We start from the raw sequence: 56988 nt of genomic DNA on the forward strand, positions 1-56988 counted from the left end.
CTGCTTCTGCTTCTGCTTCTGCTTCTGCTTCTGCTTCTGCTTCTGCTTCTGCTTCTGCTTCTGCTTCTGCTTCTGCTTCTGCTTCTGCTTCTGCAGGAAGCTGCACGGTCTGAGGAATCTGTTCAACCCCGCCAGTTTCATCCAAAACAGTGTTGCCGGTGCTTTCGGGCTGGGCTACCAGGGCTGAATGCTCAACGCCCGCATTATCCACATCCTCTTCAACAGCCTCTTCTGCAACAACATGTTCTTCACTGGCGGTATCGGGCGATGAAGCCAGTTCAGCAGGCGCGCTGGTTTTACTTTCTGCCGCTGGCTCTGCCACATTGCGCGCATGTTCATCCTCTGCGGATGTAGCCGCTTCAGGCTCTGCCGCCTGTTCTGTGCCAGGCGCACTTTCACTGGCTTGTAGCGCAGCCGCTGCGTCTTCATCACGGGGGGTTGCGTCCTGCTCAGCAACATCCTGTTTTTGTTCTTCTTCCGCAGCCTTCTGGCCAAAGCCCAGCCAGGAAAACAAGCCACGTTTTTTTTCTTTTGCCATCGGCGACCACACTCCTCGCTGCTGATTCATGGCGATGCCCCGCATGCCATCAGCAGGGACCAAAAATGGAAATAATTGAATGAGACAGTCTATCACTTTCCCGTCGAGTGAGCACTCCGGCAGATGCTATCCGGCAAGCTGCCTGCAAAATGCTGCAGGTTAATGACATCGCCGGAATGGATGGAGGTTTCCCCATTGCGCGCTCGCCGCTAGAATAGCCGCAACATCCTTAAGCTCAGTGCAATTTATGAAGAAAAAACAAACTAACGGCGCCGGCCAGATACGTATTATTGGCGGGCAGTGGCGGGGGCGTAAACTCCCGGTGCCAGACAGCCCCGGCCTGCGCCCCACAACGGACCGGGTAAGAGAGACAGTGTTTAACTGGCTGGCTCCTTACCTGGTAGATGCGCACTGCCTTGATTGTTTTGCCGGAAGTGGTGCACTGGGTCTTGAAGCCTTATCACGCTATGCAGCCAGTGCGACATTGCTTGAGCTGGAACGCGGTGTCGCTGCACAGTTGCAAAAAAACCTGGCAACGCTCAATGCCAGTAACGGTAAAGTGCTGGCGACCAATACGCTGGCACACCTTGCACAACCCGGTTCACCGCACAATATCGTGTTTGTCGACCCTCCGTTTCGTAAAGGGCTGCTGGAAGACACAGTGCAATTACTGGAGCACAATAACTGGCTGGCACCAGACGCTGTGATTTATATTGAGAGCGAATCAGAGCATGGGTTACCCGCAGTGCCTGGTAACTGGGAATTACACCGCGAAAAAACGGCCGGGCAAGTGGCCTATCGCCTGTACTTGCGCAAAGCACAAGGAGAACAGAATGCTGATTAATCTGGGCCGCCTGCTTATGCTCGGTGTGTGGGGGTTTATGGTATTGAACCTGATCCACCCCTTTCCTAAACCGCTGAACTACTTTATGAATGTGGCGATGGTTTTCACGTTTTTTATGCATGGCCTGCAAGTCACTTTGTTGAAAGCAAGCCAGGGTAAAGACTCCCCAAAAATCGGCACATTGCAGCAAACACGCATCTTTTTGTTCGGCGTATTCGAATTGCTGGCCTGGCAAAAGAAACAACAAAAAAAACCATGATGCCTGTATTCAGGGCGCTGGTGTAAATTCCAGAAACCGGGTGCCCTGGTAATGCAACGTGCCCTGGTCGCCAACGGACACGGCGTGGTATTGCTGCGCCGTTACCCGAAAACGTATTTCCACGCCACCCTGTGGGGTACGGAAACCCATCTCATAACGCACAGTATCCGCAGGCGACGAAACTTGTTGTTCGCGTGAACGCCGTTTCGTTACCGGCACTTCCCGCTTACTGGACACCACCATCGTTTTAAGACTGACTGGCGCTCTGTCATTTGCCGCGTCCTGGCGGCGCTGCTGCATGTAACGTAACGAAGCCAGAACCACGATTACCGCAATAACAGCAACGAAAAAAAATGGCGGTTTACTCATACCTTTCCCCAGTGATACAACGAGTTTCAGACTACTCTGTGCTTAGTGGTGTTGTCAGCCAGGCACTTTGCCGCTCAGACTTTAACAAGGAAAGGTCGCACAGGTATATGCGCCAGCCCTTTTTTTAGCCCATCAATCCAGACAGGGAGAGTGACTATGCTTTGGTCATTTATTGCAGTGTGTTTTTCTGGTTGGCTGTATGTTGATGCATCCTACCGCGGCCCTGGGTGGCAGCGCTGGCTGTTTAAACCCGTCACGTTGTTGCTGTTGCTACTGCTGGCCTGGCAAGCCCCCATGTTTAATTTAATGAGCTACCTGGTACTCGCCGGAGTAGTAGCATCCATGGCCGGGGACGCCTTACTGCTGCTACCCACTCAGCGCTTTATTTATGCCCTTGGTGCGTTTTTTCTGTCGCACCTGCTTTATACCGTCTGGTTCGCCAGCCAGATGAGTTTTGGCCTCTGGTGGCCGGTGCCGGTAGTGCTGGCGGTTTTGGGTGCCCTGTTACTGGCAGTTGTCTGGAGCAAATTAGGTGAACTGCGCTGGCCTGTTTGTGCGTTTGTGGGGATGACTCTGGTCATGGTGTGGCTGGCGGCAGAGCTCTACTTTGCCCGCCCGGTGGATACCCGCTTTTCGGCCTTTGTTGGTACCGCGTTGCTGCTAATCAGCCATAGCATCTGGCTATTCAGCCACTTCAGGCGGCGTTTTAGCGCCGACCGCGCAATAACGGCCGCGTTCTATTTTGCCGGGCACTTCCTGATTGTTCGCTCGCTCTATCTGTAAAAATGGCGACGGGAAGGGTAAAGCAGATATTTTCCTTTCCCGTTAGCAACGGCAAACGCATTTTTTACTTGACTCTGGAGTTGACTCCAGAGATTAGCATCCATACAGGCCCTGCTTTTTACCGGAGACTGTATGCGTATCGCACCGCAACCCAATTCACCCCAACGCCAGGTTCCGTCATTGAGTACGGCCCGGCTTAAGCCCATTGCGCCATCGGCAGTACAACCCACCAAAATGTCCTGTTGCCAGGGCGAAACGGCCTGTTGTACCGCAACGCCGCATGCCGAAGCCACAACCAGCAAAATGCAGGCAGCCAGCCAGCGTTTTCAATGGCGAGTGGAAGGAATGGACTGCGCGGCCTGTGCCAGAAAAGTTGAAACAGCCGTACGCCAGCTAACGGAAGCGAAACAGGTGCAGGTTGTGTTCGCCAGTGAAAAACTGGTTGTGGATGCCGACAGCGATATTCGTAGTCAGGTTGAGCGTGCGGTCAATAACGCAGGCTACCGTTTGCACAGCAATACCCAGCCGGTTGTGCCAACGCACACATGGCGCGATTACCTGCCACTGTTGGCGTTAACTGCCATGATGCTCTGCAGTTGGGCTGTTCGCGCATTTTCCCCCACAGCCGGGCAAGTGGCCTTTATCCTGACCACGCTGGTTGGCCTGTGGCCAGTTGCCCGCCAGGCACTGAAATCCATAAAAACCGGCAGCCCATTCAGTATTGAAACCCTGATGACTGTTGCGGCCCTCGGGGCGTTATTTATTGGCGCTACAGCTGAAGCTGCCATGGTCCTGTTGCTGTTTATGCTGGGCGAACACCTGGAAGGTTACGCTGCACAACGGGCACGCAGTGGTGTCAGTGCGCTGATGGCGTTAAAACCCGATACCGCTACGCGCCTGCGAGATGGGCAGCGGGAAACCGTTCCGGCAGAATCGTTGCGCCCTGGCGATATTATTGAAATCGCCGCAGGTGGGCGGCTTCCGGCTGACGGTACATTAAATGATGACATCGCCAGCTTCGATGAAAGTGCGCTCACTGGCGAATCTGTTCCTGTCGTTCACCGGCAATATGATGTGGTGCCAGCGGGCAGTACCAGTGTAGAAAACCGGGTAACACTCACTGTTGTATCCCGCCCGGGGGAAAACGCCATCGACCGGATCCTCAACCTGATTGAACAGGCGGAAAGCCGTAAAGCGCCAGTTGAGCGTTTTATTGACCGCTTCAGCCGGGTTTACACACCACTGGTTATCCTGCTGGCACTGCTGACAACCTTACTTCCGCCTTTGCTGTTTGCCGCACCCTGGCAGGAATGGATTTATAAGGGGCTGACCCTGCTATTAATTGGTTGCCCCTGCGCGCTGGTTATTTCCACCCCGGCCGCCATTACCTCTGCGCTGGCGGCTGGTGCACGTTTTGGCGCTTTGATTAAAGGCGGTGCAGCACTGGAGCAACTGGGTACAGTACGCCATATCGCCTTTGATAAAACCGGAACATTAACCCTGGGCAAGCCATCCATTGTTCACACTGAAACCTGCGCCGAAATCAGTGAAAATGAATTGTTGCGGCTGGCCGCAACTGTTGAACAAGGCGCCACTCATCCACTGGCACAGGCAATTGTTACCGCCGCCCAACAAAAGCAATTGGCACTTCCCGAAGCCCTGAATCAGCGAGTGGTTCCGGGTAAAGGGATTCAGGCACAGATTAACAGTGAAGATTATTTCCTGTGCGCGCCAGATGCCGCACCCGATGGCGTACTCACGCCTCAACAGCGTGCAGCCATTACCGACCAGGAAACGGCCGGGAGAACATTGATTCTGGTGGTGGCACTCACTTCCCGGCAATTACTGGGCTACTTTGCCCTGCAGGATACCCTGCGCCCGGATGCCCGGGATGCCATTGCCAGGCTTCAGGCTATGGGGATCCGTGGCACGATGTTAACCGGTGATAACCCACGGGCGGCGGCAGCAATTGCCAGGGACACCGGGCTTGAATTTCAGGCTGGTTTACTACCTGCAGATAAAGTGGCGGCGGTAGCGCGTTTGCGTGAGCAGGGCGCAATCGCCATGGTAGGAGATGGTATCAATGACGCTCCGGCAATGAAGGCCGCAACGACAGGTATTGCCATGGGTAACGGAACCGATGTCGCACTGGAAGCCGCGGACGCAGCCATAACGCACAGCAACCTGGGTGCTTTACCCGACATGATTCGCCTGGCACGTTCTGCGCACAACAATATCCGCCAGAACATCACCCTCGCCCTTGGCCTGAAAGGTATTTTTCTGGTCACCAGTTTATTGGGAATAACCGGGTTGTGGCTGGCGGTACTGGCCGACTCAGGCGCCACAGCGCTGGTGACATTAAATGCCTTGCGGCTGTTACGCCAGCGCGCCCGGTAACAGAATCAGTGTTGTTTACGCAGCAGGTAGCGGTAGGGCAAAGTTTCTGTGCTCTGGGCTACCAGCTCGTGTTCCATGAAACGGCAAAAACCGGGGATATCGCGAGTGGTTGCCGGGTCATCAGCCAGAATCAGCAATGTTTCACCGGGTTGCATGCCACGCACCGTTTTGCGCACCATCATCACCGGTTCCGGGCAACGCAGCCCCTGCGCATCAAGCATGTGGTCAGGGCTGGAAAACAGATTCGACATAGTTTTCTCTAAAAAGTCATAAAACCAGGCAGATGATAAGCCCGTGTATCTCACCCGGCTATCATGGGGTTTTAAAAGAACAGAACGGGAAACCAGGGTTCCTGATTCGCCATTTATTACCATGTACCTTACGGCAAAACCGCGCGAGCCTCTGCCTGTAAGAACCAACCGCTCTAGTTTACGCAGAGCACACGGTAGCGCAAGCAGCGTGAACGATTGCGTTAAAATTAACCATTGCAAAACCTGTTCAACTGCGTATCATTCGGCGGTTTTCATCGCTATGGCGCATATCGTGCCAGGCAAACCAGTGACTGGGTTCCCTCACCCCAGCAAACAAAAAGGTGACATTGATGATTCGTTTTACCGCAATCCAGCGCATGCATGCGCTTTTTTGGCTTTCGTTGTTCCACCTGCTGGTGATTACCTCCAGCAACTACCTGGTACAGCTCCCGGTTTCCGTGTTTGGTTTTCACACCACATGGGGCGCCTTCACGTTCCCGTTTATTTTTTTGGCAACCGACCTGACCGTGCGTATTTTTGGCGCGCCGCTGGCCCGCCGGATAATCTTTGCCGTGATGGTTCCCTCATTGCTGATTTCCTATGTTATCTCCTCGCTGTTTGCCGATGGTACCTGGCAAGGGGTTAGTGCGCTGGGGCATTTCAATCTGTTCGTTGCCCGTATTGCTGCCGCGAGTTTTATGGCTTACGCCCTGGGGCAAATTCTGGATGTTCATGTCTTTAACCGCCTGCGCCAAAGCCATTACTGGTGGCTGGCACCCACTGCATCCACCTTTTTAGGCAATATCAGCGATACCCTGGCGTTTTTCTTTATTGCGTTCTGGCACAGCCCGGATCCGTTTATGGCACAACACTGGGTCGAAATCGCACTGGTAGACTACAGCTTTAAGGTTCTTATCAGCATGGTCTTCTTCTTGCCAGCCTACGGTGTACTGCTCAATGTGGTGTTGAAAAAGCTGGCAGACAAATCTGATTTAGCCGTGTTGCAAGTCCATTAAGGGACGCGCTTTTTTCTTGTGGTAAACTGGCCGGATAGCCGTCATGGCTGTTTAACTTAAAGGAAGATGTCAATGCGCAACCTGGTAAAATATGTCGGTATCGGCCTGCTGGTCTGTGGGCTGGCAGCTTGTGACAATAAAGACAGCAATACGCCAACAGCGAATAATGCTGACCAGAGTCAAAAAGCACAGAGCAACACGGTCTCGTTACTCGAAGGCAAGCTGAATTTCACCTTACCGGCGGATATGAGCGACCAGAGCGGGAAACTGGGCACGCAGGCTAATAATCTGCATGTGTACTCAGATCCAACCGGCCAGTCCGCAGTCATTGTTATTGTGGGCGATAAGAGTGTGGATGCACTGGACGTACTGGGCAAGCGCCTGGAAGATGAACAACGTGACCGCGACCCGCAACTGCAGGTTGTCGCCAACAAGTCTGTCGAATTGCACGGGCACACTTTCCAGCAACTCGACAGCATTATCTCCGCGAAAGGCCACACAGCCTGGTCTTCTGTTCTGCTGGGCAATGTGGACAATAAACTGGTCACCATGCAGGTAACCCTGCCTGCGAACGATCAGCAGCAATCGCAGGTTGTTGCGAATAATATTATCGGCAGTGTTGAAGTGAAATAACGCCTTACAATTAACCGGCCTGTAATGCGGGCCGGTTTTTCATCCGCCAGGTTAACAACAACCCAATTCCCGCCAACCCGGCAGCACCAAAGTAGATAGCCGGAACCCCCGCCCATGCCATCACTAACCCGGCAAGTGGCCCGGTAATCCCCAAAGACATATCCATAAATACGGTATAGGTTGCCAGCGCACTGCCCTGGTTTTGTTGCGGCACGGCTTTAACGGCCACCACACCCAATGAAGGAAACACCAGCGAGAACCCGGCACCCGCCAGTAACGCTCCAGTATTCGCCACCCAGGGGGACATTGAGAACCCTACCAATACTAAACCAACAATCTCCATGCTCAGGCAGCACATTGCGACAAACACGCCACCCCGGCGGTTAATGGCATTGGGAAATAACAGCCGCGTCCCCACAAACGCGCCACTGAACAATGTCAGGGCGAAGGCGGCATCAGACCACCCTTTAGCTTGGAAAAACAGTGTAATGAAAGTGGCGATAACCCCAAAGCCTGCCGACCCCAGAGCCAGCACCAGGCCATACACCCATACTTTGCCCAATACAGCACGAAACGGCAGTGGCTTGCCTTTACTGGCCTTCACATGAGGGCGAGGAAGCGCCAGCAAAATTGCCAGCAATGCCACACCCATAATCACCAGGGACAGCAGCAATAAACCGCCCTGGTGGTAAATCCACACACCAAGCGGAGCACCCAGCGCCATCGCACCGTAAGTGGCAATACCATTCCACGAAATCACTTTGCCTATTTGCGCCGAACCCACCACCCCCACGCCCCACAACGTTGACCCTGTACCAGCAAAACTTTGCCCAAGGCCGAGAATAACCCGCCCCAGGCACAATGCGGCAAGGCTCACGGCAGGCAGGTGTTCAAGGTTAGCGGCCAGCAGGTAACATGCGCCACTAAGCAGGCAACCGCATAACCCAAGAATAACCACGCGTTTGGGCCCAAAGCGGTCAGCCGAGCGGCCAGAATACGGGCGGCTCAGTAAGGTCGCAAAATATTGCAGGCTGATAACCAGGCCAGCCCAGAAAGCACTGAACCCCATAACGTCATGGACATAGCCCGGTAACACGGCCAGGGGCAGGCCAATCGTAAGGTAGCTGGCAAAGTTGAACATAACGATGGAGCCGATGCGCAAATTCAGGCGCGCACCACTGAGCGGGGCTTCTGAAACAGGGGCTGACATGGAAGGGTACCGGAAATAATAAGTTACCAAATAATTCACTATACCCTGAAAATGCGCGGGTTTCTTCGATTATTCGGTGTGAATTACTGCTGCCGCTGCACCGTGTTTTTCCCCGGCCAGATAACCAGCGTAACGCCTGCCATAATGGATAACACACCAAGCAAATTCAGCCAGGAGAAGGTGTCGTGCCAGCCGGGCAACCAAATCGCCGCCGCCCACACTAATATGTAGCTCAGGCTTAACAGAGAGTAGGCTTTACTCAGTGGCAGTTTTTTCAGTGCGCCGTACCAGCACACCATTGAGGCCAGATAGCCGCCTACCCCCGCCACCAACCACAGGGTGCCAGGAGCAATATGGAGCATGGCCAGAAGAAAATCAGGTAAAGGCCAGACAGCCGGTAAACGGCCCATTGCCAGCTTCATTGCCAGTTGGGCTGCGGTGACTAATAACACGCTACATAACGCCAGCAAATACCCCATTACACGCCACCGCTCAGCAAAATAATCCCCAGAATAATCAGTAAAATGCCCAGCCAGTGCCGCCGTGTTAAACGCTCACCCCAAATCCAGTGTGCTGCCAAAGAAACCCAAATAAAGTTCAGGCTCATCATCGGGTAGGCCAGGCCAACCGGCACAGATTGCAGAACTACCAGCCACACCAGCAGCCCCAGGCCCATCGCCACCAGCGCCACAAATAACCACAGCCAGGCACGATGACGCCCGGCTGAACCTGAAGGGGTACAGGCTGCCTGTTTTTGGCACAGTTGCCCAAGGCAACTGAGCAGGCTGGCAATAATTATTCCGCTAATACCCATTATTTTTGGTGATACAGGTAAAGGACAAAGCGCCCCTGATGAACAATAGCGTCCGGTTTGGGGACAACATGCTCATCAACAACTTCGTGGCGCGAAAGTAACAGCACCAGAGCAACATTACCTTGCTGGCGGTGCCGGCTCAACCAGGCGGGGAATTCCGCCGTTTGTACCAGCCTGCCCTGGGCATCCGGGTAGCTCATGCCATACTGCAGTTCCCCCGGCGAACCGTACATATTGATATCACTGCGTTTTAGTGCCCAGGCAATCGCAGAAGCCGTGCCCACATTATTGCTCAGAATATAGCGGCTGCCAGCCAGTTCACCCTGTACATTTTCCACAAAGGCCTGGGGTTGCTTGGAATCAATAATCTGATCCGGAATCGCCGCCCCGACCAGTAACGCCAGCCCAAGTGGGCATAGTGCGGCCAGTTGCCAGCGTGGTTGCCAGCCCCGGGAAGAAACCCAGCCCACCAGAGCCCAGCACACAAAAGCAAGTACGGCACAAAAAACTTTAAACAACTCGTTGGTTTGGTAGAGCGGGTGTTTTGCCAGACCAAAGGGGGCCAGCACAGCGAGTACAGCCAGCACACACACGCAGCCAAAACCAATATTAATCCAGCCATTCAACCGACGAATACCTGAGCCAGCCGCCTGGGCATAATGTGCCAGCAGAATGGCTAACGGGGCAAAGCAAGGAAGAATATAGGTAGGCAACTTCCCTTTCGCGATACTGAAAAAGAGAATCGGCATCACCACCCAACCCAGTAAATAAACCGCGCCAGAATGGCTGTGCCGCTTTACCCAACCAGATTTAAGCGCACCTGGCAGGTAAGCGAGCCAGGGTAGCGTACCGGCCAGTAAGAAAGGCAGGTAATACCAAAACGGCGCTTTATGCTGGGCATTGCTCTCAGCAAAACGCTGAATATGTTCCACCCAAAAGAAATAGTGCCAGAAATCAGGCTCAAGGCGAGCGACGGCCAGCGCCCAGGGCAGCGTAATCAGTGTGGCACTAATCACCGCCAGCGGCCCAAACAGCAAGACTTCTTTCCAGCGCTTATGCACAGCAACCCAGGGTAAAACACCAATTACCGGCACGGCCAGCGCCAGGAAACCTTTGGTCATCACGCCCATACCACAGGCCAGGCCCAGTAACAGGTAACCACCGATTTTGCCTCTGGTGGTCTGTGCTTCGCAGGCCACCCAGAAACTGCACATTGCCGCGGTAAGCCACAACGTTATCATTGGGTCGAGAACCGCGTAGGTCCCAATGCCATACACTAAAAAGCAGGTGAGAAAGATAACACCAGACATCACGGCTGTGGCGTTATCTTTCCAGATACGTTTAGCCAGCCAGACCACCATCAGCGCACTGAGTGTGACGGAAAAAACCGAACCAAACCGTACCGCAAAATTATTATGGCCAAACAACAACTGGCTCAGGTTATTGATCCAGTACCCGGCGATGGGTTTTTCGAAATAACGTACCCCCAGGAAATGGGGATCCACCCAGTTTCCTGCCGCCAGCAGCTCACGACTGATTTCGGCGTAGCGCGTTTCATCAGGTTGCCATAACAGGCGAAACTCAAGGGGCAACAAATAATACAATGCATAGCAGGCCAGCAGCACAAACAGCGTCTTTGTTGATTTCATCAAGATTACCGTTAAACAGGTTGTTGGCATCCCAGCCAGCCTTCACGGCCAGCAATTTCATGTCGGTAGATTTGCCCGGCAGGTAACAGCGAGCTATCTTCAGGCAAAAGTGCGGAAAGCGGGCAAAACTGAATACCTTCGCGCTGGGCCTGGTCGAGAAGTTGTTCAAAGAGCGGGTTAAAAATTATCCCTTCAACCTCGGCATGAATGGTGTAAACCGGCACACCGGGGTCTGCGTGAATTTTATCCAGTAAAAACCGGTTAAAACCCGCAGCATCCACAGACTGGCCAACCACTTCATCCCATGTTGGCAAGGTAACGGGGATTTGAGCTGTACCCCGGGAACCATCATCCAGCACCGGTGTGAAGGGCATCCGCCCGCGGCAATCACTGTTGTACCGGAAACCGAAGGGTTGCTTGGCAGCCACAACACGCTGGTCAGCTCGCCAGCCCGCCACCGCGGAACAGGTAACCGGTGCGCCAATAATCTGCTCCAGTGCATCTTTGCCCTGGCGAATATGGTCCGTGAGTTTTTCCTGTGACCACACTCCTGCCCAGGTTTGCCAGGCAAAGTGGTCCCAGGCATGCAGGCCCACTTCATGGTGCCGGGCAGCGTCACGGATCACCGCCTGGTTAGCCTTACCAATCAGCTTTCCCGGCCACGCCGTACCCGCCAGCAAAATATCCAGCCCATACAGTGAAGCGGCACGTGAGCGCAGCATCTTCCACAAAAATTTGGGCTTCACCAGCCGCCACAAATGGCGGCCCATGTTATCTGGCCCCACACTGAAGAAAAAGCTGGCCTGTATTTGGTAACGGGCCAGGCTTTCCAGTAGACGAGGAACCCCGTCACGGGTTCCTCGCAGGGTATCGACATCAATCCGCAACCCTACCAGTTTCATGCATTATCTTCCGGTAGCTCAACCGTGCGCAGGAAGAAATCCAGCGTTTCATCAATGGTGCGTTCCATTTCCACTGTTGGCGTCCAGCCCAGCAAACGCTGTGCATTACGAATACTGGGTTTACGGTGCTCAACATCCTGGTAACCTTTTCCGTAATAGGTGCTGCTTTCCACCTCACGGAAACCGGCAAATGGAGGGAAGTGTTTGCGCAGTGGGTTCCGCTCGAAGCTTGCCAGCAACATTTCCGCCAGTTCTTTAATACTGGCTTCGTTTTCCGGGTTACCGATGTTGATAATCTGCCCGTCACATTTGCCATCTTTGTTCTGGATAACCCGGAACAACGCTTCAATACCATCGCTGATATCGGTGAAGCAGCGTTTCTGGCGACCACCATCAATAAGCTTGATAGGTGAGCCTTCCACCAGGTTCAGGATCAACTGAGTGATTGCACGCGAACTGCCAATACGTGCAGCATTCAGGTTATCCAGGCGCGGCCCCATCCAGTTAAACGGGCGGAACAGCGTAAAGCGCAGGCCTTCTTTTTCACCGTAAGCCCAAATAACCCGGTCGAGTAATTGTTTGGATACAGAGTAAATCCAGCGCTGTTTGTTAATGGGCCCAACGATCAGGTTCGAGTGGTCTTCATCGAATACCGGGTCGGTACACATGCCATACACTTCTGAAGTAGACGGGAAAATAATGCGTTTTTTGTATTTCACGCAATCACGGATAATTTTCAGGTTCTCTTCAAAATCCAGCTCAAATACACGCAGTGGGTTACGGGTGTATTCAATTGGTGTGGCAATCGCCACCAGTGGCAGCACGACATCGCACTTCTTAATGTGGTATTCGATCCACTCAGAATGAATACTGATATCCCCTTCCACAAAGTGGAAATGCGGGTTGCCGAGGAAGCGGCTGATGGCATCAGAACCAATATCCAGACCGAAGATTTCGTAGTTTTCATCCTGCAACAGGCGTTCAGTCAGGTGGTTACCAATAAACCCGTTAACCCCAAGAATCAGCACCCGCGTACGGCGTTTTGCAGCTACAACAGGCGCGTGGCTTAAAATGGCGCCCTCAACTAAGCCCAGGGTCTGAGCCAGTTGCCCACCCTGCATATACACCCCGTTGTCGGCCTGGCCGGTGACAATTTCCAGAGCACCCGAACCACAGGCAACTACCAGAGGTGAAGTGGATACCACAGTGCCCGCACGCGCAGCGGGGTAGCCATCCACCAGGCGAGATGACCAGACCACAAAGCGGGTTATCCCGGCGTAGCTGAATGCACCTGGCCAGGGGTGCGCAACAGCACGCACCAGGTTGTGTAAATCGCTGGCATTCCGGTTCCAGTCAAGGCGGCCATCTTCCGGCGTGCGGCGGCCAACATAGCTGGCCTGGCTGTTATCCTGCGCGCGGCCCGGCGCATTCCCGTTGCGAATTTTTGGCAGAATATCACTTAACAGAGTGCGTGCCTGTGCCGTCAGCTTATGGTGCAGGCTCAGCGCGTTATCTTCCGGCGCAATGGCAACGGCTGCCTGAGCAATAATATCCCCGGCATCAGCCCGGCTGACCATTTTGTGCAGTGTCACGCCGGTTTCTGTTTCACCATTAACCAGAACCCAGTTCAGTGGCGCACGCCCGCGGTATTTCGGCAATAAAGAACCATGCAAATTGAATGCGCCAGCAGGGGCACATTCGAGAATGTCCTGGCAAATCAGGTTACGGTAATAGAATGAGAAAATCACATCCGGTGCCAGAGCACGAATACGGTCAACCCACAGAGGATGGTTCACATCATCTGGCGCATAAACCGGAATGCCACGCTCGGCGCCAATACGCGCAACAGAGCCAAAAAATGGGTTCTCTCCGGCGTTGTCCTGATGGGTGAAAATAGCACTGACTTCATAGCCAGCCTCTAACAGTGCGCTGAGCCCAACACACCCCATATCATGGTACGCGAACACGACGGTTTTCATTCTTCTTCACCCTCTTGAGATTCTTGATGATTACTGCTCACAACTTGCTGAATAAAGTAGCGGGGACGGGCGCGAACATCGTTGTAGATCCGGCCGATATACTCGCCCAACAGCCCCATACCAATAAACTGGGCACCAATAAACATGAACAACACGGCAAACAACGTGAAGACCCCTTCGGCACCCCATGCAGGGCCAAAGACCAGCCGCAATGCCACTAACAACACAGCGAACAAGAAACCAAGCAACGCAATAACGCTGCCAAACACACTCAGTAAACGTAATGGTGTGGTGGTCAGGCAGGTCACCAGGTCGTACATCAGGTTAATCAGGCGCATAAAGCTGTATTTAGAATCGCCGTGTTCACGTTCCGCGTGCTGAACCGGGATTTCCGCAGTCTTGCGGGCAAAGGTATTAGCAAGAATAGGAATGAAGGTACTGCGCTCATGGCAGTGCAGCATGGCATCAATAATATGGCGGCGGTAAGCACGCAACATGCAGCCGTAATCCCCCATCGCCTTGCCGGTGGTGCGCTGGATAAGGCGGTTAATCATGCGTGAGGCCGTTTTACGGAACAGGCTGTCCTGGCGATTTTGCCGCACCGTCCCGACCACGTCATAACCCTCGCTGGCTTTTGCTACCAGGCGGGGAATTTCTTCCGGTGGGTTTTGCAAGTCGGCGTCCAGGGTTATCACCAGGTCACCACTCACATGGCTGAACCCGGCCATAATCGCAGAATGCTGGCCGTAATTACGGTTGAGCAATACCGCCACCAGGTGGCTTCCTGGTTGCTGCGCGGCCTCGGTCATTAACCGGACTGAATCATCACTACTACCATCATCAACTAATAAAATTTCCCAGTCACAAGGCAACTGCTGGCAGGCCGCCGTTGTGCGCTGGATAAGCTCGGGAAGGCTTTCCTGTTCGTTATAAACCGGAATTACCACCGAGACCTTTTGTATTGTGGACATAACTAAACCTCAACAACCTGCAATGTCGCGCAGTGCAGTAATCACCCGGGTGACATCGTCATCGGTCATATCCGGGAATAACGGGATAGAACAAATACGGGCGCTGTTCCACTCAGTATTTGGCAGCACAAGGCCTGGAAAGCGTTCGCGGTAATATTTTTGGGTGTGAGCGGCACGGAAGTGCAGGCCGGTGCCGATATTGCGGGTTTTAAGTTCCGCCATTAGTGCATCCCGGGAAATCCCGCACTGTGCTTCATCCACCCGCAAAATAAACAGGTGCCAGGCATGTTCATGGGGCCATTCAGGCAGAGCCAGCGGCTGATAAGGGGTATCCGCCAGTTCACGCATGTAACGTTCGGCAATGGCTTTGCGGCGCTGATTTAGTTGCGGCAGTTTGCCAAGCTGAACCAGCGCTATTGCGGCGTTGATATCGGTGAGGTTGTATTTGTAGCCAGGGCTGATAACTTCTGCCTGGGGAGCCCGGCCATGAGTCTGGCGGTCATAGGCATCAACGCCCAGGCCGTGGAACTTGAGGCTGCGAATCTGCCCGGCAAGCCGCTCGTCGTCAGTTACCACCAGGCCACCTTCTGCGCACGTCATGTTCTTGATAGCGTGGAAGGAGAAAATTGCCGTACCGCTGTGCCCGACATGTTCACCCCGGTAGTAAGTGCCAGCCGCATGGGCCGCATCTTCAATCACGGCGACACCGTGTTTTGCCCCCAACGCACGTATTGCGCCAAGGTCTGCCGGAGCACCGGCATAATGCACGGGAATAATCGCTTTGGTGCGGGGAGTCAGTGCGGCTTCTATCGCTTCTGGCGTAACCATCAGCGTGTCTTTATCGACATCAACCATTACCGGCTCTGCACCCAGCAGGCAGATCATATTGAGTGTGGATACCCAGGTCATGGAAGGTGTAATCACTTCATCACCTGGGCCAATGCCCAGCGCCATCAGGGTGACATGCATTCCCCCTGTCGCCGAGCTGACAGCAATAGCGTGTTGGTTGCCCGTTAATTCGCAAAATGCGGATTCAAGCGCCTGGTTTTTCGGGCCAGTGGTAATCCACCCCGAAGACAGTACATCAGCAATGGCGCTCAGTTCAGATTCGCCTAATGCCGGGCGTGAGAACGGCAGAAACTCACTCATGCATTGTTTCCTTTAACTATCATCGAAATAATAAATTGCGCTTTCAGAAAGATATGCGTTGTTATTATTTTGTTCTCAGTAAGATAAATGGCGCTATAACAAAGCGCATCCCTGTATCAACCACACCTCAACGGCAGTAAACTAACAGCTGTTTCTTAGAAAAGACTTAAGGTGGGCCATCACCCGAACTGACTAGTTCAGCGTAAAACCATTATCAAGTTTGGTTATAAATCAGAAAGTTGCCAGTCTATTTGTGATTATTTTTAAATATTTCACAATTAATAAACTGACATTAAATAAAATGTAAAAAATCAAGCGAGGTCAGGGTGTTGAATGCCAATAAAACTGTGATGCAATCCTCATTTGTCATGAATATTTAATTATTGTTTCATGCCATTACCATGATTACCATTTCCATGCCTGTGACATTCTTTCTGTAAGAAAAGTAACGAATAGCCTCACGCGGGGCGCTAAAAACCGGCTGTGTAAGTACACGGCATTTAATGGTGCGGCCGGAATTTTATCGCCAGGGAGAATCTCAACTAAACGCCCGGCACGCACATCGTCGCCCACATCCCAGATTGATTTCATCACAATACCCGCGCCACACAGCGCTAATTCATGTGCCGCAGCACCGTCATCACAGACATAACGCCCCTGCACTTTCACCGCAATACGGGCATCGCCTTCGTTAAAGGCCCAGTCCACAGCGGGTGAATGGCCAATTAAAATACAATCATGGCGGATTAAATCCTGCACGCTTTCAGGTGTGCCTTTGCGGGCAAGATACTCAGGTGAAGCGCACAACAGCCTGCGGTTTTGCGCCAGGGGGCGAACAAACAGGCGCGAATCGTTCGGGGTGCCGTAGCGAATGGCAAGGTCATAACCACCCGCGACCAAATCCACCACTTCATCGTTCAATGAGAGATCCACATTCACTTCAGGATACAACTCAGTAAAGTCTGCCAAAGCCGGAACAATATGACGCCTGCCAAGACCATGGGGAGCCGACAGCCGTAATGTGCCAAACACCCGGCCATTGCGCCCAGTCATGGCTTCTTCTGCCTGTTCCGCTGCCGCCAGAATGCGCATGCAGTGGTCATAAAACAGAGCGCCCTCTTCCGTTACCGATAGCTGCCGGGTGCTGCGATTAATCAGGCGAATCGCCAGGCGGCGTTCCAGCTCAGACAGGCGTTTACTGACCACCGCTAACGATAACCCCAAATCACGGGCAGCTGAAGAAAGGCTGCCGCCTGCGACAATGCGCTCAAAAATACGTAATGAAGCCAGGTCATCCAGCAGCGCCATTGTTAACCTCACGGAAAGAATACTTATCTATAATTGATGTTTGAAAAAATATAGCAAACCCGCAAACTGACAGATACCCCCTTACATTCACCACAGGAGATAAATCCATGAAAATTGATTTTTCCGGGAAAACAGCACTGGTCACCGCATCCACTGGTGGAATTGGTTTTGCCATTGCCCAACAATTGGCTGCCAGCGGTGCAGTAGTTATTCTGAATGGCCGCAGTGAAGAGAGCGTTGCGAAAGCTACCCGTAAACTGCAGGATGCAGTGCCTGGTGCAAAATTACAGGGTGCTGTCGCTAACTTGCAGGATGCAACCGGGGTGGAGCAGTTGCTCAGCCAGTTACCTGCGGTTGATATTCTGGTGAATAACGCCGGGATTTACGGGCCGCAGGATTTTTACGAAACCGATGACGCCACCTGGGAAAACTACTGGCAAACCAACGTGATGTCTGGCGTTCGTCTGTCACGCGCGCTGTTACCCGCCATGACAAAACAAGGCTTTGGGCGAGTGGTGTTTATTTCGTCCGAATCAGCCCGCAATATTCCGGCAGACATGATTCATTATGGCGTAACCAAAACTGCACAACTTGCTCTGGCGCGCGGGCTGGCAAAATACGTAGCCGGGACTGGCGTCACGGTGAATAGTGTTCTGCCAGGGCCGACGATTTCTGATGGCTTTGCCGCCATGATGAAAGATGAAGTAGAACGGACAGGTAAATCGCTGGAAACGCTGGCTAAAGAGTTTGTCATGGCTCACCGCCCTTCTTCCGTGATTCAGCGTGCAGCCAGTGTGGAAGAAGTGGCTAATATGGTGGTGTATATCTGTTCGCAACAGGCGTCTGCCACATCCGGTGCCGCACTGCGCGTAGATGGTGGCGTTGTGGACGATATTCTCTAATTGCACAGCGCGCCCCGCACGCAGAACTCCCCCGCAGCAACGACTGACAGGCACTTTCGGGTGCCTGTTAATTCACTGAGCCCTGCCCCCGCAACCCATTCAAAATTATTGAGGACTAATCTCAAATAAATGCCATTTTCATTTCCATAAAATTTTATTATGATCACCTCAACCAGAATTTATGCGATGGTTAACAAATCAAAGACAGATAACGCGTACATAAATTAATCAATTTTTTTGTATGAGTTTAAAAAATAACTCTTTCTGTCTTACGCATTAATCTTTTTCATTTTAACGTCAGGCCAGGCTGGCCTGTCTCTTACCAAATGGTCGCTGAGGGAACAGCCGGAAGAAGTCGCCTGCGGGCGGCTTTTTTCGTTATAAAACCCCCAGATCCTTTTCTTATTCCGCCCGGGTTTGCCTTGCTTTTACAGTACCTTCCCGGTGAGATAAGCCAAAAAGGAGCCCTGCTATGTTTTACTTCGAGCCAGCCCCGGCGAGCCACCCAGAACTGCAACAACTGGTAACTGAACTTGATGACTGGCAAAACGCGTTATACCCCGAGGCCAGTTGCCACTGCCTGGATTTACAGGCTCAGCCTGAAACGCATCTTTACTGCCTGCTTGCCCGAACTGAGCAGGGAGAAACGGTGGGCTGTGGCGCTGTTGTTCTGGAAGGGGAAAACCGGGGCGAGATAAAACGGATGTATATTCGGCCAGCCTGGCGTGGCCATAAGTTGGGTGAAAAAATACTGGCAAGCCTGGAGGGCGTAGCCCGGAAGCATAGCCTTCCCTGGCTACGGCTGGAAACCGGCATCCACCAGCACGCGGCTATTCGCCTGTACCAAAACTGCCAGTTCGAAATATGTGAAGCGTTTGCCCCTTACCAGCCCGATCCCTTAAGTGTGTTTATGGAAAAGGCACTGGTGTAGTTCAACGCCCCCCGCTAATGGGTTGCATCAGCGGCGTACTGCAATCGCTTCAATTTCCACACCGGCATCTTTCGGTAACCTGGCCACTTCCACACAGGAGCGCGCCGGGAAAGGTGCCTGATGCTCACGGAAAAAGGATTCATACTCAGCGTTTACTAAAGAAAAATGGTTGAGATCCTTAACAAAAACAGTTGTTTTTATAATATCCGCCACCTGTAAACCACTGGCTTCAACAATTGCCCGCACGTTTTCCAGAGACTGGCGGGTTTGCTGCTGTATATCTGCAGGCATTTCACCTGTTAGTGGGTTAAGCGGGATTTGCCCGGAAGTCATCACCAGTGAACCAAGATCCACACCCTGAACATAAGGCCCAATTGCGGCAGGTGCCTTTGACGTTGAAATTGCTGACATATTCACGACCCTGTTAAAAAACGAGATTATTATTGACCAGAGAGTTCGGTAGTACGGCGCACCGCCGCCAGCACACTGCTTTGCAAGCCAGCGGCAAAATCACTCTTATTCAGTTCATACAACCCATTGATACCCACTCCGGCTGGTGAGTTGTTGATATCCATTAACTGGCGCGGGTGGCAACCCGATAATTTCAGCATGGAGACAGCACCAACCAGATTTTCCCACACCACTTGTGTTGACTGGGCGCGGGTTAACCCGGCCAGCACACCTGCATCAGCCAGTGCTTCAGCGAAGTAATAAACATAATTCACCCCGGCGACAGCGAACCCGGTAAAGGTGTCTATCAGGCGCTCTTCCAGCAACATGACCTTGCCGAAACTTTCCAGAAAAGGCATTAACGGCGCACTGTCAACGTGAGCGTTAAACGCCACACCGCTGTATCCCAGCCCCGTGTCAGTCAGTGTGTTAGGAATAATTCGTGCCACAGGGCGGTTTTCACCCAGTAGTGATGCCAGACGGGCCAGCGTCACACCCGCAATAATCGATACCACGGTTGCGCCAGGACTTGCGTGCTGGTTAATCAACTGAGCAACCCCGGGGATATCATCTTGTGGGCGTACGCCGATTACGATGTAATCCGCCGCTGCCAGCGCATCGGGCAAGGCCTGCGTATTGCTTAACCCATAGCGTGCGTTAAGCGTTGCCACCCGCTCAGAGTCGATATCCGATAGCGTAATTGCATCAGGGTTTACGGCTTCGCGTTTCAGCGCCGCGCGAATAATGGCTTCGGTCATCTGACCGGCACCAATAAAGTGAATCTGGCTCATCGTTAATCCTCTGAAGTCACTGCAACAGGATTTAATGACTGCTCTACCAGCGATACCCAAAGACCAATACCGGGGGCAATAAGCTGGTCATTAAAATCGTAATAAGGGTTATGTAATGAAGCACCGGGCGTTGGGCCATCGGCGCCCAACCAGAGGTAAGCCCCCGGGCAGGCTTCGAGCAGGTAAGCAAAATCTTCCGCAGCCATTGAAGGGGGAAGTTGGGTATGCACCTGAGTGATACCTGGCGTGCCGCGTGCCGCACGGGCAAGGGTTTCCGCCTGCTGCGCGTGATTGACAGTAACGGGGTAACCATATTCCCAGTGAATTTCCCCGCGTACCCCAAATGGCCCGGCAAGTTGCTCTACATAATCCGCCATCAGTGCCTGGCACTGCGCGCGTGCGCGCTGGCTCAGGCAGCGCAGCGTTCCGGAAAGTTGCATCGTTTGTGGTACGACATTAATCGCTTCACCAGCCTGGAGTTGTGTCACGCTTATCACTGCACTGTCCAGCGGGGAAAGGCGCCGCGTGGTAATAGTTTGCAACGCCGTAATCAGGTGCGCACCGGCGAGTACCGGGTCGGCGCCTTTTTCTGGCATAGCGGCATGGCACCCAACACCGGTGAGGGTAATAAAGAAGTTATCCTGTGAGGCCATCATTGGCCCCGGGTTCACCGCCACTTCCCCAACAGGCAAACCGGGCCAGTTATGCAATGCGTAAACTGCAGACATCGGGAAGCGGTCAAATAACCCTTCTTCCACCATCAGGCGTCCGCCTCCGGCATTTTCTTCTGCTGGCTGGAAAATAAAACAAACTGTTCCCTGAAACGCCCGGGTCTGGCTTAAATAACGAGCAGCTCCCAGCAAAATTGCGGTATGCCCGTCATGGCCGCAGGCATGCATGGTTCCGGGAGAAGCCGAACACCACGCCACGGTGTTGTTTTCCTGGATGGGAAGCGCGTCGATATCGGCGCGAATACCAATTGCCGGTCCTTCACCATTGCGCAGCACCCCAATAATCCCGGTGCCAGCCATGCCGGTATGCACTTCGAGCCCGAATGTTTCCAGCAATTCACTGATTTTGGCTGAAGTATGAAACTCCTGCAGGCCGATTTCCGGGCAGGCATGAATTTCACGCCGCCAGGTAATCGCCTGCTGAATAATATCTTCGGGAATTGGCTGCATATTTCCTCTGCATTGTCACCGCACAACGCCAGCGCGTTGCACAGGAAAAAATCGGTATAGCGAACAGATACCCTATTCGCTCAATCATCAGGTCAGTAAGTTTCCCTGCAGATATCAGGGTTTGCCGAAATAAATCCGGGCCAGACCTTCTTTGGTTACTTCAATAGCATGCTCAGCACTCAATGAAATATGCTGTTCAATCAGTGCCACGCCTTTTTCAATATCGCGCTGGCGTAATGCGGCAATAATATCGACATGCTCGTCATACGCGTTATTGCGCCTTACGGGGGTTTCTAAATCAATGCGCCGAAAGAAGCGGCTCAATGAATTGAGGCTGTCGAGCATTTCGTATAACCGGCTGTTATGAGAAATACGGGCGATTTCCATATGGAAGCGCTCATCAATTTCAGCAATTTTGGCCCAGTCCTGGTCATTTTGTGGCGGGCGATGCTGGCTTACCTCTTCCCAGATAGCCGTTGTCGCCGCAATCTCGTCGTCAGTTGCCCGCTGGCAGGCAAAGCGAAAAGTGGATTGTTCGATGACCATGCGCACTTCGTACAACTCTCTGACGCCTTCAGGTGTCAGATCGCGTGAATAGAACCCTTTATTAGGGACGAAGTTCATGAAGCCATCTTTAGCCAGCCGGTTCAGCGCTTCCCTCACCGGGGTTCGCGACACCCCCAGTTGTGCAGCAAGCTCAACTTCATTCACCCTCTCGCCCGGGCGAAAGTGGTAATCAATCGCCAGTCCTTTCACTTTCTCGTAGACTTTTTCTACGCTGTCGGCGCTACGGGATTTCTTTTTAATAGCAACCACATTATCCCCTTACTTTTTCCCTTAACGTCGCCGCACACATGTGAATAAATAAACCAGCGGCACAGGTTATTTCACCGAATATTTTTATTGATAGCACAGCAAAAAAAACAACTCAACACAAAATTGAATACACTTATTCATAACCTAATAACCTTTGATTATTAAGCATTTTGCATTTTTATTTCCTTGTTAAATCATTACCATGCACCATTTTGCAGCAAGGCTGCTCCAAAATGAATCAAAGTGTATTCACTTTTGCACACAGATATTTTACCAGGCAGTTATCTAACAATGTAAAAAACCATAAGTGCCAAATTTTATTATTTACATTATCTCCATTGTATTTATTCATTAATTTCTTCCTGAACCCATAAAAATACCATGTTGTTTATCAGGTGATGTACTTCCCTGGCACTATCTTTGCTTAATACACAAGTGTATGCACTTATAAATTCACTTTTGGTGCACTACTTTTCGCCTTCACCAGGGAAGCCTCGCAATGCTGCAGAGGCTGAAAAACACCGGCCTTAAGAGCCGGCAACAATAAACCGGAGAACCAACATGAAAAGTCGTTTTGGGCAGAGCATGACTCTGTCAGCATTAACAGGCATGACGTTGTTAGGTTTGGCACACACAGCACTGGCTGATGTGAATATTGGCGCAGTTTTACCCTTAACCGGTACCAGTGCCAGTATTGGTGAAGACCAGCGCCGGGGCATTGAACTGGCGGTGGAAAACATTAACGCTCATGGTGGTGTGGACGGGCAACCGCTGCACGTTATCGTTGAAGATTCTGCCGGTAGCCCGGTTACCGGCCTTAACGCCGTGCGTAAACTGACTCAGGTTAACCACGTCCCCCTGGTAGTTGGCAGTTTTTCTTCCAGCGTCACCATCCCTGTTGGGCAATACCTGGTGAAAAACCACCTGCTGCATATCAATATTTCAGGCACCAGTACGGATGTGCGTAAAATTGGCGCAACCTCCTGGAGTGTTATCGGTCTTGATTCCCTTTCAGCCCGCTTTTCCGCCGAAGATGTGCACCAACTCGGTTACAACAAAGTGGCCTTTATTGCCCCGGATGGCGCTTACGGCCAGGGTATGGCGGAGCAGTTCACTAAGGCATTTGAAAAAGCCGGAGGCAAAGTTGTCGCTAAGGTGCTCTACACCAGCGGGCAGCCTTCTTATCGCCGCGAACTGGAGCAGATTTCCCGCGCTCACCCACAAGCCTACGTTTACACCAGCTATGGTCAGGATGCCATCGTGCTGAACCGCGAAGCCTGGGAGTTGGGGCTGAATAAAACCCCCTGGTACGGCATGTATTTAACCATGGCGATAGATGGCTCTCCGGCACAATACACTAACGGCCAGATGGGAATGGAAGTCGCGGGCATTGACCAGAAAGCAGCAGGCAGCAATGGGGAAAATTACGCCACGCTTTACCAGAATAAATTCCATGAAAAACCCCGCTCAGTGTATGGCAGCTATGCCTGGGACAGCGTCATGCTGGCCGCCGCTGCAATCAACAAGGCACACAGTGCTGAACCAGCAGCAATGATTACCGCCATGAAAGCAGTAGCTCCCGGCTTTACCGGCATCACCGGGAAACTGGATCTGGATGCGGATAACCAACGCCAGAGCCAGCCATACCTGAAAGTTAAAGCCAGCAATGGCGCACCGGTTCCCCGGTAACGGGCGGTTTCTTATGCCTGTCTACGCTACATCATTGGGGAGAAATCATGCTGCAGTTTTTGATTGATACATTGATTCGCACGGCGGATTTATCACTGGTCGCGCTGGGATTAAGCCTGGTGTATGGGCTGGTGCGGTTTGCCAACATCGCCCATATGCAATACGCCATGGTTGGCGCCTTTATTACAGCGGCCGGGCTTCACCTGGGTATGCCGTTATCACTGGCTATCGTCTTTTCTGCGGTTGTTTGCGGCATGCTCTCCATGGTGTTGCATCACTGGGTATTTCAGCCGTTGTTAAAAAGCGGTACGGCTAACGCCATGATTGGTTCGCTGGCCGTGTCAATGGTGCTGATTGCGCTGGTACTTGGGGTTGAAGGATCGGCCCCGATCAACTATGCCCTGCCGATTGGCGAGCTGTGGCAAATTGGCGATACCCGCGTCGCCTCAGATGAACTCTGGAGCCTGGGGGTCACTGGTGTACTGGTTGCCGTATTCAGTGTGCTGATGTTCAAAACACCACAAGGCCGTGCGATACGCGCTCTGGCAAGCAACCGCGACCTGGCGGCAGCGTCAGGATTAAACGCCAGCGCCATTATCCACAGTGTTAACCTGCTGGCAGGTATGCTGGCGGCCGTGGGTGGAAGCATGCTGGCAATGAATGCCAGTGCCTGGGTCAACCAGGGAAATGACCTGATGCTGCCCGTGCTGGCTGCTGCCATTCTGGGCGGGCTGGGTAACCCCATGGGCGCCATTTTCGGCGCGTTGCTTATCGCCAGTACCGAAACCCTTGTGACCAACATTGACTGGAGCTGGCTGTTCGGCGGGGAATTACTGTTTATACCGGTTACCTGGGTCAATGCCTCATCGTTTGTCATTCTGTTACTGGCGCTGTTAGTACGCCCTTACGGCCTGTTTAATCGCGAGGTACGCCGTGTCTGAGTTTTTACTGCATATTTTTTGCCTGGCTGGCATCTATGCCATTGTCGCACTTGCTCTGAATTTACAGGCGGGGTATGCCGGGTTGCTCAACTTTGGCCATATCGTGTTCGTGGGCACTGGTGCGTATGCCATTGGTTTAGGCAGCCAGTTTGGTTTGCCATTGTGGGTAGTAATGCCCGCCGGAATACTGTGCGCCATGGTTATCAGCATCATGATGACGCTGTTGGGACGCCAGTTAACCGCAGATTACTGGGGAATAGCCACACTGGCACTGGCGGAGATTATCCGCATCGCAATCGTCAATGAAGATAGCGTGACTGGCGGAGCACAAGGTATCGGCGGGCTGGTCGCTCCCTGGTCAACCGGTAACAGTGTGGTGGATACCCGCATCTTCGCGGTCATTATTCTGGTGGCCGTTATCCTCGCCACACTGGCCTGCCTGCGCACCGGTTCCAGCCGCTTTGGCCGCGCGCTACGCTTGATGCGCGAACAGCCTCAGTTAGCCATGTGCATGGGGTATTCGCTGCCCTGGCTAAAATGCCGGGCGTTGATGAGCAGTGCGGTTATGTGCTGCCTCGCCGGTATGTTGTTGGCCTGGTACACCGATTATGTCAGCCCGGATTACCTGCTCTCTTCAGAGACCTTTCTTATCTGGAGCATGGTGATGATTGGTGGCATCGGAAATGTCCGTGGTGTCCTGTTGGGGGTCTTGTTAGTGGAAGGCCTGTATAACTTCATTCCCTTCGCTAAAGATTATTTCCACATTAGCTCTGATCTGACAGGTGCACTGCGCCTGGGTCTGGTAGGGCTTGCGTTGCTACTGTGCCTGCTGACCAGACCTGCCGGTCTGCTCCCTGAAAAATTAAGGATTCTGTCATGACGCATTTACTCGAAGTGTCTGGCGTCAGCAAAGCTTTTGGTGGCAACCAGGTACTGTCTTCTGTCTCATTTAATGTGGCTAAAGGTGAGATCCTCGGCCTGCTGGGGCCAAATGGCTCCGGGAAAAGTACCCTGCTTAACACAATTTCCGGGTTCACCCGGCCAGATGGCGGAAGCATAACGTTCAACGGGCACCCTATTGCCCGCATGGCAAGCCACCGCATTATTCAGGCGGGGATTGCCCGGACATTCCAGTTGCCCGTCATGCCGGAAAAGATGAGTGTCATGGAAGTGGTGATGGCGGCGGGAACCCGCCAGCACGGGTTGATCAACGGGTTGCTGGGTCTGGCTTCCGGGCGCAAGGCTGAACAGGAAGACAAAGCCCGCGCCAGTGAATTGCTCGAAACCTTGCTGCTGACCAAAGTCAGAGAGCTTCCCGCCGCCGCGCTGTCGGGTGGGCAAAAAAAACTGCTGGGTATTGCCTGCGCGCTGATGGGAAACCCGGCGTTGCTGATGCTCGACGAACCGATGGCAGGTGTGCATCCGCAGTTGCGCCAGGAACTGGTGGAAACCCTGGTTCGCCTGAGCCAGCAAGGGATTTCCTTACTGGTCATTGAACACGATATGCACTTTATCAACACCCTGTGCCAGCGCTGTATTGTGCTGGACAGAGGGCAGATTGTCGCCAGTTGCCGCCCGGACGAACTGGCAGAAAACCAGCAAGTGCTGGATGCGTACCTTGGGCGCAGCACAGCGACACTGCAGGAGGCCGTATGATAACGCTGGAAAACGTGGTTGCGGGTTACACGCCCGGTATCGATATTCTCCACGGCATTTCATTACACGTTGCGCAGGCAGAAATTGTCACGCTGCTGGGGCCGAATGGTTGCGGCAAGTCTACATTACTGAAATCGATTGCTGGTTTCGTGTCCCCCCGTGAAGGGCGGGTCGATATTGAAGGGCGTGAAACGGCGAAAATTCCGGTGCACCGCAAAATTCGCGAATGTTCTCTGGGGTTTGTTCCGCAACTGGATAACGTCTTCAACAACCTGACTGTTGCAGAAAACCTGCAAACAGGTGGGCAATTTTTACCGCCAGGGCAGCGCCGGCAGCGCATGGCACAACTGGCAGAACATTACCCGGTGTTGCACAAGAAATGGCACTCCCCGGCATCTGCGCTTTCTGGTGGGGAACGGCAAATTCTTGCACTTGCCCGGGCACTGATGCCATCGCCTTCCGTGCTGCTGCTTGATGAGCCTTCTGCCGGGCTGTCGCCGAAAATGCTTACCGAAGTGTTCAGCGCCATTCAAACCATTCGCCGTCAGGAGAAAGTCACTATTCTGATGGTGGAACAAAATGCCATGGAGGCGCTGCATATCTCTGACCGGGCGTATGTGCTGGCGTTGGGAAAAGTGGCAATGCAGGGTAAAGCCCGGGATTTGCTTAACGACCCGCAGATGCGGGAACTGTACTTTGGCGGCCGTGCTGCCTGACAGGAAAAGTAACAAAAACAGAAGGAATACATCATGCCGATTACCCCGGTTATCGACCACGCAGTAATCAATGTCGATGACGAACTGAATCAGGCACAACACTTGTTTCAACGGATGGGCTTCCAGCTCAGTGAGCGGGGCCATCACTCTATGGGCTCCAGCAACCACCTGGCGATATTCAGAGATAACTACCTGGAGCTGCTGGGTTATGAAGCTGACAGGCAAACTGCGTCACGCGGTTTGTGGCAAGTTGCTCCTGGTCTTGCTGGCCTTGTCTGGAAAACGGCAGATGCCAGTGCCGTATGGCAACATTTACAACAATGCGGGCTGGAGGGAGAGCCTCCTACAGCATTTTCCCGGCCGGTTACCCTGCCCGACGGCAGTACCACCGAAGCGCGCTTTTGTATCACCCGGATTCGTGGCAGCGCACTGGATTATGGCTTCAGTTTTTTCTGTGAACAGCAAACACCTGAAGCCGTGTGGCAACCCGCCTGGCAGGTTCACCCAAACACGGTGCAGGCACTGACAGCGTTTGTGATTGCCTCACCTCAGCCAGTACAAACGTTGGCGTTATACCGCCAGTTGTTTAACTGTGTGCCACGTATGGATGCGCAGGGCGGCTATGTTCTTGATTCGGGTACCTGCCGCCTGCGGGTTATCAGCCATGACCAGGCTGGTCTGGAATTTGCGCTGCCGCCAGCCGGGCAAAATGCCCCCGCTAAAATGGTGGCGCTGTGTTTCCAGGTTGCCTCATTGAACCAACTCAGGCAGAGCCTTACCCAGGGCGATATACAGTGGCGGGAGCAAGATAACGCACTACTGGTTACACAACAGCAGGCGCAGTGGCTGGCGATGCGTTTCCATCTCTAAATCATAGTGGCTTCACTGGGCGGTAGTGTTGCACCGTCGCCCAGTGTGCGCTGCATTAATACGGTATCCACCCAGCGCCCATGCTTAAACCCTACAGATTGCAGCGTCCCAACCAGGTTAAACCCCAGGCTCTGGTGCAGGCGCAAAGATGCCTGATTTTCGCTATTACCAATCACCGCCAGTAACTGCCGGTAACCTGCCTGCTCTACCAGGCTAATGGCATGAGATAACAACGCCCGGCCAAGCCCCTGCCCACCATGTTGGTGATGAATATAAACAGAATCTTCCAGGGTAAAACGGTAAGCATGGCGCGGGCGATATGGCGCCAGGTAGCAATAACCCAGCACTTGCTCACCTTCCAGTGCCACCAGCCAGGGTGTACCGTGAGACTGCACTTTTGCCAGCCTGCCCGCCATTTCGGCAACATCCGGCGGCGTTGTTTCAAATGAAGCGATACCATGCTCAACATGCCAGGCGTAAATCGCACAAATTTGCGCGACATGTTGCTGTTGTGCGGGAATTATTTTCATGTTTTGCTCACAGGAATTATGCAGGCCTTCAGAGTGCCATGTTTAGGGTATTCCAGACAGCCTGTATTGCTTATGCACGCTATAAGGAAGCCTTTGATGACCGCTCTTAATCTGGATCATCTGCATACGTTTTGCCTGGTGGCCCGCTACGGCAGTTTTTCCTCAGCAGCCAACCTGTTGGGGTTGTCTCAGCCCGCGGTAAGCCAGCAAATTCGCCAACTGGAGCAATGGTTTGCCACGCGCCTGCTTGAACGTACAGCCAGAGGTATGAAGCCCACGCCTGCGGGCCAGGTTCTACTGGAGTTATCACCACAACTGGAACATATCGTTGCTGATATTCAGGCTCAGGTTGCCAATTGTAGTGGTATTGCCCGTGGCATTGTCTCTCTGGGAATGGGGGCTACCGCCTGTATTCACCTGATGCCGCCAGTGCTGCAGGCACTTCGCCAGTCTCACCCTCAACTCACCGTCAGTATCCGCACCGGTAATACGCAGGAGATTATCCGCGCCGTAGAAGAAAACCGGCTGGATGCCGGGTTAGTGACGCTCCCAGCCGACAGCCGCAACATAGCGCTGACCCCACTATGTGACGATGAATTCTTCGCTATTGGCCCGTCTGAAGAGGCTCGGGACAAGGTAATTTCCCCGCTAACGCCCGAAACACTGAGCCAACACCCACTGATTATCTTCGAGCCAGGCAGCAGTACCCGCAAATGCATTGATGGCTGGTTCTCCGAAGCAGGCTTCGGGTTACAGCCGGTGATGGAATTAGGCAGTATCGAGGCCATAAAAAGCCTGGTGCGCGCTGGTATGGGTTACAGCATTGTTCCCGCGATGGCCATCACTCAGCCAGAACCCGGCATCACCAGCCAGCCGTTAACGCCCCGGCTTTCGCGCACGCTGGCGCTGGCCTTACGCCAGGATAAGCCTCTGAACCACGGTATGAATGCACTGCTCAGCGCACTAAAAAACGCTGTCCTGCCGGTTAACCCGGTGTGACGCTTCACAACCGGGCATTACCACGTTAGGTTATGCTTAATGTTCCCCTGACTGAAGCTGAATATGACTGTGCTGCTTAATGAATTTAATCAACCTGTTGGCGCACCACTCACTGGCTGGCAAGGCTGCCCGTTACCGCAACACTGTAATCTGCAGGGCCAATACTGCCACCTGGTCCCGCTGAATGCAGCGAGCCACAGTGAGCAACTCTATGCCGCATGGCTTCAGGCAGAAGATGACCGGGGCTGGACCTGGCTACCCGCCGGGCCATTCCCAGACTTCGCCTCATTTAACCAATTTATTATTCAGGCTGCCGAAAGCCGGGATCCTCTGCACTATGCGGTAATTGACAACGCAAGTGGTGAAGCAACGGGAAGCCTGGCGTTAATGCGCCAGGACCCGAAAAACGGCGTTATCGAAGTGGGTTCCGTTATTTTTTCACCCCGCCTGCAGCACACCACCGCCGCAACAGAAGCCCACGCGCTACTGATGCAGTACGTGTTTAATACGCTGGGTTACCGGCGCTATGAATGGAAGTGTGATTCCCTGAATGCACCTTCCCGCCGGGCAGCAGAACGGCTGGGCTTCACTTTTGAAGGTATTTTCCGCCAGGCCATTGTCTATAAAGGGCGCAACCGGGATACTGCCTGGTTTTCGCTGCTTGATAGCGAGTGGCCGCAAGTTCATGATGCCCTGAGCGCCTGGTTATCACCGGGTAATTTTGATGAACACGGGAAGCAACGCCAGGCACTGCGTGCCTGCCAGCAAAAACCGCAGGAGCAGCAAGCATGACCACCACAATTCGGGGTGCCCGCCCGGAAGATGAAGCCGCCTGGCGCGCTTTATGGCAGGGTTACACCACATTTTATGGCAGTGACATCCCTGAACCGGTTACCCGACACACCTGGCTACGGGCTCTGGACCCGGCGTCCCCATTAGGAATTCGGCTGGCAGTTTGTAATGAACAGATTGCCGGTTTTAGCCTGTATGTGCTCCATGAAGGCTCATGGGTCACCACCCCGGTGTGTTACCTCGAAGACTTATTTGTTGACCCTGCTGTACGTGGGCAGGGCCTGGGGCGGGCGCTGATTGATGACCTGATTCACCAGGCTCTGCAAAACAACTGGTCCCGGCTCTACTGGCATACCCGGGAAGGCAACCCGGCCCGGGCATTGTATGACCAGTTCACCCGAGCCGATGACTATGTGCGTTACCGGTTAACTGTCAGTAAAAATACTTAATGTGGCAATGGCCTCTGACCTGGTGTTATTGCTCAACACCAGGCCTTTTTATTGTGCACATTACAGGGCCGCGGCTATCGCTTCCCCCAGCTCAGTAGTGCTGGCTGTTCCACCCAGGTCACGGGTCAGGCAATGCCCTTCTGCCAGCGTTTTTTCTATTGCCTGCAAAACTGCGGCTCCAGCTTCAGCGTAGCCCAAATGCTCCAGCATCATTGCGCCACACCAAATCTGGCCAATCGGGTTGGCGACACCTTTACCGGCAATATCTGGCGCAGAACCATGTACCGGTTCAAACAGGCTGGGGAAACGGCGCTCTGGGTTGATGTTGGCAGAAGGGGCAATACCGATAGTGCCAGTACAGGCCGGGCCAAGGTCTGAAAGAATATCGCCAAACAGATTACTGGCAACCACCACATCGAACCAGTCAGGGTGTAAAACAAAATTCGCAGTAAGAATATCAATATGGAATTTATCTACGGATACCGACGGGTACTGCTGTGCTATCTCTGCCACACGGCTGTCCCAGTAGGGCATAGTGATCGCGATACCATTCGATTTAGTGGCCGATGTCAGGTGTTTTTTCGGGCGGCGCTGAGCCAGCTCGAACGCGAATTTCACTACGCGATCCACGCCGGTTCGCGTCATTACGGTTTCCTGAATCACCACTTCCCGTTCAGTACCAGGAAACATCGTGCCACCGACACTGGAATATTCTCCTTCGGTGTTTTCCCGCACCACATAGAAATCGATATCACCCGGTTGCCGGTTTGCCAGAGGCGCTTTCACACCAGGCATTAAACGTACTGGCCGCAAATTCACATACTGGTCAAACTCCCGGCGAAACTGGAGTAAAGACTCCCACAACGACACGTGATCCGGCACGACATCCGGCCAGCCCACAGCACCAAAATAGATGGCATCACAGGCCTGTAACTGTTCACGCCAGTTATCCGGCAACATTTTGCCATGCTGCTGCCAGTATTCCGCACTGGCGAAGTCATGCCATTGCCATTCCAGAGGGATTGAGAATTTACTGGCAGCCGCGTTCATCACCCGAACGCCCTCCGGCATCACTTCCTTGCCTATACCATCTCCGGGAATTACTGCGATTTTATGAACAGCCATTGCATGCACCTTTGGGTTGTTTATGCCTGTATTGCAGTATATGTTTTCATTTCAGGTTAATAATTGGCTTAAAATGAAATCCAATGTTTCTTAAAAGTAAAGAAACCAGAACTTCAACAGACGATATGGCATTCTTCATGCGCCTTGCTTCTGCCGGGAGCCTGACGGAGGCCGCCCGGGAAATGGGGTTATCTTTGCCTGCGGTCAGTAAGCGCCTGCGGTTACTCGAAGAGCGCCTTGGGGTGCAGTTGCTGCACAGAACCACTCGCCGTATCGAACTGACACCAGAAGGCAAAAGCTACTTTGAAGGCGCCCGGCCTTTGCTGGACCAGTTACTCGAACTGGAAGACAGAATCAGCAGCCAAAACCCAATGTTACGCGGGTCGCTCAACATTAATGCGTCATTTGGTTTTGGACGGCGTTTTGTTGCACCCTGTTTATCGCGTTTTGCCGCCCTTCACCCGCAACTGAATATCACCCTGCAACTCACCAGCCAGCCGCTTAATTTCCTTGATGCACAAATGGATATTGATATCCGGGTTGGTGAGCCGCCGGATGCCCGGCTGGTGGCCCGCAAGCTGCGCGATAACCCGCGAGTGCTGTGTTGTTCGCCAGGTTATGCCGCACAGCATGGGTTGCCTGCCAGTGTAAACGACCTGGCAAAGCACAGTTGTATTCTGCTTAAGCAATTTGACAGTGATTTTGCTTTGTGGCGCATGAGCCGGGGAAAGCAGGCCATCAGCCAGAAAGTTCACGGCCACCTGGTGACCAATGATGGGGAAGTCGCCATGAGAATGGCAATCGACGGGCACGGCATTTTGCTGCGTTCCTGGTGGGACGCAGAGCCCAGTATTGCCAGCGGTGAACTGGTACATGTACTACCGGAATGGCAGGCTACTGGCGGAAACATTTACGCAGTCTGGCTCCCTCAGCGCACGCCCCATAACCGGATTACTGCGTTTGTGGAGTACCTGGCAGCACAACTGCAAGGCGATGCCAGGCAGGCTCACTAACTGAATGGTTAGTTGCCAGCCAGCGCCTGGGCACACGCCCACGCGGAGCTCCACGCCCACTGGAAGTTGTAACCACCCAGCCAGCCGGTGACATCAACCACTTCACCAATAAAATAGAGCCCGGGCACTGTGCGGGCTTCCATGGTACGGGAAGAAAGCGCATGGGTATCGACGCCGCCAAGCGTTACTTCGGCAGTACGGTAACCTTCGGTGCCATTTGGCACCACTTCCCACTGCGACAGTTGTGCGACCAGCTCCGCCTGCTGGCGTGAATTAAGCTGTTTCAGAGTGACATCCGGCACCAATCCCAGTGACATCAGCACTTCAATTAACCGCTTTGGTAATAACATGGCCAGGGTGTTTTTCAGGCTCTGGTTCGGGTGCGACTGGCGTTGTTCATCCAGTAGTGCATCCACACCTCCATCGGGGGCCAGGTTAACCATGACCGGTTCACCAGCCCGCCAGTAACTGGAAATTTGCAGCACTGCCGGGCCAGACATGCCCCGGTGCGTGAACAAAATATTTTCACGAAATTGTGTGCCATCCTGCGCGGTTACCACCGAAGGGAGCGATACCCCGGACAAAGTTTGCAACTGTTCCAGCAAGGGTTTATGCAGCGTGAATGGCACCAGGCCTGCCCGGGTAGGCAATACGGGGAGGCCAAACTGCTCAGCGACTTTATAGCCAAAAGGAGAGGCTCCCAGACCGGGCATAGACAAGCCGCCACTGGCAACCACCAGCTTGTTTGCGTGAATTTCCGCGCCATTAAGCTGCAGCGTATAGCCCTGTTCATTGCGTTCAATAGTTAACACTTCACTGCGTAACCGCAATGTCACGTTACCCTGCTGGCACTCATCAAGCAGCATGGTGACAATTTGTTCTGCTGAATCATCACAAAATAACTGCCCCAGCGTCTTTTCATGCCAGGCAATACCATGGCGGGAAACCATGTCGATAAAATCCCATTGGGTATAGCGTGCCAGGGCAGATTTGCAAAAATGGGGGTTTGAGCTCAAATAGGCCGCAGGTTCGATATAAAGGTTAGTAAAGTTGCAACGACCACCACCAGACATAAGAATTTTTCTGCCTGGTTTTTTTCCGTTGTCCAGTACCATGACGCGCAAACCCGCCTGCCCGGCCTGAGCCGCACAAAATAACCCGGCCGCACCCGCGCCAATCACCACCACATCGAATTGTTCCACACTTTCCCCCTGTTTTATCTGGCGGCGAATTGTAAAGATAGTCCGTTAATCACACCAGCACAAAAGCCAATCTTTCAGATATCCCATTGAATTATTACAAGTTAATGACAGCCAGCGAAAAAAGCGACGCAATTTAAATCAAAAAAAGTCTATTTTCACTTTGCCCCCGGCGCAGTTGTCCTGGATAATGCGCCGCGTTCATGTCCACAGAATGGCTTAACGTCTATGCTACATCTCTTTGCAGACCTGGATTTGCATACCGGGTTGTTATTGGTTCTCGCACTGGCCTTCGTGTTGTTCTACGAAGCCATCAATGGTTTTCACGATACCGCAAACGCTGTCGCTACCGTCATTTATACGCGTGCGATGCGTTCACAGCTGGCTGTTATGATGGCTGCGGTATTTAACTTCTTCGGCGTCCTGTTGGGCGGGCTGAGTGTTGCTTATGCCATCGTTCACATGCTGCCAACAGACTTATTATTGAATGTAGGTTCCGCACACGGTCTTGCCATGGTGTTTTCCATGTTGCTTGCCGCCATTATCTGGAACCTTGGCACCTGGTACTTTGGATTACCGGCATCCAGCTCTCATACTCTGATCGGCGCCATTATAGGTATTGCCCTGACGAACGCTCTGATGACTGGTACATCTGTTGTGGATGCACTCAATATTCCAAAAGTTATCAATATTTTTGCCTCCCTAATCGTTTCTCCAATTGTCGGCCTGGTTCTGGCGGGCGGGCTGGTGTATTTATTGCGCCGCTACTGGAACGGCACCAAAAAGCGCCGCCGTGTCCACTTAACGCCTGCTGAGCGCGAAAAGCAGGATGGTAAAAAAAGGCCGCCATTCTGGACGCGTATCGCTCTGATTGTTTCTGCTATTGGCGTTAGTTTCTCCCATGGCGCGAACGACGGGCAGAAAGGTATCGGGCTGATTATGCTGGTGCTGATTGGCGTGGCCCCTGCCGGTTTTGTGGTAAACATGAATTCAACAGGTTACGACATCACCCGTACCCGGGATGCCGTCACTAACGTCGAACTCTACTTCCAGCAGCATGGTGAAGCATTTAAACATGTCATTGATATGGCTCCTCCGGCTAATCTGGAGCCAATCCCGGGTGAAGCCCATGAGTTCCATTGCGATGCCAGCCGTGCTGTGTTTGCGCTGGATACTGCCAAAGGCCTGTTAGCCAACCTCGACAGCTATGAAAAATTGAGCCTGGAGCAACGCAGCCATTTACGCCGTATGATGCTGTGTATTGCCGATACGACAGACAAAGTGGCTAATCTGCCGGAAACCAACTCCGACGATAAACGTTACCTCAAGAAACTCAAAGGCGACATGCTGAGCACCATCGAATACGCGCCCATCTGGATTATTATGGCGGTAGCGCTGGCCCTGGGTATCGGTACCATGATTGGCTGGCGCCGTGTTGCCACCACTATTGGTGAGAAAATCGGTAAGAAAGGCATGACTTACGCACAAGGGATGTCTGCACAGATGACCGCTGCGGTTTCCATCGGTATTGCCAGCTACACCGGCATGCCAGTGTCCACCACCCACGTGTTGTCGTCTTCTGTTGCCGGTACCATGCTGGTTGATGGCGGCGGGTTACAAAGCCGCACGGTTAAAAGCATTCTGATGGCATGGATATTTACTCTTCCTGCTGCCATTCTGCTTTCCGGCTGCCTGTACTGGCTGTCACTGCACCTGATCTGATTTTAAGATTTCGCCATAAGCGGGCTGTAAGGCCCGCTTCATATTGATGAAAAAGAAGGAAAAAACGTGGTTTTTCCTTCTTTTTAGTTAGTAGCCGAAAATCAATGAATTGATTTTCCTTGTTTTTGATTGGGTGACACCCTCTGGTTCTGTGCGGAAATGAGGATTGTCATCGGCCATAAGCGGGCTGTAAGGCCCGCTTAATCTTACCCTTTCAGCGCACATTCCATTCAGCTCAGTGCCAAATAGCCAGGCCGACCAGGCTCACAATGACTAACCCACACAGCGAACTTGTCAGGATAAACTGGCGGCGAACCCGTTCACAGCGGCGAATAAATTCATCGTCATGATGGTCTGAATACCGTCTGGCATAAATGTATCTCACCAGGCGCATTTGTTTGCTTGGTTGACCATGTGATGTGAAGAACCCACCACCATCAACGTACTGATACAGTAAAGGATCACAGCCTCGTAGCACCACCAGTAACGCACGTAACGATGAGAAGTAACGCGCCATATTGATGACACATACGACACACAACGCCCAAAACAACGCAATGGTGCTGATCATACATCCTCCCCGGCGATTTTCCGGCCACTCCGGACAATATCGCTCCCCAAAAACAGACAGTCAGCAAAAGGGTCAGTGAGCTACAGGCGCCCAGCCATAATAGGTATATCGGCATGCCTTATTAAATAGTGTAGGTCGCAGGTTGTTTTTTTTTCCATACAACAAACCGATAACAACTGCACAAAACAGGTAATTGATTGTTATATATCAACCTGGCGCAAATTGACTGCGTGACTGTCGCGCTATAATGTAGTTAAGGATTCAGTACCTGAGGTCATTACGCTGGAAGTCGCTCCCGTAAACCAGCCGGGCTGGTACGGGCGCACAGGAGACCAAAATTGCCTGGGTTGTTCTCCTGTCCATGTGTTCATCGACAGCTTATGGAAGGAATAACATTATGGCTTACAAACATATTCTGATTGCGGTAGATCTTTCTCCGGAAAGCAAAGTTCTGGTTGAAAAAGCGGTATCCATGGCCCGCCCCTACAATGCGAAAATCTCGCTGATCCACGTCGACGTAAACTACTCAGACTTATATACAGGTCTTATTGATGTGAACCTGGGCGATATGCAGAAACGGATCTCCGAAGAAACTCATCACGCTCTGACTGAATTGTCCACCGGCGCAAACTACCCGATTACTGAAACCCTGAGTGGCAGTGGTGATCTGGGCCAGGTTCTGGTGGATGCCATTCGTAAATATGACGTTGACCTTGTGGTATGCGGCCATCATCAGGACTTCTGGAGCAAACTGATGTCTTCAGCGCGCCAGCTTATCAATACTGTTCATGTCGATATGCTGATTGTGCCGCTCAATGACGACGACGACGAAGAAGCATAACGGGTAATATGCCTTAAACATAAAGCGCACCCTTGCCACTGCGGCAAGGGTGTTTTTTCAGGCGAGTGGTGTTCCGGGGTAAATATCAAAGCGGTGGTTTTTGGTGGTGATAGCGGAACGGGTTTCGACACCTGCCAGCGCCGGGGCATAATCCGGGCGTTTCACGACCACCCGTTTAGTTGCCAGCCGTTGTGCAGGGGCCAGCAACGCATCAGCATCGTCGTCTGCGCCCACCAGTGACTGAAACACCCGCATCTCTTTTTTTACCAGTGCACTTTTTTGCTTATGGGGATACATCGGGTCGAGGTAAACCACCTGCGGGCGGGGTTCCAGCCCTTCCAGTGCTGTCAGGCTCGAACCGTGGATCAGTGCCAGCCGTTCACGCAACCAGCCACCAATTTCCGGGTCCTGGTAACCACGATTCAGGCCATCATCCAGCAAAGCAGCCACCACCGGGTGGCGTTCCAGCATCCTCACATGGCAGCCGACAGAGGCCAGCACAAAGGCATCGCGCCCAAGCCCTGCTGTCGCATCCACTACATCAGGTAAATAGTCACCTTTCACGCCAACCGCTTTTGCAACCGCTTCCCCTCGCCCGCCGCCAAATTTGCGCCGGTGAGCCATCGCGCCAGCAACAAAGTCGACATAAATACCGCCAAGCTTTGGCTCATCCCGCTTGCGTAATTCCAGGTGAGAAGCAGTCAGTACCAGTGCCATGGCATTATTTTCATCGTGGGTTAACCCCCAGCGAGCCGCCAGAACAGATAAGGCGCCGGAATCGGCGCCTGTTTCAGCTAACAAACAAATGTTCACTGTTAATCTCAGCCCTGAATACCGTAATGGTGCAGCATGGCATCCAGTTGTGGTTCACGGCCACGGAAGCGTTTGAACAGTGTCATTGGCTCTTCGGAACCGCCACGGCTTAAGATGTTTTCCAGGAAGGACAGACCAGTCTCACGGTTGAAAATACCCTCTTCCTCGAACCGGGAAAACGCATCCGCTGCCAGGACATCGGCCCACAGGTAGCTGTAATAGCCCGCAGCATAGCCGCCAGCAAAGATATGGCTGAAGGCATGCGGGAAGCGCCCCCACGCCGGAGAAGGCACCACAGCCACCTGTTTTTTGATTTCTGCCAGTGTTTCGAGAATTTTTGCCCCCTGTTGCGGAGAAAACTCAGCATGCAGGCGGAAATCAAACAGGCCGAACTCAAGCTGGCGCAGAATAAACATCGCCGCCTGGTAATTTTTCGCCGCCAGCATTTTATCCAGCAAAGACTGTGGCAGCGGTTCACCGGTTTCGTAATGGCCAGAAATAAATGCCAGCGCTTCCGGTTCCCAGCACCAGTTTTCCATAAACTGGCTTGGCAGTTCGACTGCATCCCAGGGCACACCGTTGATTCCGGAAACACCCGCGGTATCAATACGTGTCAGCATATGGTGCAGGCCATGCCCGAACTCATGGAACAACGTCGTGACTTCATCATGGGTAAACAGGGCCGGTTTGCCATTCACCGGGCGGTTAAAGTTGCAAGTCAGGTAAGCAACGGGTTTTTGCAACGAACCATCGGCTTTACGCAGTTGGCCCACGCAGTCATCCATCCACGCACCACCCCGTTTGTGCTCACGGGCATACAGGTCGAGATAGAAACTGCCACGCAGGTCGCCCTGCTCATCATAGAGTTCGAAGAAACGTACATCCGGGTTCCATACGTCCACATCATGGCGTTCTTTCGCGGTAATACCGTAAATGCGTTTCACTACTTCGAACAGGCCATTTACTGCCTTGCTCTCCGGGAAATAAGGGCGCAGTTGTTCGTCGCTGATACTGTAGAGGTGCTGTTTTTGCTTCTCGCCATACCAGGTGAGATCCCACGGGTTCAGTTCTTCCACACCATAATGCTCACGGGCGAAAGCACGCAATTGAGCCAGTTCCGCTTCACCTTGAGGGCGTGCGCGTTTGGCTAAATCGGTCAGGAAATCCAGCACCTGCCCGGTGTTTTCCGCCATTTTGGTTGCCAGAGATTTTTCGGCATAACTACCAAAGCCCAGCAGCTCAGCCAATTCGTGGCGCAATGCCAGGATCTCTTCCATGATTGGCGTGTTATCCCACTTACCGGCATTTGGCCCCTGGTCAGAAGCACGCGTGCTGTACGCGCGGTACATCTCTTCACGCAACTCTGCGTTATCGCAATAGGTCATTACTGGCAGGTAGCTCGGGATATCCAGCGTCAGTAACCAGCCATCCTGCTCTTTCGCTTCTGCCTGAGCTTTGGCCGCAGCCAGCGCGCTTTCTGGCATCCCCGCCAGTTGGGATTCATCGGTAATCAGTTTGCTCCAGCCCATGGTGGCATCCAGCACATTATTGCTGTAAGCCGAGCCCAGTTCAGACAACCGTGCCGCAATCTCACCATAGCGTTTCTGTTTGTCTTTCGGCAGACCAATACCGGACAATTCAAAGTCTCGCAGTGCGTTATCCACTGCTTTTTTCTGTGCCACGCTCAGGCTGGCGTAATGTTCGCCATCGCGCAGGTTGCGATACGCCTGGTACAGGCCTTCGTGCTGCCCAACCCAGGTGCTGTATTCGGATAACAACGGCAGGGTTTGTTCATACGCCGCACGCAATTCCGGGCTGTTTTTGACCGAATTGAGGTGGCTTACCGGTGAGAAAATCCGCCCCAGCCTGTCGTCGGTTTCCGCCAGTGGCTGGCACAAATTATCCCATGTCCAGGGCGCACCCTGCGCCACCACCTGCTCAACTGCGGCACGGCAGGCGCCCAGTGCGTCGGTTACGGCTGGCACAACATGTTCAGGCTTGATTGCAGAAAACGGCGGAAGAGTAAAATCGGTAAGTAATGGATTGGTCATAGCGCAGTCCCAAATAAAGTGAGGCGTGTTGCCACACGCACTCTGGTGTTCCTGAATTGTCCACATCTCAAATAACCCAGCAGCCTTACAAGCCACAAATCACTGGTATTATCAGGATATACATTAAGGTATAGCATGGGGGCGTAACCTGCTCATTTCAATACTGGCCCGCACCTTTCACGTCGCTACCACTTTTCCGGTATACTGAGCGATTATTGTCAGACATCCTGGACTCCCGCAATCATGCTTAGTTACCGCCACAGCTTTCACGCTGGCAACCATGCCGATGTGCTAAAACACACGGTTCAAAGCCTCATCATTGAGTCGCTTAAAGAAAAAGAAAAACCGTTCCTTTACCTGGATACCCACGCCGGAGCCGGGCGCTATTTACTTAGCAGTGAACAGGCGGAGCGCACGGGTGAATACCTGGAAGGGATTGCCCGCGTGTGGGACTGCCCGGATTTGCCTGAAGCCATGGCACCCTATATCAACGTAGTTCGCCAGTTGAACACCAACGGAAACCTGCGCTATTACCCGGGCTCCCCACTGATTGCCCGTGAGTTACTGCGCCCGCAGGACAGCCTGCAACTGACTGAGCTGCATCCCAGCGATTACCCGCTGTTACGTACAGAATTCAGCAAAGATGACCGTGCACGAGTGGCACGCGGTGACGGTTACCAGCAACTGAAAGCAAAATTGCCGCCTGTTTCGCGCCGTGCTCTGGTGCTGATAGACCCGCCTTACGAAATTAAAACGGATTACCAGGCAGTGGTAGAAGGTATTGCCGAAGGCTACAAACGCTTCGCCACCGGGGTGTACGCGTTGTGGTACCCGGTAGTACTGCGCCAGCAAATTAAACGCATGATCCACGCGCTGGAAGAAACCGGCATCCGCCGTATTTTGCAAATCGAGCTGGCTGTGCGCCCGGATAACGATCATCGTGGCATGACAGCGTCAGGTATGATAGTGATAAACCCGCCGTGGAAGCTGGAAGCGCAAATGGCAGAAATTCTGCCCTGGCTTCATGGCAAACTGGTGCCAGAAGGTACTGGTCACACGGCACTGAACTGGATTGTGCCCGAGTAATCACTGATTGGAGTGATTGGTGGCATCATTGCAGGTCCAAACGGATACTGTTGGCCTGTTTTCACTGCGCAGGCATAACCGCGCACTAAACTAAGGAACCCCATGAGCAAACATTACGACTACATCGCGATCGGCGGCGGCAGCGGCGGTATCGCATCCATTAACCGCGCCGCTATGTATGGCCAGAAATGTGCCCTGATTGAAGCAAAAGCGTTGGGCGGAACGTGTGTGAACGTGGGTTGTGTCCCCAAAAAAGTGATGTGGCACGCCGCGCAAATCGCAGAGGCCATTCACCAGTACGGCCCGGATTATGGGTTTGATACCACAGTGAATAACTTCGACTGGCAAAAACTCCTTGCCAGCCGTAGTGCTTATATTGACCGTATTCATGCCGCTTATGACTCGGGTTTATCAAAAAACAAAGTCGATGTGATTCACGGCTTTGCCCGTTTTGTTGATGCCAAAACCGTCGAGGTCAATGGCGAAACTTATACGGCAGACCACATTCTGATTGCCACTGGCGGCCGTCCGAGCTACCCGGAAATTCCGGGCGTAGAATACGGTATTGATTCCAATGGGTTCTTTGAGCTCGAAGCACTGCCCAAACGGGTTGCGGTGGTGGGTGCCGGTTATATTGCCGTGGAAATTGCCGGTGTGCTGAACGGGCTGGGGGCTGAAACCCACCTGTTTGTACGCAAACACGCACCACTACGCAGCTTTGACCCAACCATCGTGGAAACGTTGGTTGAAGTGATGGCCGCTGAAGGGCCGCAACTGCACACCCAGGCTATTCCCAAATCGGTACAGAAAAACAGCGATGGCAGCCTGACACTGCACCTTGAAGATGGCCGCAGTTGCGAAGTTGACTGCCTGATTTGGGCCATTGGCCGTGAACCGGCGACAGATACCTTTAATCTGGCCGTTACCGGCGTGGAAACCGATGCAAAAGGCTACATTAAAGTGGATAAATGGCAGAACACCAGTGTGCCAGGTATCTATGCGGTGGGCGACAACACCGGCCATGTCGAACTGACACCCGTTGCTGTTGCCGCAGGCCGCCGCCTGTCTGAACGCTTGTTTAACAACAAGCCAGATGAGCACCTGGATTACACCAATGTGCCTACCGTCGTCTTCAGCCATCCACCCATTGGTACTGTCGGGTTAACCGAGCCACAGGCGCGTGAGCAATATGGCGACGACCAGGTGAAAGTGTATAAATCCGGTTTCACCGCTATGTATACCGCGGTAACACAACACCGCCAACCGTGCCGCATGAAGTTAGTCTGCGTGGGCGAAGAAGAAAAAATCGTTGGTATTCATGGTATTGGTTTTGGTATGGATGAAATCCTGCAAGGCTTCGCTGTCGCCCTGAAAATGGGGGCCACCAAGCAGGACTTCGATAACACTGTTGCCATTCACCCAACAGCGTCTGAAGAGTTTGTGACGATGCGTTAATCACGCCTGTTTCACACTTTTCTGATAAACAAAACGCCAGGTCATCAGCTACCTGGCGTTTTTATTGCGCATCAATCAGCGTGAGAAAACTTCCCACGCTATGCATCCCCACTACTGGCACAAATGCTTCGCGTGCCAGGCGATATGCTCACCAACAAACGTGGAGATAAAGTAGTAACTATGGTCATACCCGCCCTGCAGGCGAATCGTATGCGGCAGGTTTTGCTGCTCACAGGCGGTTTTTAACAGCCCGGTTTTCAGTTGCTCTTCATAGAAGTTATCGCCCAGCCCCTGATCCACCAGCAGGTCTTTTACCCGGTGGCCGCTGTTGATTAACGCCACCGCGTCATACTGCTGCCAGGCTGCACGGTCTTCCCCCAGGTAAGCGGAGAATGCTTTCTCACCCCAGGGAACCTGGGTGGGTGCAACAATAGGCGCAAAAGCAGACACACTGCAGAAAGCTTGCGGGTTACGTAATGCCAGCACTAACGCACCATGCCCACCCATTGAGTGACCAAACACACTACGTTTATCCACTACCGGGAAGGAAGCCAGCACCAGCGCATGCAGTTCATTCAGCACATAGTCATACATCTGATAATGGGGCTTCCAGGGCGACTCGGTCGCATTGAGGTAGAACCCGGCACCCTGCCCTAAATCCCAGGCAGCATCATCGGCAACACCTTCACCGCGGGGGCTGGTATCTGGTGCCACCAGCACCACACCATGCTCAGCGGCATAACGCTGCGCACCTGCCTTAGTAATAAAATTCTGCTCGTTGCATGTCAGCCCGGAAAGCCAGTACAGCACCGGGCAAGGAGCCTGGCTTGCCTGAGGAGGCACAAATACCGCGAACTGCATGGCACAATTCAGAGTATGCGAATCATGGCGCCATACTTGCTGTAAACCGCCACACACCCAGTGTTCTTCAACTTTTTGCATCCGTTTTCTCCTGTTTCCGTGATGTCAGCAGCCGGCGGGAGACTGTTAACCGCCCGCCAGGCAGGTGCATTAATCGTAATGAATAACAGAACGGATAGATTTCCCTTCATGCATCAGGTCGAAAGCAGTGTTGATTTCGTCCAGCGGCATCGTGTGGGTGACAAACGGTTTCAGTGCGATTTTACCGCGCATTGCATCTTCAACCATGCCAGGCAGCTGGCTACGCCCTTTCACACCACCAAAAGCAGACCCCTTCCATTGACGGCCAGTAACTAACTGGAATGGGCGAGTAGAGATCTCCTGGCCTGCGCCAGCCACACCAATAATTACAGACTGACCCCAGCCACGGTGCGCACTTTCCAGCGCAGCACGCATCACTTTCACGTTACCAATACATTCAAAAGAGTGGTCAACGCCCCAGCCTGTCATTTCAACGATCACTTCCTGAATGGGCTTATCGTAATCGTTAGGGTTGATGCACTCTGTAGCACCGAACTCTTTAGCCAGCTCAAATTTAGACGGGTTGGTATCAATAGCAATAATCCGCCCGGCCTGCGCCTGGCGTGCCCCCTGCAGAACCGCAAGACCGATACCCCCCAGGCCAAACACAGCCACAGAATCACCCGGCTGAACTTTTGCCGTGTTATGTACGGCACCAATCCCGGTGGTTACACCACAACCTAACAGGCACACCTGTTCATGGTTGGCCTGCGGGTTAATTTTTGCGAGGGAAACTTCAGCCACAACAGTGTACTCACTGAATGTGGAGCACCCCATGTAGTGATAAACCGGTTCGCCGTTGTAGGAAAAACGGGTGGTACCATCTGGCATCAGCCCTTTACCCTGAGTGGCGCGCACTGCGGTACACAGGTTAGTTTTACCGGATTTACAGAACAGGCACTCGCCACATTCAGCGGTGTACAGTGGAATAACGTGGTCGCCAGGCTGCACACTGGTCACCCCTTCACCCACTTCAACCACTACACCGGCACCTTCGTGGCCCAGTACCACCGGGAAAACCCCTTCCGGATCATCACCAGAAAGCGTAAAGGCATCGGTATGGCAAACGCCGGTATGGGTAATTTTGATCATCACTTCGCCTGCACGCGGTGGAGCAACATCCAGCTCAACAATTTCCAGCGGTTTACCAGGACCAAAAGCAACAGCGGCACGAGATTTCATGTAGGAACTCCACTTATCAAAAAGGCACAGCGTAGCGCTGCAAAGCAGCCCGGATATCGTTATGAATGGCTGCGACACAAGAAAGGATAGCCAGGCTATCGCATGATGGGGTGAGTATAGAACATATACCCCTACCGGGTATACACATTACAAGAAAAGCATTAACAAAAAGAATACAAGCTACTTATATTTAAGGAAAATTATTTAAAATAAGAGCGCACAAGCTTTGCCAGCCCATCAATATCGGCCCCGTTTTCACTCTCTTCGCGCAGTTTTCCGGCAAATTCTTCACGGATATAGCTGTCCAGAATTTCGGCCATCAGGCTGTTCATAGCACCACGCACAGCGGCCATCTGCATCAGTATTGGTGCGCAATCTGTGCCTGCTTCCAGTGAACGTTGAATGCCTTCGCACTGACCCTGAATGCGCTTAATACGGTTAAGAGCACGTTTTTTATCTTCAGGTGAATGTGGCACAGGCTCTCCTATACGGGATGGGGGTATATTGAATGTAGTCTAACACGGAAATACTGACCAGCGAGTTTTCTGTTTACACCAGAAATAAAAGTTGCGTGATGTGGCGCCCGCTGGTTACCGGGCGCATTGCCACTAACCGTGCCGCCACTGAATGGATGCAGGCAGGCGTCGCTGGTGTGGTGTGGGCTCCTGGCTGTCCACTAACTGGGTGATCATTTCAAAACAGTCACCCGCCAGTTGGCGGCAATCCTGTTGAATGGTATCGATGCGCACTGAAAGAGAATCATACAGGTAATGGTCATCGAAACTGGCCAGGTAAATATCGCTGTCCAGTAAATTATGCTGGCTCATATAACGGAGCACCCCTTCGAGCAAACCACAGGCAGCGACGAACAAGGCCTTCGGCGGCCTTCCCAGCCGGGCGCACAGCGTGGCAAACATTTCATAACCACTGCTGGGGTGGTAATTACCATGAATAATCCATTCCGGGCGCAGTGCCACTCCCGCCTGTTCCAGCCCTTTACAGAACCCTTCCAGCCGGTCTTTGGTCGGCGATAAACGCGGCTGCCCGCCAAGGAAATAAAACTCGTCGGCATACTTACCTGCCACCCGGGCAACCAGCTCCGCTGTGGGCGAGACAGAATCGGTCATGACCAGTGGCAAGGTGGTGTCGCTCATATGGCGGTCAAACAATACAACCGGTAACTGCTCACTCAGTTTTTGGTAATCCGCATCATTGAGCATGCTGGAAGCCACAATGATGCCATCCACCTGGCGTGCCACCAGGTTGCTCACCACTACCGCTTCCTGACCGGGGTTTTCATCGGTACAGGAGATAAGCAACTGCAACCCGGCTTCACGGCACAAGGTTTCCAGTTCATAAGAAAAAACAGCGAAGCCGTAGTTGGTGATTTCCGGCACCACCAGGCCCAGGGTGTGGCTGCGGCTGTCGCGCAGCAGGCGGGCGTGAATGCTGGGCTGGTAATGGTGTTGCTGGGCAACAGACAGCACACGTTCGCGTGTTTCCTGTGCAACACGCAATTCCTTACCCCGGCCATTAAGCACCAGGCTGGCGGTCGCTTTCGAGACACCCGCCAGGCTGGCAATATCACTGATGGTAATACGTTTGGTTTTTCTCACGGCAGCGAATTGGTTGATGTAAAACCCTATTCTACCATGCAGGCGCGTAACGACCAGTAGCGTGCCTGCAGTTCTGCTTCTCCGGAAAAAGAGAGTGTTGCTGGCTGTGCCGGAAAATAACGGCTACTCATTACGCCTTCACCCTGGTTAATGAAAATCTCTACGCTTGAATGGTCGCACAGAATCTGCAACCCGGTAGCTGGGGCATTCCAGTACCGATACTGCCACTCACCGTTTTCCAGGCTACGCCGGGCGAGGCATAATTCACCGTCACTCCAGGTCAGCACCAGGTCGTCATTGCCAAAATGCAGGGTGGCACTCTTCCCCGGAGTACGGCTCAACAAGATCTCCAGCCGCTCCGCCGGGATTTCGGGGGCCTGCGACGCCTGCCCTTGCCAGCCAGATTCCGTTTCGCGCAACATCTGCAATTCAGTGACTGGCTGTTGGAATAACCGCCCTTGCTTCAGAGAAAGCTGGCGCGGGCAGGTCATCTGGTGGATCCACCCTTGTTTGATGGTGGGCTGGCGCATTTCTTCACCGTCCGGTACGCCCATCCAGCCAATTAACAGCCGCCGCCCGTCTTCCGCCAGTGCAGTTTGTGGGGCATAGAACTCAAAACCGGCATCCAGCTCTGCCAGTGGGCCATGGTGGAAGGTTGCGCTGCCGGCCTGCAGAGTGCCGCACAACCATGCTGCAGGGTAAGTATTCAGAAAGCGTTTTTCTTGCTTTGCGACGCCCTGTGGGCAGGCGATTAACACATCCTGCCCATCCAGGTGAAACAGATCCGGGCATTCCCACATATAACCTGCTTCGCCCAGGCCACCCAGGCCACTGCCAGCAATTTCACCAGCCAAAGTCCAGTCAGTGAGGTTGCAGGAATGGAATAACAACACCTTGCCTTGCTTGTGTTTATCCTGCGCTCCCAGCACCATGTACCAGGTGTCACCCTGTTGCCAAACTTTCGGGTCGCGCACATGCCCGGTGTACCCTTCAGGCAACGCCAGAACCGGGCCTGTTTTATCAAACCCACCCTGGGCATTTTCTACCGCCAGGCACTGCCAGGCAGTACGGCTGCCGTCGTCAAACTTTACGTTACCGGTGTAGCACAGGGTTAATTGTCCCTGGTTATCCACAGCACTGCCGGAATAGCACCCACTGCGGTCATAGTCTTCCCCTGGCATCAGCGCGATGGGAGCATGCTGCCAGTGCACCAAATCCGGTGAACGCCAGTGCCCCCAGCTTTTATTTTGGTGGCTGCAACCCAGAGGGTTCCATTGGTAGAACAGGTGGTATTCACCCTGAAAATGGATAAACCCGTTTGGGTCGTTCATCAGCCCGGTAACCGGCGCAAGGTGCCAGCCCGGGTAGTGAGGGTCTTTCAGTGCCCGGGGCTGGCCCTGCATAACTGCCTGCAAAAATGCAGGCAGCAGAGAAGAAGAAGTCATTATTGTGAGTCCGTTTTGTATTTCAGTAACAAGGACACCAGGAACGCACTAACAAATGCGATAGCCATTCCAATAATATAATTGAGCAAAGAACCGGCCTGCACAATTGCCATCCCCGGCAGCCCGGTAAGGCCTACCGCGGTCATATAAACATGCACGGAAACCACCCATGCGCCACCCAGCGCACCACCAATCAGCCCGGCAATAAACGGCTTAACAAAGCGCAGGTTAATACCAAAGATAGCCGCTTCGGTAATCCCCAGTAAGGCGGAAAAAGCGGAAGGAAGTGTAATGGCTTTAATTTTCGCATCGCGGGTTTTAAACCACACGGCAAGACACGCACCGCCCTGAGCCACGTTAGACATCGCCCAAATGGGCAACAGGAAGTTCACCCCAACAGACGGGTCGCCCAGCAGGCCGGCTTCAATCGCGTGAAAACTGTGGTGAATACCGGTAATGACGATGATGGAATAGAGCCCGCCGAACAGTAAGCCTGCCAGCCACCCGGCATGGGTTATCAGGGTACTGAGAACGAAAGTAATACCGTCACCCAGCGCACGGCCTGCCGGACCGATAAGCAACAGCGCAACAAAACCCGAGATAATCACGGTCAGGAAAGGTGTGAGAATGAGGTCCAGTGCATCCGGAATCACCCGGCGTAACTGTTTCTCCAATATGCTCATAAACCACACGGCCAGCAGTACCGGAAACACAGTACCCTGGTAGCCAATCATGGCAATTTCGAGGCCGAAGAAGTTCATGGTATGGAAACCGGCAGCCACGCCCCAGGCATTAGTCAGCGCAGGGTGAGTCAGTATCCCGCCAAGGGTCGCCCCCAGATACGGGTTGCCACCAAATTCACGGGCGGCGGTAAAACCTATCAAAATCGGCAGAATGATAAAGGCAGCTGAACTGAACATATCCAGCATGATATACAGCGCGTTATCGGGCTGTACCCAGCCGTAGGTTTTCACCATCCCCAGAAGCCCCATCAACAAACCAGAAGCAACAATGGCAGGGATAATAGGCACAAAAATATTGGATAACAGGCGGGCAATACGCTGGAAAGGATTTAACTTTCTGGCGGCCAGTGTCGCGGCCTCAGATTTGCTGGATTCACTGACTCCGGCAACGACAACAAATGCGGCATAAACCTTGTTGACTACCCCAGTACCAAAGATAATCTGCAACTGACCGGCATTGCGAAAACACCCTTTTACGCCGTCAACTTTTTCAATCGCGGATGTATCTGCTTTGGCGTCATCAGCCAGAACCAGGCGCAGGCGTGTTGCGCAATGAGCCGCACTGGCGATATTTTCCTTGCCGCCGATCAAGGGTAATAACGACCGGGCAATCTGTTCAAAGTCCATGATGACCTCTGTGTTTATTGTTGTTAATCGTGGTTTAAGGCCTTCAGGCTGAGCGTCCTCCTAAAGGCCCATGCCTGTCAGAACCAGGTTTCCATCTGTACGCCGAAGTTCCACTCGCCACCGGCGGTAAAGCCATTACTGCCAAAGCTGTCGCTGCTGGAGTAGTTATCCAGGCGATGATCCCAGTCCATCCATGTTGCGAACAGGCGCAATTCAGGACGTTTGAGGAACTCACCCACATCACTGGCTTTCAGCGTTGGCGCCACTGTCAGTTTGTAGAAGTTGCCACTTACTGCATTACGGCTGTTATAGCCTTGCGGGCGTAAGTCCATATACTGGTAAGTGGTTTCATACTGCATTTCAAAGTTTTGGGTAAATTCCTGAATAAAGCGCAGGTTCAGTGTGGCCCACTGGTAGCTGTCACCTTTTACATAGCGGTCTTTGCTGGTTTGTGCCAGCACAGCAGGGGCAATGTGCCAGCCATCACCTAAAGAGGTCATCCCGTAGCTTGCCAGCCGCCAGGTATTGGCTTCTGGCAACAGCGCGCCGTCAGCCCCGATGGTTTTCACTTCCGCACCCAGGCCATGGCCGTACAGCAATGCCGTTTTTGATGTGCCATCACGCAGGCCGTAGAAGCTGTCGTTATGCAACCCCAGTAAAGCGTGGACACCGGTATTGGCGGCGTCTTTCTTCACCAGGTTATCGTCAATATCGCGCCGTTCATCATTGTCTTTTGCCCGCATACCGCTGACCATTAACTGTACCGGGCCCATATAGTTATTCAGGGTCAGGATATAGTTCTGTGCGGTATTTTCGCTATTCTCGATATCGCCGAAGGTACGGCCATACAAAGAGAAGTTACTCCGCGCATTATCGCTCCAGGCCATGTCATAAATCCCGGCTCCAGTCCCGGCCAGGAACACAACATCAGAGTCAATCCAGTGGATGTCAAAGTTGTCGCGGTCAAAGCGTTTACCGGCCCATACTGTGCTGTCTTTGAACGCACCACTGAACGTGGGCAAATGGCCGAGTTCGGTAAAGGCCTGGCGCACGTTGAGGTCACTGGAAGAGGCTGTCCAGTCGTTATAGGTTCTTTGCCCGTCAGCCAGCATCACTTTAAAGCGAGTAGTTGCGCCATTGGCCAGGGTCTGCTTGTGTTCCAGGTTCATTTCCAGGTAGGTGTCTGGCTCATTACCGAGGCGCCCCACGTGCCCACCCGTTTCCCCGGCTGGCGTAAAGGTTGGGCCACCCTGAGTTTTCGCGGCAGAGTCATTCATCAACAAACCAGAACGGGCATATCCATGAAATTCAAAGCCATCACTGGCGTTGTTTTTTTCTTCCAGACGAGCAGTACGCTGCTGCGTTTGTTGAGCAACCGCCTGAGCCTGTACAACTGTTGCCTGGGTTTTCTGTTGGGTTGCCGCCAGGTTTTTCACCTGTTGTTCTGCGGCCTCGGCCCGGTGTTCAGCTATATCCGCACGGTGTTCTGCTGCCTGTAAGCGCTGCTCCATTGCGGCAAGCCGTGCTTCAATGCTGGTTAAGTCCGTATCGGCGAAAGCGGTCTGAGAGCCGATCAGCAAGCCAATGCTTATTGCAAGAATGCTTTTTTTCATCATGGTGAGGCTTTCCTGAAAGAGAGGTATCATCATTTTTTGCTAACTTGCTAAACCGGTTTAGGCCTGAATCATAATCATGTCAGAATTTGCCATGCAACATATTCTGCTAAACCGTTTTAGTCATTGTGACAAGCTTCGCAAATCGGGCTGACAGACAGCCCGCAGAGGTACTCAGGAAACCAGGTTTACAGGCAGTGACGGAAAGGTAATGCAGTCATAGCGCCTTTGGCAGTTGTTGCCAGGGCACCACAACGCTGGGCGGTCGCAATTAATGGTGCCAGTTGCGGCATGTTTTGTGGGAAGCCATCGCGTGCCAGCCCCCACAGTAACCCGGCAACAAACGCATCACCGGCGCCAGTGGTATCAATGCTTTCCACAACCTGAGCCGGGTAATGCTGAACCGCTCCCCCAAAGCAGGCCATAACGCCTGCCCGCCCCTGAGTCACCAACAACAACGGAATGTGGTAATGCGCAGCCAGCGCCTCCGGGCTCTCTGGCGCGCCAGGTGAAGCCATAATAAATGCCAGTTCCTCTTCGGAAAGCTTAACCACATCGGCCAGCGCCAATGCTTTGCCAAGGCATTCCCGCAATAAAACCGGGTCAGGCCACAAGTCTTCGCGAATGTTGGGATCAAAACTTACTCGCCCTCCCGCCTGGCGAATTTGTGCCATTGCCGCAAATGTTGTGCTGCGGCTGGGCTCAGCGGAAAGCGCAATGGAGCACACGTGCAACCACTCATTTGCGGCCATCACCGGTAAATTATTCTGTGAAAGGAAAAGATCGGCACTGGGCCGGACCATGAAAGTGAACGTGCGCTCGCCCTGATCATCGAGAGCAACCACAACTGTTGAGGTGCGTTGCTGTGGGTCGAATGTGAGGCACTGGGTATCAACTTGTTCTGCCTGCAGTGTTTGCGCCATAAAATGACCAAACGGGTCATCACCCACCCGGCCAATGAAAGCACTTTTCCCTCCGAGCCTTGAGATACCCACCGCAACATTGGCAGGCGCGCCACCCGGGCATTGCAATAAACGGCCTGCTCCATCAGGCAGCAGGTCGACGACCGCATCGCCCAGCACCCATACTTTTCCAGACATGTTTTATCCTCATAAATTGTGCTGGCTAAACATTAAATTAAACCGGTTTAGCAAATCAATTCATTTTTAGCGAAGCCTGCCTGGCAAAAAATTTATGAGTTAGCTGAACGCCGTGGTTATCTGAAGTAGAAGAAAAACAGTAAGCAGCGAGGCGTGCTATTCACACGCCCGCCAAAGAATGAAGATTACCGAATGGTGTCGTAAATTTGCTCATGAATATCTGACCACTTAACAGCACCACCAGCGCCAGATCTTTCGCGCTGCAGTGCCTGAAGCCATGCCTGATGCTCCTGTTCAACAACATCATTTTGCCAGCAGAAGGTTTCCAGGAAGGTTTTACGCATAGAGGTTAGTGATTCCCCACGCGCCATTGCATCACTGATAGTGCTAATCATCCGGCGGCAAGGTTCCGGTTCATCCATCTGGGAACGAAAGTTAATTAACAGTTCCAGCATGTCACGCTGGTCTTTTGCCAGTGGTTGCTCAGCCCATGAAGCCTGCCAGGTCATACCGCCTTCAAGGAACTGCCGCACCACTTTGCGGTCACCGCGCACAATTGCCGAACGAAAGTTTTCCGGGGTCCAGTCTATACCCTGGTGTTTTAGCTCCAGGCGCGGGCCGGTGACATCGCCAGAAGGTGCATTTTTCATAAATCCTACATAACGTTCGCCCATCAGCTTGCCGTCGTTCTGGTTATCACGATTAAGATGGGTAAGCAGAAAAATACCCACACCGAGTATTGCCACCAGAGCTACGCCCACAGCAGACCACAACACAGTCGCCAGCAAATTGACCGGTTCAGATGCCACATCCGGGGCTTTGTATTGTTCTTTTTGCAGGCTGTCCTGCACCGCACCGGTATCGGTACCGTTTTTTTGGAAGAACTGCCCAAGCTCTGCCGGGTCGGCATGCTGAAAAGCTGAAGGGTCAACTTTAGTGCGGCCTTCCCGGTATGCTTTCTGTACCGGTTCAGTGATTTCGCCAACATAATTTTCCAGCAAGGCAAGCTGGACAGCAGACAAAGGCTGGCGGGCAACTACCTGGTTGCGCATCAGGCGGATTTCATCAAGAAATGCCTGCAATGTTTTGCGCTGGTCCACCAAAAACCCCTGGGAGGACGCATTAAAAACCGGGGCATAAAACCGGTTGAATTCCCGTTTATCCACCAGCACAGACGCCAGTTCGCTGAACATCAGGCCACTGATAATGTCACCTTTATCGCCCTGTGACTGGCTGCGTTTCACGGCACTTACACCCAGTAAAGTCGTCAGGTGCGTGGAGAGTTTAGCTTTGTCCGGCCAGGCTCGGCTGATGAGCTGGCGCAGCATCAGTTCCACAGCACGAATCTGCGCTTTTCCCTGAAACTGGGTTTCTGCGTCGCTGGCAGGCAATGACGCGGTCCATTTCAATGCGGGCTGTTTCTCGCGCATTTTCTCCAGCCAGGAAACATAACGCAGAGCGGCAATAACCTGGTGTGGCGTAGCCGATTGCGCACTTTCATTGGTGGGTACCAACTGCTGGAAGTGACGCAGCAGTAGTGTGAACTGTGACATCCCGGCATCGTTAAGCTTCAGGCGCTTACCGATTTCCGCCCAACTGCCCAGGCTGGCGCGGGCCTGTTCAAGCTGTTCAAAGAACCATTCAGGGCCACTCCCCGCCAATGGCTTGTAATTCAGCAAAGCGAGGATTTGTACCGACGCTTCGTCAGAGATTGCCAGGCAGTGAGCCAGTGTGTCTTTCAGCGCTTGCGGGGATGGGGTTGTCATAATCGTCCTTAGTGTATAAAACCGTGGCCCAAGACAGGCTTAAATAATAGTTATCGGTATTTATTCAGGTTTATTCAGCGTCAAACGGAAAAACTGTGGGGTCAGGAACACTATTTGCGACAAGTAAAACGGCGCGGTGTTGAAATCGCTCCAGAAACATGGGAGAAGAAAGTTAATGTATTCCACAAATCTTCTGGGAAAAGGCACATTTGCTATGCCGGGCTCGTATCCTGACACGCTGGTTCTCACAACTCCCCGGCTGGTAATGCGGCAACTCAGTGCTGCCGACTGGCCATTTTACTTGTCCCTGCAATCTAACCCGGCGGTTATGAAATTTATTAGCGATCCCCGGAATGAAGAGGCTGCCCGGGCTGGTTTTGACACCCGGTTGCCACACTGGCAACCGGGAAGCCAGCACTGGTTGTGCCTTGTTATTATGCAGCGCGCCTCAGGAGTACCTGTTGGGCTTACTGGTTTTTTACCTGACGGAAACGCACAGGCTGAAGTAGGTTTTATGCTCAGCCCGGACTGGCACAGGCAGGGTTATGGCTATGAATCGCTCCAGGCGGTGGTGAAATACGGGTTTACCACCCTCGGGTTACATAAGTTAACCGCAACGGTTACCGCGGGTAATCAGGGGAGCCGGGCGTTGTTAGAAAAGGCAGGTTTTTGCCTGGAAGGAACACGGCGGGAAAGTTACTGGCTGGGTGGAGAATGGCGTGATGACTGGTTGTTTGGGTTGCTGGCGCGGGAGGCCGCCCTCTGAGTATTTTACCAGAGGGCAACACCCTGAATTACAGGAACATGCCGCCAGATACTTCAACACGCTGCGCTGTCATCCAGGCCAGAGAGTCGCTCAATAAAGCAACAATTGCATCACCGATATCATCTGGCAAACCCACCCGGCCCAGAGCCGTCTGGCTGGCAATAAACTGGTTCATATTGCTGTTATCACGCACATTACCACCTTCAAAGTCGGTTTCAATCGCACCGGGGGCAATGCAGTTAACACGAATACGACGCGGCCCCAGCTCTTTTGCCATATAGCGGGTCAGCACTTCTATCCCGCCTTTCATGGTGGCATAAGCGGAATAACCCGGTACGGAAAAACGCGCCAGCCCACTGGAAACATTCAGAATAGCGCCACCATCGCGAATAACCGGTAACAGCGCCTGGCTCAGGAAAAATGGCCCTTTCAAATGGAGTGCCATCAACCCATCAAAAACAGCCTCAGTAAACTCGCCAAAAGGCGCACTGCTGCCAGTTCCGGCATTGTTGATTAAATAATCAATCTGTGAGCACTGCCATTGTGAATGCAGTGCCTCTGTCAGGGTTTCCACAAAGGCAGGGAATTGAGAACTTTGGCCAACATCTAACTGAATAGCTTTAACTTTGACGCCTTTTTCGGCTATCTCCCGCAAAGTTTCCTCTGCCGCCTGTTGGTTGCTATGCCAGGTAAAAATAATATCAATTCCGGCACTGGCAAGCTTCAGCGCAGCATTTTTCCCCAGCCCACGGCTCCCACCGGTTATCAAAGCAATACGTTGTGTCATCATAAACCTCATCTTTGTCTGTTGTGGTGTCGAAATACAGCTTATTAGCTGCTATAAAAACAATAAATGTAACGAAATACACATCACTGTTTCATTTATAACAACAATAGAGCAAAAACATGGATAAAATTCACGCAATGCAATTGTTCCTGCGGGTTGCGGAACTCGAGAGTTTTACCCGTGCCGCAGACACTCTGGGTTTGCCCAAAGGTAGCGTGTCCCGCCAGATTCAGGCGCTGGAAAATCAACTGGGCACCCAATTGCTGCACCGCACAACACGTCGTGTCAGCCTTACCCAGGACGGCATGGTTTACTACGAACGTTGCCGGGATGTTCTGGCGAACCTTGATGAAATGGATGGCATGTTTCAGCATGACCCGCGCAGTATTAGCGGGCGCTTGCGCGTAGATTTGCCCGTAGATATCGCCAGTAAAGTGGTGATTCCCCGCCTGCCGGTATTTTTACAACAATACCCCGGTATTGAGCTGGAGCTCAGCAGCAGCGACCGCCTGGTGGATGTTATTCGTGAAGGGTTCGATTGCGTGTTACGGGTTGGCGGGCTAAAGGATTCAGGGCTGGTTGCGCGCCCACTGGGAAAAATGGTGGTTGTTAACTGTGCCAGCCCGGATTACCTGGCACGTTTTGGCTACCCTTCAACGCTTGAAGACTTGAGCAACCATGCATTGATTCATTACACAGTGAATCTGGGCACACGCCCCACAGGGTTTGAATACGTTGACGACAAGCAGTCACATCAGGTCAAGACGGGCGGTATTCTGACGGTAAACAGCACCCAGGCATATAAAGATGCCTGCCTGGCGGGCCTGGGCATCATTCAGGTTCCGCGCGTAGGGGTAAGAGAGTTTTTACGCCAGGGGAAATTAATTGAGATTCTTCCACAATACCGGGCAGAACCCATGCCTGTATCCCTGATTTACCCGCACCGGCGCAACCTTTCACGCCGGGTACACTTGTTTATGAACTGGTTAAACGAAGTTGTGAAAAGTTATCTGGAACAGCCCTGAGCTATACTACAACCAATGAGCCCGACCGGCCGGGCTCACGCATTCAGCTATTAATTGAAGGGAAACGCATGTCTGTACCGGAAAACCGCCCAAATACCGGCGACTCATCTCAGCAATCATCCTCCACCCGCGCGGCGAACGGTGCGGTAGATAAAGCGATGTCGGCAGTAAACCAGGCAAGCCGTAACCCGGTGGTGGCACACTTACTGCGCGCGGCAGAGCGTTTTAATGACCGTATGGGCAACCAGTTTGGCGCTGCCATCACCTACTTTTCATTTTTATCACTGATTCCGGTATTAATGGTGTCGTTTGCTGTTGCCGGGTATGTACTGGCGTCACACCCCACACTGCTGGAGGATATTTTTACCCGCATCCTCAATAATGTCAGTGATCCCACCCTGGCAAGTACACTGAAAAGCACTATCAACACCGCCGTACAACAGCGCACAACCGTGGGCCTGGTTGGGTTGTTGATTGCGCTTTATTCCGGAATCAACTGGATGGGCAACCTGAGGGAAGCGGTAAGGGCTCAGTCACGGGATGTCTGGGAACGTAATCCTCAGGACAAAGAAAAAATTTGGGTGAAATATTTACGCGACTTCACGGCACTGACAGGGTTGATTATTGCTCTGGTGGTCACGCTGTTTATTACCTCTGTTGCCGGCTCGGCCCAAACGCTGATCATTCGCCTGCTGCACCTGGATGCACTGACCTG

General features: G+C 52.9%; 56 protein-coding genes and 1 pseudogene (1 of these 57 only partly in view). 25 read left to right on the top strand and 32 right to left on the bottom strand.

The features are described from left to right. Window positions 1-568 (bottom strand): annotated as a pseudogene (locus DT73_RS26590) (hypothetical protein); the annotation flags it as partial. Between the two features lie 217 nt (window positions 569-785). Between DT73_RS26590 and rsmD the strand changes: the two are divergent. Further along, on the top strand, window positions 786-1382 hold the full coding sequence (gene rsmD / locus DT73_RS20260; protein WP_036114226.1) for a 16S rRNA (guanine(966)-N(2))-methyltransferase: 597 nt from the start codon (window positions 786-788) through the stop codon (window positions 1380-1382). Then, entirely contained in the window at window positions 1372-1641 is a 270-nt protein-coding gene (locus tag DT73_RS20265) for a DUF1145 family protein (RefSeq protein WP_036114227.1), read from the top strand. The genes rsmD and DT73_RS20265 overlap by 11 nt, the downstream gene beginning before the upstream one ends. Window positions 1642-1650: 9 nt before the next feature. Here the strand turns inward: DT73_RS20265 and DT73_RS20270 are convergent, their stop codons facing one another. Further along, entirely contained in the window at window positions 1651-2010 is a 360-nt protein-coding gene (locus DT73_RS20270; RefSeq protein WP_036114230.1) for a DUF2500 domain-containing protein, read from the bottom strand. 156 nt (window positions 2011-2166) lie between these two features. Between DT73_RS20270 and DT73_RS20275 the strand changes: the two genes are divergently transcribed. Continuing rightward, the gene (locus DT73_RS20275) at window positions 2167-2793 is read left to right on the top strand and encodes a lysoplasmalogenase (protein WP_036114234.1); all 627 of its coding nucleotides are present in this window, start codon (window positions 2167-2169) and stop codon (window positions 2791-2793) included. Window positions 2794-2925: 132 nt separating this feature from the next. Beyond that, window positions 2926-5190, top strand: coding sequence for a zinc/cadmium/mercury/lead-transporting ATPase (locus DT73_RS20280; protein ID WP_036114237.1), 2265 nt, complete (start codon window positions 2926-2928; stop codon window positions 5188-5190). 5 nt (window positions 5191-5195) lie between these two features. Here the strand turns inward: DT73_RS20280 and tusA are convergent, their stop codons facing one another. Next, window positions 5196-5441, bottom strand: a complete 246-nt coding sequence (tusA, locus tag DT73_RS20285) for a sulfurtransferase TusA (protein WP_036114382.1) — start codon at window positions 5439-5441, stop codon at window positions 5196-5198. 350 nt (window positions 5442-5791) lie between these two features. Here tusA and DT73_RS20290 point away from each other — a divergent pair, with 350 nt between their 5' ends. Further along, window positions 5792-6457, top strand: coding sequence for a 7-cyano-7-deazaguanine/7-aminomethyl-7-deazaguanine transporter (locus DT73_RS20290; RefSeq protein WP_036114239.1), 666 nt, complete (start codon window positions 5792-5794; stop codon window positions 6455-6457). A 72-nt stretch (window positions 6458-6529) separates the two neighbouring features. Continuing rightward, a complete protein-coding gene (locus DT73_RS20295) occupies window positions 6530-7090 on the top strand; it encodes a DcrB family lipoprotein (protein WP_036114242.1) in 561 nt (186 codons plus the stop codon). 10 nt (window positions 7091-7100) lie between these two features. Here the strand turns inward: DT73_RS20295 and DT73_RS20300 are convergent, their stop codons facing one another. The 9 genes from DT73_RS20300 to DT73_RS20340 form a co-directional block, all read right to left on the bottom strand. Beyond that, window positions 7101-8300, bottom strand: a complete 1200-nt coding sequence (locus DT73_RS20300) for an MFS transporter (RefSeq protein WP_036114245.1) — start codon at window positions 8298-8300, stop codon at window positions 7101-7103. Between the two features lie 83 nt (window positions 8301-8383). Next, window positions 8384-8779 carry a 4-amino-4-deoxy-L-arabinose-phosphoundecaprenol flippase subunit ArnF gene (gene arnF / locus DT73_RS20305; RefSeq protein WP_036114248.1) on the bottom strand — a complete coding sequence of 132 codons (396 nt, stop codon included), beginning with the start codon at window positions 8777-8779 and terminating at the stop codon, window positions 8384-8386. After that, window positions 8779-9114: a 4-amino-4-deoxy-L-arabinose-phosphoundecaprenol flippase subunit ArnE gene (arnE, locus tag DT73_RS20310; protein WP_036114252.1), complete on the bottom strand. Its 336-nt coding sequence runs from the start codon at window positions 9112-9114 to the stop codon at window positions 8779-8781. Before arnE ends, arnF begins: the two co-directional genes overlap by 1 nt. Further along, window positions 9114-10763, bottom strand: a complete 1650-nt coding sequence (gene arnT / locus DT73_RS20315) for a lipid IV(A) 4-amino-4-deoxy-L-arabinosyltransferase (RefSeq protein ID WP_036114385.1) — start codon at window positions 10761-10763, stop codon at window positions 9114-9116. The genes arnE and arnT overlap by 1 nt, the downstream gene beginning before the upstream one ends. 11 nt (window positions 10764-10774) lie before the next feature. Beyond that, the gene (gene arnD, locus DT73_RS20320) at window positions 10775-11665 is read right to left on the bottom strand and encodes a 4-deoxy-4-formamido-L-arabinose-phosphoundecaprenol deformylase (RefSeq protein WP_036114255.1); all 891 of its coding nucleotides are present in this window, start codon (window positions 11663-11665) and stop codon (window positions 10775-10777) included. Continuing rightward, window positions 11662-13644 carry a bifunctional UDP-4-amino-4-deoxy-L-arabinose formyltransferase/UDP-glucuronic acid oxidase ArnA gene (gene arnA / locus DT73_RS20325; protein WP_036114258.1) on the bottom strand — a complete coding sequence of 661 codons (1983 nt, stop codon included), beginning with the start codon at window positions 13642-13644 and terminating at the stop codon, window positions 11662-11664. Before arnA ends, arnD begins: the two co-directional genes overlap by 4 nt. Continuing rightward, window positions 13641-14615 (bottom strand): undecaprenyl-phosphate 4-deoxy-4-formamido-L-arabinose transferase, encoded by a 975-nt coding sequence (gene arnC, locus DT73_RS20330; RefSeq protein ID WP_036114261.1) that lies wholly within the window; start codon window positions 14613-14615, stop codon window positions 13641-13643. Before arnC ends, arnA begins: the two co-directional genes overlap by 4 nt. A 9-nt stretch (window positions 14616-14624) precedes the next feature. Beyond that, window positions 14625-15764, bottom strand: a complete 1140-nt coding sequence (gene arnB / locus DT73_RS20335) for a UDP-4-amino-4-deoxy-L-arabinose aminotransferase (protein WP_036114263.1) — start codon at window positions 15762-15764, stop codon at window positions 14625-14627. Window positions 15765-16169: 405 nt separating this feature from the next. Continuing rightward, window positions 16170-17072, bottom strand: a complete 903-nt coding sequence (locus tag DT73_RS20340; RefSeq protein ID WP_036114267.1) for a LysR family transcriptional regulator — start codon at window positions 17070-17072, stop codon at window positions 16170-16172. Window positions 17073-17179: 107 nt separating this feature from the next. Here DT73_RS20340 and DT73_RS20345 point away from each other — a divergent pair, with 107 nt between their 5' ends. After that, a complete protein-coding gene (locus tag DT73_RS20345) occupies window positions 17180-17974 on the top strand; it encodes an SDR family NAD(P)-dependent oxidoreductase (RefSeq protein ID WP_036114270.1) in 795 nt (264 codons plus the stop codon). A gap of 472 nt (window positions 17975-18446) precedes the next feature. After that, window positions 18447-18905, top strand: coding sequence for a GNAT family N-acetyltransferase (locus DT73_RS20350; RefSeq protein WP_036114274.1), 459 nt, complete (start codon window positions 18447-18449; stop codon window positions 18903-18905). A 27-nt stretch (window positions 18906-18932) separates the two neighbouring features. On the opposite strand, the gene DT73_RS20355 is transcribed toward DT73_RS20350, so the two are convergent. From DT73_RS20355 to DT73_RS20370, 4 genes are all read right to left on the bottom strand, one after another. Further along, window positions 18933-19316 carry a RidA family protein gene (locus DT73_RS20355; RefSeq protein ID WP_036114278.1) on the bottom strand — a complete coding sequence of 128 codons (384 nt, stop codon included), beginning with the start codon at window positions 19314-19316 and terminating at the stop codon, window positions 18933-18935. Between the two features lie 29 nt (window positions 19317-19345). Beyond that, a complete protein-coding gene (locus DT73_RS20360; RefSeq protein WP_036114281.1) occupies window positions 19346-20146 on the bottom strand; it encodes a pyrroline-5-carboxylate reductase in 801 nt (266 codons plus the stop codon). Window positions 20147-20148: 2 nt separating this feature from the next. Beyond that, a complete protein-coding gene (locus DT73_RS20365) occupies window positions 20149-21327 on the bottom strand; it encodes a M20 aminoacylase family protein (protein WP_036114283.1) in 1179 nt (392 codons plus the stop codon). 114 nt (window positions 21328-21441) lie between these two features. Continuing rightward, on the bottom strand, window positions 21442-22143 hold the full coding sequence (locus DT73_RS20370; protein WP_036114286.1) for a GntR family transcriptional regulator: 702 nt from the start codon (window positions 22141-22143) through the stop codon (window positions 21442-21444). A gap of 561 nt (window positions 22144-22704) precedes the next feature. On the opposite strand from DT73_RS20370, the gene DT73_RS20375 reads away from it, so the two are divergent. From DT73_RS20375 to DT73_RS20400, 6 genes are read left to right on the top strand one after another with little or no spacing between them, the layout of a single operon-like run. Then, window positions 22705-23832: an ABC transporter substrate-binding protein gene (locus DT73_RS20375; RefSeq protein ID WP_036114289.1), complete on the top strand. Its 1128-nt coding sequence runs from the start codon at window positions 22705-22707 to the stop codon at window positions 23830-23832. Window positions 23833-23879: 47 nt separating this feature from the next. Beyond that, window positions 23880-24773 (top strand): branched-chain amino acid ABC transporter permease, encoded by an 894-nt coding sequence (locus tag DT73_RS20380; protein ID WP_036114292.1) that lies wholly within the window; start codon window positions 23880-23882, stop codon window positions 24771-24773. Further along, the gene (locus tag DT73_RS20385) at window positions 24766-25653 is read left to right on the top strand and encodes a branched-chain amino acid ABC transporter permease (RefSeq protein ID WP_036114296.1); all 888 of its coding nucleotides are present in this window, start codon (window positions 24766-24768) and stop codon (window positions 25651-25653) included. The genes DT73_RS20380 and DT73_RS20385 overlap by 8 nt, the downstream gene beginning before the upstream one ends. Further along, a complete protein-coding gene (locus DT73_RS20390; RefSeq protein WP_036114299.1) occupies window positions 25650-26429 on the top strand; it encodes an ABC transporter ATP-binding protein in 780 nt (259 codons plus the stop codon). Before DT73_RS20385 ends, DT73_RS20390 begins: the two co-directional genes overlap by 4 nt. After that, entirely contained in the window at window positions 26426-27145 is a 720-nt protein-coding gene (locus DT73_RS20395) for an ABC transporter ATP-binding protein (protein WP_036114300.1), read from the top strand. The genes DT73_RS20390 and DT73_RS20395 overlap by 4 nt, the downstream gene beginning before the upstream one ends. A gap of 33 nt (window positions 27146-27178) precedes the next feature. Continuing rightward, entirely contained in the window at window positions 27179-28015 is an 837-nt protein-coding gene (locus DT73_RS20400; protein ID WP_036114303.1) for a VOC family protein, read from the top strand. On the opposite strand, the gene DT73_RS20405 is transcribed toward DT73_RS20400, so the two are convergent. Beyond that, entirely contained in the window at window positions 28012-28545 is a 534-nt protein-coding gene (locus DT73_RS20405; RefSeq protein ID WP_036114306.1) for a GNAT family N-acetyltransferase, read from the bottom strand. The two genes, DT73_RS20400 and DT73_RS20405, sit on opposite strands and share 4 nt — an antisense overlap. Before the next feature lie 96 nt (window positions 28546-28641). On the opposite strand from DT73_RS20405, the gene DT73_RS20410 reads away from it, so the two are divergent. The 3 genes from DT73_RS20410 to DT73_RS26600 all read left to right on the top strand — a co-directional run bounded on the left by DT73_RS20410 (window position 28642) and on the right by DT73_RS26600 (window position 30785). Next, window positions 28642-29544 (top strand): LysR family transcriptional regulator, encoded by a 903-nt coding sequence (locus DT73_RS20410; protein ID WP_036114309.1) that lies wholly within the window; start codon window positions 28642-28644, stop codon window positions 29542-29544. 63 nt (window positions 29545-29607) lie between these two features. Beyond that, complete coding sequence (locus DT73_RS26595; RefSeq protein ID WP_036114311.1) at window positions 29608-30336, top strand: GNAT family N-acetyltransferase; 729 nt, start codon at window positions 29608-29610, stop codon at window positions 30334-30336. Beyond that, window positions 30333-30785, top strand: a complete 453-nt coding sequence (locus tag DT73_RS26600; RefSeq protein ID WP_036114314.1) for a GNAT family N-acetyltransferase — start codon at window positions 30333-30335, stop codon at window positions 30783-30785. Before DT73_RS26595 ends, DT73_RS26600 begins: the two co-directional genes overlap by 4 nt. A 60-nt stretch (window positions 30786-30845) precedes the next feature. Here the strand turns inward: DT73_RS26600 and DT73_RS20425 are convergent, their stop codons facing one another. Further along, entirely contained in the window at window positions 30846-31910 is a 1065-nt protein-coding gene (locus tag DT73_RS20425) for a tartrate dehydrogenase (protein WP_036114316.1), read from the bottom strand. An 83-nt stretch (window positions 31911-31993) separates the two neighbouring features. Here DT73_RS20425 and DT73_RS20430 point away from each other — a divergent pair, with 83 nt between their 5' ends. Continuing rightward, window positions 31994-32923, top strand: a complete 930-nt coding sequence (locus DT73_RS20430) for a LysR family transcriptional regulator (protein ID WP_036114319.1) — start codon at window positions 31994-31996, stop codon at window positions 32921-32923. Between the two features lie 8 nt (window positions 32924-32931). On the opposite strand, the gene DT73_RS20435 is transcribed toward DT73_RS20430, so the two are convergent. Further along, the gene (locus DT73_RS20435; protein ID WP_036114321.1) at window positions 32932-34125 is read right to left on the bottom strand and encodes an NAD(P)/FAD-dependent oxidoreductase; all 1194 of its coding nucleotides are present in this window, start codon (window positions 34123-34125) and stop codon (window positions 32932-32934) included. Between the two features lie 225 nt (window positions 34126-34350). Here DT73_RS20435 and pitA point away from each other — a divergent pair, with 225 nt between their 5' ends. Further along, a complete protein-coding gene (gene pitA / locus DT73_RS20440) occupies window positions 34351-35844 on the top strand; it encodes an inorganic phosphate transporter PitA (RefSeq protein ID WP_036114324.1) in 1494 nt (497 codons plus the stop codon). 235 nt (window positions 35845-36079) lie between these two features. Here the strand turns inward: pitA and uspB are convergent, their stop codons facing one another. Beyond that, window positions 36080-36415: a universal stress protein UspB gene (gene uspB, locus DT73_RS20445; RefSeq protein ID WP_036114327.1), complete on the bottom strand. Its 336-nt coding sequence runs from the start codon at window positions 36413-36415 to the stop codon at window positions 36080-36082. Window positions 36416-36812: 397 nt separating this feature from the next. Between uspB and uspA the strand changes: the two genes are divergently transcribed. Beyond that, window positions 36813-37256 carry a universal stress protein UspA gene (gene uspA, locus DT73_RS20450; protein WP_036114329.1) on the top strand — a complete coding sequence of 148 codons (444 nt, stop codon included), beginning with the start codon at window positions 36813-36815 and terminating at the stop codon, window positions 37254-37256. A gap of 57 nt (window positions 37257-37313) precedes the next feature. Here uspA and rsmJ read toward each other — a convergent pair whose 3' ends face one another. Both rsmJ and prlC read right to left on the bottom strand, forming a co-directional pair. Continuing rightward, the gene (rsmJ, locus tag DT73_RS20455; protein WP_036114332.1) at window positions 37314-38069 is read right to left on the bottom strand and encodes a 16S rRNA (guanine(1516)-N(2))-methyltransferase RsmJ; all 756 of its coding nucleotides are present in this window, start codon (window positions 38067-38069) and stop codon (window positions 37314-37316) included. 8 nt (window positions 38070-38077) lie between these two features. Beyond that, window positions 38078-40120, bottom strand: coding sequence for an oligopeptidase A (gene prlC, locus DT73_RS20460; RefSeq protein ID WP_036114388.1), 2043 nt, complete (start codon window positions 40118-40120; stop codon window positions 38078-38080). Window positions 40121-40363: 243 nt separating this feature from the next. On the opposite strand from prlC, the gene DT73_RS20465 reads away from it, so the two are divergent. After that, complete coding sequence (locus tag DT73_RS20465; protein WP_036114336.1) at window positions 40364-41206, top strand: 23S rRNA (adenine(2030)-N(6))-methyltransferase RlmJ; 843 nt, start codon at window positions 40364-40366, stop codon at window positions 41204-41206. A 102-nt stretch (window positions 41207-41308) separates the two neighbouring features. Next, window positions 41309-42661 carry a glutathione-disulfide reductase gene (gene gorA, locus DT73_RS20470; RefSeq protein ID WP_036114339.1) on the top strand — a complete coding sequence of 451 codons (1353 nt, stop codon included), beginning with the start codon at window positions 41309-41311 and terminating at the stop codon, window positions 42659-42661. Between the two features lie 111 nt (window positions 42662-42772). On the opposite strand, the gene fghA is transcribed toward gorA, so the two are convergent. The 9 genes from fghA to DT73_RS20515 form a co-directional block, all read right to left on the bottom strand. After that, a complete protein-coding gene (gene fghA, locus DT73_RS20475; protein ID WP_036114342.1) occupies window positions 42773-43603 on the bottom strand; it encodes an S-formylglutathione hydrolase in 831 nt (276 codons plus the stop codon). 69 nt (window positions 43604-43672) lie between these two features. Then, window positions 43673-44785, bottom strand: a complete 1113-nt coding sequence (locus DT73_RS20480; protein ID WP_036114346.1) for an S-(hydroxymethyl)glutathione dehydrogenase/class III alcohol dehydrogenase — start codon at window positions 44783-44785, stop codon at window positions 43673-43675. A gap of 200 nt (window positions 44786-44985) precedes the next feature. Further along, window positions 44986-45261: a metal/formaldehyde-sensitive transcriptional repressor gene (locus DT73_RS20485; protein ID WP_036114349.1), complete on the bottom strand. Its 276-nt coding sequence runs from the start codon at window positions 45259-45261 to the stop codon at window positions 44986-44988. 132 nt (window positions 45262-45393) lie between these two features. After that, on the bottom strand, window positions 45394-46401 hold the full coding sequence (locus DT73_RS20490; protein WP_036114351.1) for a LacI family DNA-binding transcriptional regulator: 1008 nt from the start codon (window positions 46399-46401) through the stop codon (window positions 45394-45396). A gap of 26 nt (window positions 46402-46427) precedes the next feature. Then, complete coding sequence (locus DT73_RS20495) at window positions 46428-47846, bottom strand: sucrose-6-phosphate hydrolase (RefSeq protein ID WP_036114353.1); 1419 nt, start codon at window positions 47844-47846, stop codon at window positions 46428-46430. After that, the gene (locus tag DT73_RS20500; protein ID WP_036114356.1) at window positions 47846-49216 is read right to left on the bottom strand and encodes a sucrose-specific PTS transporter subunit IIBC; all 1371 of its coding nucleotides are present in this window, start codon (window positions 49214-49216) and stop codon (window positions 47846-47848) included. Before DT73_RS20500 ends, DT73_RS20495 begins: the two co-directional genes overlap by 1 nt. A 77-nt stretch (window positions 49217-49293) precedes the next feature. Further along, window positions 49294-50829 (bottom strand): carbohydrate porin, encoded by a 1536-nt coding sequence (locus DT73_RS20505; RefSeq protein WP_036114390.1) that lies wholly within the window; start codon window positions 50827-50829, stop codon window positions 49294-49296. Window positions 50830-51017: 188 nt separating this feature from the next. Then, a complete protein-coding gene (locus DT73_RS20510; RefSeq protein WP_036114359.1) occupies window positions 51018-51929 on the bottom strand; it encodes an aminoimidazole riboside kinase in 912 nt (303 codons plus the stop codon). Between the two features lie 185 nt (window positions 51930-52114). Then, entirely contained in the window at window positions 52115-53695 is a 1581-nt protein-coding gene (locus DT73_RS20515; RefSeq protein WP_036114361.1) for an STY4199 family HEPN domain-containing protein, read from the bottom strand. 214 nt (window positions 53696-53909) lie between these two features. Here DT73_RS20515 and DT73_RS20520 point away from each other — a divergent pair, with 214 nt between their 5' ends. Then, entirely contained in the window at window positions 53910-54461 is a 552-nt protein-coding gene (locus DT73_RS20520; RefSeq protein ID WP_036114393.1) for a GNAT family N-acetyltransferase, read from the top strand. Window positions 54462-54489: 28 nt separating this feature from the next. On the opposite strand, the gene DT73_RS20525 is transcribed toward DT73_RS20520, so the two are convergent. Then, window positions 54490-55248 carry an SDR family NAD(P)-dependent oxidoreductase gene (locus DT73_RS20525; RefSeq protein WP_036114396.1) on the bottom strand — a complete coding sequence of 253 codons (759 nt, stop codon included), beginning with the start codon at window positions 55246-55248 and terminating at the stop codon, window positions 54490-54492. Window positions 55249-55367: 119 nt separating this feature from the next. On the opposite strand from DT73_RS20525, the gene DT73_RS20530 reads away from it, so the two are divergent. Together DT73_RS20530 and yhjD are read left to right on the top strand one after the other, a co-directional pair. Next, window positions 55368-56273, top strand: a complete 906-nt coding sequence (locus DT73_RS20530) for a LysR family transcriptional regulator (protein WP_036114364.1) — start codon at window positions 55368-55370, stop codon at window positions 56271-56273. Between the two features lie 68 nt (window positions 56274-56341). Beyond that, window positions 56342-56988 carry the 5' portion of an inner membrane protein YhjD gene (gene yhjD, locus DT73_RS20535; protein WP_051691491.1) on the top strand. 343 nt of this gene lie beyond the right edge of the window, so 647 of the gene's 990 nt are visible here — the first part of the coding sequence; it begins with the start codon at window positions 56342-56344; the stop codon falls past the right edge of the window.

The organism is Mangrovibacter sp. MFB070 (assembly GCF_000705335.1).
GTDB lineage: Bacteria > Pseudomonadota > Gammaproteobacteria > Enterobacterales > Enterobacteriaceae > Mangrovibacter > Mangrovibacter plantisponsor.

Excerpts from the sequence above, each read along its gene's own strand:
- DT73_RS26595 (WP_036114311.1), top strand. The coding sequence starts at position 29,608 with ATGACTGTGCTGCTTAATGAATTTAATCAACCTGTTGGCGCACCACTC.
- DT73_RS20515 (WP_036114361.1), bottom strand. The coding sequence starts at position 53,695 with ATGACAACCCCATCCCCGCAAGCGCTGAAAGACACACTGGCTCACTGC.
- arnD (WP_036114255.1), bottom strand. The coding sequence starts at position 11,665 with ATGAAACTGGTAGGGTTGCGGATTGATGTCGATACCCTGCGAGGAACC.
- DT73_RS20345 (WP_036114270.1), top strand. The coding sequence starts at position 17,180 with ATGAAAATTGATTTTTCCGGGAAAACAGCACTGGTCACCGCATCCACT.
- DT73_RS20365 (WP_036114283.1), bottom strand. The coding sequence starts at position 21,327 with ATGCAGCCAATTCCCGAAGATATTATTCAGCAGGCGATTACCTGGCGG.
- DT73_RS20290 (WP_036114239.1), top strand. The coding sequence starts at position 5,792 with ATGATTCGTTTTACCGCAATCCAGCGCATGCATGCGCTTTTTTGGCTT.
- arnF (WP_036114248.1), bottom strand. The coding sequence starts at position 8,779 with ATGGGGTATTTGCTGGCGTTATGTAGCGTGTTATTAGTCACCGCAGCC.
- arnT (WP_036114385.1), bottom strand. The coding sequence starts at position 10,763 with ATGAAATCAACAAAGACGCTGTTTGTGCTGCTGGCCTGCTATGCATTG.
- rsmD (WP_036114226.1), top strand. The coding sequence starts at position 786 with ATGAAGAAAAAACAAACTAACGGCGCCGGCCAGATACGTATTATTGGC.
- tusA (WP_036114382.1), bottom strand. The coding sequence starts at position 5,441 with ATGTCGAATCTGTTTTCCAGCCCTGACCACATGCTTGATGCGCAGGGG.
- arnC (WP_036114261.1), bottom strand. The coding sequence starts at position 14,615 with ATGTCCACAATACAAAAGGTCTCGGTGGTAATTCCGGTTTATAACGAA.
- DT73_RS20395 (WP_036114300.1), top strand. The coding sequence starts at position 26,426 with ATGATAACGCTGGAAAACGTGGTTGCGGGTTACACGCCCGGTATCGAT.
- DT73_RS20295 (WP_036114242.1), top strand. The coding sequence starts at position 6,530 with ATGCGCAACCTGGTAAAATATGTCGGTATCGGCCTGCTGGTCTGTGGG.
- prlC (WP_036114388.1), bottom strand. The coding sequence starts at position 40,120 with ATGACCAATCCATTACTTACCGATTTTACTCTTCCGCCGTTTTCTGCA.
- DT73_RS20340 (WP_036114267.1), bottom strand. The coding sequence starts at position 17,072 with ATGGCGCTGCTGGATGACCTGGCTTCATTACGTATTTTTGAGCGCATT.
- DT73_RS20280 (WP_036114237.1), top strand. The coding sequence starts at position 2,926 with ATGCGTATCGCACCGCAACCCAATTCACCCCAACGCCAGGTTCCGTCA.
- DT73_RS20375 (WP_036114289.1), top strand. The coding sequence starts at position 22,705 with ATGAAAAGTCGTTTTGGGCAGAGCATGACTCTGTCAGCATTAACAGGC.
- DT73_RS20355 (WP_036114278.1), bottom strand. The coding sequence starts at position 19,316 with ATGTCAGCAATTTCAACGTCAAAGGCACCTGCCGCAATTGGGCCTTAT.
- DT73_RS20350 (WP_036114274.1), top strand. The coding sequence starts at position 18,447 with ATGTTTTACTTCGAGCCAGCCCCGGCGAGCCACCCAGAACTGCAACAA.
- DT73_RS20390 (WP_036114299.1), top strand. The coding sequence starts at position 25,650 with ATGACGCATTTACTCGAAGTGTCTGGCGTCAGCAAAGCTTTTGGTGGC.
- uspA (WP_036114329.1), top strand. The coding sequence starts at position 36,813 with ATGGCTTACAAACATATTCTGATTGCGGTAGATCTTTCTCCGGAAAGC.
- DT73_RS20500 (WP_036114356.1), bottom strand. The coding sequence starts at position 49,216 with ATGGACTTTGAACAGATTGCCCGGTCGTTATTACCCTTGATCGGCGGC.
- DT73_RS20410 (WP_036114309.1), top strand. The coding sequence starts at position 28,642 with ATGACCGCTCTTAATCTGGATCATCTGCATACGTTTTGCCTGGTGGCC.
- uspB (WP_036114327.1), bottom strand. The coding sequence starts at position 36,415 with ATGATCAGCACCATTGCGTTGTTTTGGGCGTTGTGTGTCGTATGTGTC.
- DT73_RS20520 (WP_036114393.1), top strand. The coding sequence starts at position 53,910 with ATGCCGGGCTCGTATCCTGACACGCTGGTTCTCACAACTCCCCGGCTG.
- arnB (WP_036114263.1), bottom strand. The coding sequence starts at position 15,764 with ATGAGTGAGTTTCTGCCGTTCTCACGCCCGGCATTAGGCGAATCTGAA.
- fghA (WP_036114342.1), bottom strand. The coding sequence starts at position 43,603 with ATGCAAAAAGTTGAAGAACACTGGGTGTGTGGCGGTTTACAGCAAGTA.
- DT73_RS20525 (WP_036114396.1), bottom strand. The coding sequence starts at position 55,248 with ATGACACAACGTATTGCTTTGATAACCGGTGGGAGCCGTGGGCTGGGG.
- DT73_RS20430 (WP_036114319.1), top strand. The coding sequence starts at position 31,994 with ATGTTTCTTAAAAGTAAAGAAACCAGAACTTCAACAGACGATATGGCA.
- DT73_RS20425 (WP_036114316.1), bottom strand. The coding sequence starts at position 31,910 with ATGGCTGTTCATAAAATCGCAGTAATTCCCGGAGATGGTATAGGCAAG.
- DT73_RS20275 (WP_036114234.1), top strand. The coding sequence starts at position 2,167 with ATGCTTTGGTCATTTATTGCAGTGTGTTTTTCTGGTTGGCTGTATGTT.
- DT73_RS20265 (WP_036114227.1), top strand. The coding sequence starts at position 1,372 with ATGCTGATTAATCTGGGCCGCCTGCTTATGCTCGGTGTGTGGGGGTTT.
- DT73_RS20405 (WP_036114306.1), bottom strand. The coding sequence starts at position 28,545 with ATGAAAATAATTCCCGCACAACAGCAACATGTCGCGCAAATTTGTGCG.
- gorA (WP_036114339.1), top strand. The coding sequence starts at position 41,309 with ATGAGCAAACATTACGACTACATCGCGATCGGCGGCGGCAGCGGCGGT.
- DT73_RS26600 (WP_036114314.1), top strand. The coding sequence starts at position 30,333 with ATGACCACCACAATTCGGGGTGCCCGCCCGGAAGATGAAGCCGCCTGG.
- DT73_RS20400 (WP_036114303.1), top strand. The coding sequence starts at position 27,179 with ATGCCGATTACCCCGGTTATCGACCACGCAGTAATCAATGTCGATGAC.
- DT73_RS20495 (WP_036114353.1), bottom strand. The coding sequence starts at position 47,846 with ATGACTTCTTCTTCTCTGCTGCCTGCATTTTTGCAGGCAGTTATGCAG.
- DT73_RS20530 (WP_036114364.1), top strand. The coding sequence starts at position 55,368 with ATGGATAAAATTCACGCAATGCAATTGTTCCTGCGGGTTGCGGAACTC.
- pitA (WP_036114324.1), top strand. The coding sequence starts at position 34,351 with ATGCTACATCTCTTTGCAGACCTGGATTTGCATACCGGGTTGTTATTG.
- arnE (WP_036114252.1), bottom strand. The coding sequence starts at position 9,114 with ATGGGTATTAGCGGAATAATTATTGCCAGCCTGCTCAGTTGCCTTGGG.
- DT73_RS20360 (WP_036114281.1), bottom strand. The coding sequence starts at position 20,146 with ATGAGCCAGATTCACTTTATTGGTGCCGGTCAGATGACCGAAGCCATT.
- DT73_RS20510 (WP_036114359.1), bottom strand. The coding sequence starts at position 51,929 with ATGTCTGGAAAAGTATGGGTGCTGGGCGATGCGGTCGTCGACCTGCTG.
- DT73_RS20380 (WP_036114292.1), top strand. The coding sequence starts at position 23,880 with ATGCTGCAGTTTTTGATTGATACATTGATTCGCACGGCGGATTTATCA.
- DT73_RS20300 (WP_036114245.1), bottom strand. The coding sequence starts at position 8,300 with ATGTCAGCCCCTGTTTCAGAAGCCCCGCTCAGTGGTGCGCGCCTGAAT.
- DT73_RS20480 (WP_036114346.1), bottom strand. The coding sequence starts at position 44,785 with ATGAAATCTCGTGCCGCTGTTGCTTTTGGTCCTGGTAAACCGCTGGAA.
- DT73_RS20505 (WP_036114390.1), bottom strand. The coding sequence starts at position 50,829 with ATGAAAAAAAGCATTCTTGCAATAAGCATTGGCTTGCTGATCGGCTCT.
- DT73_RS20465 (WP_036114336.1), top strand. The coding sequence starts at position 40,364 with ATGCTTAGTTACCGCCACAGCTTTCACGCTGGCAACCATGCCGATGTG.
- arnA (WP_036114258.1), bottom strand. The coding sequence starts at position 13,644 with ATGAAAACCGTCGTGTTCGCGTACCATGATATGGGGTGTGTTGGGCTC.
- DT73_RS20270 (WP_036114230.1), bottom strand. The coding sequence starts at position 2,010 with ATGAGTAAACCGCCATTTTTTTTCGTTGCTGTTATTGCGGTAATCGTG.